Source organism: Vibrio nitrifigilis (assembly GCF_015686695.1).
In the GTDB taxonomy this organism is placed as follows: domain Bacteria; phylum Pseudomonadota; class Gammaproteobacteria; order Enterobacterales; family Vibrionaceae; genus Vibrio; species Vibrio nitrifigilis.
Genome location: NZ_JADPMR010000004.1, coordinates 230685 through 288355, shown reverse-complemented (window position 1 = coordinate 288355; position 57671 = coordinate 230685). Strand labels below are relative to the sequence as shown.

The window sequence follows — 57671 nt, the reverse complement described above, 5'->3', positions numbered from 1 at the left end:
AGCGACTATCGACAATGTGATATTGGTGGCCATTGAATAAGTTGATTGCTGTTCTGCATACTGGCGAGCAGAGTCCGATAAGGCTCTGATTCGAGCGGTCACATCCCCCGCTTCAATCACAATGTTGTCCATGTTCTGGCCAATTAGCGCTAACTTGGCACTGCTTTCACGTTGCAAATTGAGTGACTTAAGATGTTGTTGCATTAAACCGTCTGGACTTAGCACGGTACGATTCAATAAGTCGACATAACCTTGCAATGTTTTTTTGCTGTCCGGCATTTCTTTGATGACGTCAGTCAGCTTTTCTTTAAACATCTGTTGGTGCTGTTTAATTTGCTTTGTTAATGAATGTATTGCTTGATCATCATCCACCAGTAATGCTTTTTGTAGCAGGTTTTCAACACTCTTCCCTTTTGCTTCGGCAACATCTAAATCAATCACAACCAGTTCTTGATTATTCCATTCGGCTTCGGAATTCAATGCCGTAAGATCGCGTTCAAGATTTTGCCAACCAGATTCAAACTTAGACAGTTCATCTTCAGAAGCCTGTTTCGCTGCTGCGCGCTGTTCTTGAATGTCTAAATGCTGGTTCGATTCTTTAATCAAGTAATTCGCTTCTGTACCGACTTGTTTTACTTTATGCAAAAGCTGCGGATACCCCTCTATTTGATGGGTCAATGCTTGGTAGGATTCTTGGTAATGTTGCACTGCTTGGTGATATTCGTTCACCAGACGTCGTCTCTTCTGAGGGTCTAACTCGTTGGCGTGGAATAAGGTTAAACGGTTAATATTTTGGATGTCTAATAACACGGTATTAGAACTATCGAGTAACCCCGTTAACGTTGATGACGTCAATTTGAGTTGCTCAGCCATTCTGACTTGTGAAACATACGCTGACACGCTAATGCCCAACACAAATAAAATAACCACTGCGAAACCCGCAATGACTCTATGAATAAGGGACAAATACATCATAAACCTCTAGTAATGGGTAATAGGCGTGACGTCTCCTATAAAGTTTTATGATCGTTATTGACGTCTGCGCGATACCCTTACGTATACCATTCGCTTATGAAAGAAATGTGTCGATGTTGATTGAACTTTCATCAACTGAAACAATTTTCTAAAAATTGCTTCAGTGTGCGTTCTCAATATTATGGTTAGATGACAGAAAAATGATTAAAAAAGAAAGTGATAGATTAGTACAAAAATGAGCGATGGCACGCCGGCCCAGGCCAGTTTGATAATAGTTGCCATGGTAGATGTTGATTCTTCTTTCTGCGCCTCTAAGACATTTTTCTTCGCGTTCATGACTTCATCACGCTTTAAGAGTGACACTTTACCTTTTTTACTGGATTGAAAAGGCAATGACATGTGCAGCAGCGCAGCACTGCCCCATGAAATGACTAGGGTGATAAATGCGTAATCAACTACATGGTGTAGTGATAACACACCAAGCAATGTTTCTTCTGCGAACACAGCGAGATAGATAATAACATTAGTAATAATGACAAACTTAATGGTGCTAAACACAACTATGACCTCATGTGTATCGACCGGCCTAACGGCTCAAATAAACTTTTGCAGGGCGCACTATAGCAAGTGAGTGAATGATTGCCAAAATCAAAAAAGAGACTTGGATATAAATTCATTGCAATCAATAAGTTTTATCTCCCAAAGTCATAACTGATTCCTTGTACTTATTTTAAGCACATTTTATAACTTCTATAATGTACCCAAGATGACTGATGTTTAAAGGGGGCTATTTCATGTCATTCACGATCTCACAAGTGGTGCCAGCTCAAGCTAAGGCTATTGCTCCACTGTTCGATCAATTTCGCTTACTCAATCACCAACAAAGTAATCTACAAACAGCAGAGCAATATTTAACCGCACGGTTAATGAAACAAGAATCTGTCATTTTTGCTGCGGTTACCACCGAGAAAAAGTACTTAGGTTATGTTCAGCTTTATCCCACCTACTCTTCAATGACCGCTGGTCGCATCCTGATCATGCGCGATATGTTTGTTGTCAATGAAGCTCGGCGGCAAGGAATTGCATCAGCATTACTGAAACATGCTGCCGAATACGCAAAAGACATTCATGCGCAACGAATTGTCGTTGTCGCTGAGAAAGACAATGTAGCAGCGCAACATCTGTGCGAACATAATCGCTGCCCAATCAATAAAGAACTCATCTCTTACGAGCTATCCTCTTACGCACATTGACCTTTAAGCTCGTTTGGTTTCTAACATAAAAATGGCCTGCATCAGCAGACCATTTTCACTTATATCCGACAGGTTAAAAATCGTCTCGGCTATGCCTTTCTGGCAACGGCTCTTCACCCCAAGTGCGGTTCACTCGGCTACCACGTTTCACCGCTGGACGTGTCGCGATTTTTTCTGCCCAGACAATAACATGCGGGTAACTTTTTACATCGAGAAATTCAGCTGCACCATAAAGCTCACCCAATACCAATGCGCCATACCACGGCCAGATAGCAATATCCGCTATCGTATACTCATCACCCGCTACATATTGATGTTGCGCCAGTTGCTGATCTAATACATCCAATTGGCGTTTGGTCTCCATGGTGTAACGGTTAATTGGGTATTCTAGCTTTTCCGGCGCGTAGTTGTAGAAATGGCCAAAGCCACCACCCACAAAAGGCGCGCTCGCCATTTGCCAAAATAACCAGTTCATACATTCTACTTTTTGGATGCCATCTGGTAATAATTGCCCAAACTTTTCAGCAAGATAAAGCAAGATAGACCCTGATTCAAAAACACGCACAGGCTCTTGACCAGAATGATCAATCAAAGCAGGAATCTTGGAATTTGGATTTGCTGCAACAAACCCGCTGCCAAACTGATCCCCTTCACTGATGTTAATCAGATAAGCGTCATAGTCTGCGTCGTCAATACCAAGCTCCAGCAGCTCTTCCAGCATCACTGTCACTTTTACGCCATTAGGCGTTCCCATTGAGTAAAGTTGTAACGCATGCTTACCAACAGGTAATGCTTTCTCAAATCTAGCTCCTGCCGTTGGGCGATTAATGCTAGCGAATGCGCCACCGTTGTCACCTTGTTGTGTCCAAACTTTTGGTGGTACATAAGACGATTGTTGGCTCATCATAACTCCTTCGTTGTTGTTATCCCCAAGTCACCTCAAGATGGTATTTCAGCGAGAATGTATTCGCCCTCAGGGATCTCATTAACAATTATAGCGAGGTAAATAGACGAACTCGAAACCACTCATTTGAAGAAAACATTCAAATGATTCGAATATCATTAAGAGTAATAATCAACAAACTTAGCTAATATGCTTCGTGCGTATTCAGCCTCTTCCAATCCAGCTAATAAAGTCGGTATATCTTGTCCTTCTTGTTCAAGCTTGTGCTGATTGGTTTCAATTACGGCTTGAAGAAGCTCAGGTGTAAACTCCGGATGAAATTGAGTCGAAAGCGCCGTTGGTGAATAACGGATAATTTGATGTCCATCGCGCTCTGATCCTGCCAACACTTGTGCACCTTCTGGTACCACTGTGACCCGTTGAGAATGAGTTAAATGCGCTTTAAATTGAGTAGGCAAATGACTGAGGAGAGGGTCTTGTTGGGCTGTTTCGTTTAATGTCACAGGTAAACAACCAATCTCTTTTTGCTTAGGGAAGTAATCCACTTCACCACCTAACGCATAACTCATAAGCTGATGCCCATAGCAAACACCATACAATGGCATTTCAGCATCAACCGCTTTTTTAATCCACTCAGCCGTGCGTTCACTCCAAGGTTCATGATCGGTGACCATTGCCCACGAGCCAGTAATGACTACTAACCGGTCCTTACTCGGTTCAGGTAATGGTTCATCTAAATACACGCGAATAATCTCGACATCGCTTTCCGCAAGCCCCAAAGCTTGATAAAACCAATCCGCCAAACTTAAAAAGCGAGATTTAATCACCTCGGGTGCACTTCCTGTCTCGATGATAATTGGTTTATTGTGAGTTTTTACTGAGGTATTCAACGCTTGTCTCCTCCCTGGAAAATCATGACATCGTTATGGCTACAGTAGATAACACCCTACGCCGAGAATCAACACGAGATTGTTGTTATTTCAAATACAAGAATAAGAAAAGCATGCAGCAGATAATAGAAAAGAACAGAGCGAATCTGGACACCATTTTACTAACAAGTTGAATGATGCCCCACGGAGAAGAAGACGGCTTAATCCGATGCTAAGCTGCTGTTGGAGAGAGAATCAGGCTCAAATATATCCAGACTCGGTCTTGGTAATTACTGAGATCAAGATGGCATATGTCACTGATTTTATTCAGTCGATATCGCAGCGAATTGCGATGAATATATAACTGTTCCGCAGTCTTAGCACTGTCGAGGTTGTTTTCAAACCAACAGAGTAATGTTTTTTTTAACACAGGATCCATCTCATCGACACGGCGAACCGGTTCAAATAACAACTGCTGTTGCCACTGTTTACGCTCGTTGTCTAGAATCGCGGGAAGTGTCACTTGGTCAAATTCAAAGTAGCGTTGGTTTTTAAGTAACTTTTTACCGCTATTGAGCGCTGCGAGCGCACTTTGATATGAGGCAAATAGCTCCTTAGGGTGTGAATAATGTTTGCCTAGTGAGCCATACACCGGAAAATCAATCGTGTCATCAATGTCAATAACACGCTGAATTTGATGCCAATCGCTATTGGTTTCTGAATGCTGTAACAATAATAACAAGCGGTATTTTGTTAATTCAACAGATAACCGTTCTCGATTCCATCTTTTCACCAAATTGTGCACGACATTCAGTTGGTCACTATTTTTCGTTTCCAATAGACACACAACGTAGCCCGCATATAAATCGATTTTCAGTGGGATTGCCTGAGATTCAACCATATCGAAATCAGCTTGCTGATCAATCCATTGCAGTAATAAGTCCTTTCGGCGTTGATCCTTCCAATGACTCTGTTCAACCACATACTCATGCTCTACTGTCATCTCAGCCGCCATTTTGACAAGCTCACCCAGATGGCGAATGTCATTAGGCGGGCCAGAAATACCAATCACCCCGATGATGGTGTTTTTGAACATAATTGGTAAATTTACTCCGGGCTGTGTACCTCGCATGTTTTGCGCTGTAACATCATCGATTTCTACAATGGTACGCTGGCTTATCGCAACAACGGCGCCACTATGCTTTTGATACTTACGCGATGGATTGGTTGATGCAATGATCAACCCATCGGCATCCATCACATTAATTGGGTATTGAATAACACGCTGAGCATGGTAAACAATTTGCTCAGCAATCTCTGTATTTAGTTCCATTTATTCACCTCACCATCACATCTTATCCATGCGTTATCTCCCAATAATTATCCGTTCACCGAAGTAACAACTTCATGTTCAACGCTAGGGAAAATAAGAAAAAGGCCACCGCGGATCGACGGTGGCAAACAGGTATTAATGACTATCTTTAATCACGAACTAAACAAGGTTTTTTAGGATCAAATGTCCAATCTGGAATCAGATATTGCATGCCTTTAGAGTCATCACGGGCACCCAGACAGTTGTCTAAATACAGTTTGTTCGCTTCTTCTACTTTTTCCCAATCAAGAGTAATACCTAATCCAGGAACATCAGGAACAGCGATTTTGCCGTCCTTGATTTCAAATGGTGCGGTAGTAAGGCGTTGATTACCTTCTTGCCAGATCCAGTGAGTATCAATCGCAGTAATGTGGCCAGGTGCCGCTGCCGCTACATGAGTAAACATGGCTAATGAGATATCAAAGTGGTTATTAGAGTGTGAGCCCCAAGTGTAACCAAATTCATGACACATTTGCGCCACGCGTACAGAGCCTTCCATTGTCCAGAAGTGTGGGTCTGCAAGTGGGATATCCACAGACTGTAGACTCAAAGAGTGACACATCTGACGCCAATCCGTCGCAATCATATTTGTTGCGGTTGGTAGACCAGTACGACGACGGAATTCAGAGAGAATTTCACGACCTGATAAGCCATTTTCTGCGCCACATGGGTCTTCTGCATACGCTAACGTATCTTTAAGATCTTGTGCCAACTCTACTGCTTCTTCTAGCGACCAGGCACCGTTAGGGTCAAGAGTGACACGCGCATCTGGGAAAGCTTCTTTGATCGCTTTAACCGCTTTTGCTTCTTCTTTACCCGCTAATACACCACCTTTTAATTTAAAATCGTGGAAACCATAACGGTCGTGACTGGCTTTCGCGAGGCGAGCAACGGTTTCTGGCGTGAGCGCTTCTTGGTGGCGAATGCGATACCACTCACACGCATCATCATCTTGGCTTTGGTAAGGCAAATCTGTTTTATCTTTATCACCGACAAAGAATAAGTAACCTAATACCTCAACCGCATCACGTTGTTGACCATCACCAAGAAGTGAAGCGACATTCAAACCAAGGTGTTTACCTAATAGGTCAAGAAAGGCAGCTTCAATCGCAGTAATCACGTGCACTGTTGTGCGAAGGTCGAAAGTCTGTACACCACGGCCAGAAGCGTCGCGATCATTGAATTTATGTTTTACTGCTGTTTTGACATTTTTGAATTCACCCACAGAACGACCTAGCACCAGTTCACGAGCATCTTCTAAGGTTTGGCGAATTTTTTCCCCTCCAGGGACTTCACCTAAACCTTCATTACCAGCACTATCTTTTAGGACTACGATGTTACGAGTGAAAAAAGGCGCATGGGCACCACTTAAGTTAAGCAGCATACTGTCACGACCTGCAACGGGAATAACATGCATTTCAGTAATGGTAGGTACGCTCATAATTCTTTCCTCTTGCTATTAAGCTATTGAATAAGTTCTTTAATTAAATAATGTTTGGAGCAAACGTTATTGTTAAATAAATGAGAAGATAACGAGGGCTACACAAAACCCTGTCAGACCAACAATGGTGTCGGTGACCGTCCAAGTTTGTAGCGTTTGTTTTTCAGTCAGGTTTAAGTATCGATTCGCTAACCAAAAACCTGAGTCGTTAACATGAGAAAGTAGTTTTGCACCGCCGCCAATCGCTATAGTGACAACGGCAAGTTCAGCACCACTTAAATGCATAGGTTCTAGCATAGGCTGAATCAAACCGACCGCAGTTAGCATGGCAACGGTTGCTGATCCTTGAATTACACGGACAAAACCAGCAAACAAGAAAGCTAATACAACCACTGAGAGATCATATTGTGCAAGGAAATCACCGACCGCTTGGCCAACACCAGAATCCACGAGAACTTGTTTGAATACACCACCAGCACCGGTAACCAAGATGATGACGCCTGCAGGTTGGAGTGCAGAGCTACAGATATCCATCACTTCTTGTTTAGATAATCCGCGACGGAAACCCAGTAAATAGAACGCCATAAAACAGGCGACTAAAATGGCGGTAAATGGGTGACCAATAAACTCAAACCATGCATACATTGGAGACGTTGACGCAATAAAATGTAGCGCGATCGATTTTAAGCCAATCATGATTAAAGGAAGTAAGATTAAGCCTAATGCCAAACCAAATGTAGGTGGGATCTCTTGGTCTGACGCACATTCACCAGCACACTCTTTACCTTTCAATGGTGGTAGTGGCATTTCAACCCGTTTAGAGATCCAATTACCGTAGATAGGACCCGCAAGAATCATCGCTGGCACAGCAGCTAAAATACCAAATGGGATAACATAACCGAAATCTGCGCCCAATTGTGAAGCAACTAAAATAGGGCCTGCTGTTGGAATCAAATACGCTTGGCAAGCGGCAATCCCTGCCAGCAAAGCACAACCATTGGCAGTCACAGTACCACCACCACGACGCGCCGTAGCAAAAACCAAACCGATCAGAAGTACAACTGCCACATCAAAAAACAGAGGTAAAGCGCAAATCAAACCGGTTAAACCCACAGCCCATGGCGTGTATTTTTGGCCCACTTTACGCACGAGCGTCTGTCCAATGACATCCAGTGCTCCGGTTTGTTCCATCACGCGTCCAAACATTGAACCGAGCGAAACCACCACAGCGATAAAGCCCAATGTACCAGCCATACCTTCTTGAATGGTTTTGTTAATATCCGCAGGCGACATACCTGTGGCTATCCCGGCCACCATTGAAACCAATATTAAGGCTATCACCGCATGTAACCTGGCCTTCATCACCAGGAAGAGTAGAAGCAATATTGAACCAACGGCGGTCCAAATAAGATACATATCTGACATAGTAGTACTGTTCCACGTTAATTAATAAATAGGGTTACTTCACTAGAGGGGCGCTTTGTATAACTAACGCTATATTTTTACTTGTATTTTTTAAGTTTTCTTCACATGTCTCGTAGGCTTCTGCCAACGTCATTGGCCGAGGTAATACGGAAAAGACAGCGCTAACACCTTGTTCATATACCGCATCTACATCATTAGAGACACTACCTGCAATCCCTATAACGGGAACGCTGTATTCAAATGCCAAATTACCCACGCCACATGGCACTTTGCCGCGTGCACTTTGACTATCGATACGACCTTCACCTGTAATCACAAGATCGGCATCTTTCACTTGTTCTCGTAATCCAACAAGCTCGCTAATAATGTCAAATCCATTACGTAATTCTGCTTGGCAAAATACCGAGAGTCCGGCACCTAAACCACCCGCTGCACCGCCACCACTGATAGTTAGGGCGTCTTGACCAAGATCTTGTTGAATCACCTTCGCAAAGCGCTCTAGGCACAGATCAAAATGGGCAAGCTGTTCTGGTTTCACTCCTTTTTGAGGCCCGAACACGTAAGTCGCTCCCTGCGGACCTAGCAGACGATTATCCACATCACACGCAACTTCAAATTCAATATTGGCTATTGCGGGCTCAAAGCGGCTTAGGTCGATATGTTCGATGGCAGCCAATGCTGCACACCCCACACTCAGTTCTTGCCCATCTTTAGCTAAAAGTTGCGCTCCCAGTGCTTGCACCATGCCAGCACCAGCATCATTCGTAGCGCTGCCACCAATAAATAAAACAATGTGATTCACGCCACGGTGGATAGCATCAGAAATAACTTGGCCAACCCCATAGGTGGTTGCTACTTCTGGGTGACGCTGCTCGGGTGTGGTATGTTCAATGCCGCAAATTTTGGCGATTTCAATGAGTGCGGTTTTACCATCGGCTTCAAGAAAATAACTGGCTTCTCGATCATTAAAATAAGCATCTTTGATCATTAACGAGATTTCTTGGCCCTGTACGGACGCTTTAATTGCATCAAGTGACCCTTCACCACCATCAGCCATTGGTACTTTCATGTACTCAGCACTTGGAAATACCTCTCTAAAGCCACTTTCAATATGCTGCGCAACATGTTCTGCAGACATGCTCTCTTTATATGAGTCAGGCGCAATTACAATTTTCATACGTCGTCCTTTATAAGAGGTAGTGGCTGAAACAACAGCCACTACTGGCGCCAATTACTCAGCGATTTGTGTATTAGTGAGTTTCTCGTAGTACAGAGCCAAAGCATCGTGGTCACATGAGCCGTGACCATCTTCACGCAAGCTGTACATCATTTCTAAGACTTGACTCGTTAATGGCAATTGAGAGCCAACGCCATGAGAAGTATCCATTGCATTGCACAAATCTTTGATATGAAGATCAATACGGAAGCCAGGTTCGAAATTGCGTTCAAGAACCATCGGTGCTTTTGCATCTAATACAGTAGAACCTGCTAGACCACCGCGGATAGCTTGATAAACACTGCGTGGGTCTACACCTGCTTTTTTCGCAAGGACCAGAGCTTCACTCATTGCTGCAATATTGAGAGCAACGATCACTTGGTTAGCCAGCTTAGTGACGTTACCCGCGCCGACTTCACCCACATAAGTCACTGAAGATGCCATCGCACTGATGACTGATTCGTATTTGTCGAATAGTGTCTTATCACCGCCAACCATAACAGCTAAAGTGCCTTCCACCGCTTTAGGTTCCCCACCAGAAACTGGTGCATCAAGATAATTCACGCCCAATTTTGCTAATTCGTAGGCAATTTCGCGGCTAGCAAGTGGCGCGATAGAACTCATATCAATAACAGTGGCACCTTTTTCAGCACCTTCAACAGCACCACCTTCACCAAGCAATGCTGCTTTTACATGGGGTGAATTTGGTAACATAGTCACGATGACTTCTTTACCTTTTGCGGCTTCAGTTGACGATTCTGAGCCAGTAGCACCCGCATCGACTAATTCATTAATTGCATCCGCGTTATTGTCATACACGGTGAGCTCGTGACCTGCTTTCAGTAGGTTTTTCGCCATAGGTTTACCCATGATACCTAGGCCAATAAATGCGATTTTCATGAATCCTCCTTATAGGAACTTCTCTTTGAGTTGAACAGCGGCTGATTTAAAGATGCCAATATCGCTACCAACAGCGACAAAATTGGCACCTAATTCCAAATAGCGATTAGCATCATCTTGTTTAGGAGCAAGAATGCCGCAGCTTTTACCCGCTTTTTTAGCGGCATTGATAACGTTACAAATACTGTCAAAGACTTCTGGATGAGACGGGTTACCAAGATGCCCCAAAGAAGCAGCTAAATCAGAAGGGCCAATGAACACCCCATCGATGCCATCTACAGCTAGAATGTCTTCAACGTTAGTTAATGCAGAACGGTCTTCGATTTGTACAACAATCGAAATGTTGTCATTGATTTTTTGTTGATAATCGGGTTGGAATCCCCAGTTGTTGCTACGATGTGCCACACTCACCCCACGGACACCTGCTGAAGGGTAGCGGGTATAGCTCACAGCATTTTCTGCTTCTTCTTTAGTACATACAAATGGCACTAAGAAATTATAGAAACCAATATCTAATAAACGTTTAATTTCAACTTTGTCGTTAAATGTAGGGCGCACAAAAGGTGCTGAATCGCTGTCTTTTAATGCCATTAATTGATGAATTAAAGAATTAATATCGTTTGGTGCATGCTCACTATCAATTAATATCCAGTCAAAACCAATCTGGCCTAATAATTCTGTAGTCAGTGGATTGGTCATAGCAGCCCAGCAACCGATCATTCGTTCGCAATTAATTAATTTCTGTCTTGCTTGATTAGGAAAAATATTTTTCATGACGCACCTTGATAGTCGATTACGATGAAGAAAATTAAACCACTTCCATTTATTCGACACATTAGGCAATCGGACAAATCTTTAGGGTTAATTTTTCATCTCACTTGTGCGTTTGCACAATACACCTGTGACCTATCTCGCCAAAAGTGGATCTTTTGTGTGCGAAATCACAAAACAATGTTGGTAAACAATAAGTTAAAAAATATCGCTTTTGTGGTTATGAACAAAAAGGAAGGATTTTCACGATTGAAGAAATGAGGTTGTTAAGCCACTATTAAATATTAAAGTAGGAAGATTTTGATGGGGAGTATTGAATACCGTATAGGAACAAAACCTGTAAGTTCAGACAACTTCCTAAACGGTAAGGTAGGATTATTTACGCACTCAATGGTTGATGGGCGTGATCCAATAATTTCTTAATAGGCATATCTTCTTTTATTACTGGTGATTTAATAACGATATAACTAAAATACTTTGAAATTCCAATATTACTATCTACCATACTTTCAATGACTTCTTGATAATGTGCGATATTGCGAGTTACAAATCTGAGTAAATAATCATAACCACCACTAATAAGATGACACTCCATTATTTCGTCAACTTGTTTTAAATAATTCTCAAATTTAATAAAATCTTCTCGTTTATGACCATTTAAATATACTTCTGTATAAACGGTAATATATTCAGTAATCTTTGCGATATTAAGAAATGCTTTGTAATCTTTGATGAAACCCGCTTGTTCTAAACGTTTGACCCGCTGCAGGCACGGGCTTGCAGATAAGCCCACCACATCAGCCAGTTTTACATTGGTCATGCGACCATTCTTCTGTAGCTGAGTTAGGATATTGATATCGATACGATCCAACCGAAAATCCGTTGCCATGGGTCTCTCCTTCTACTTATGGCGACAAACAGCTATCGCTAATGACCTCGCACTTTTTCACGTTAGGTTCTTCATCTAAGAACCTATACGACCCCGTGAACAACAAAATATGAGAGGCGTATTCACCTTAGTGTTTGCTGTTATTGTGAAATCTCTATATAGCTAATCGTTAGATAAATAGCAGGTAAACCAAGCCACTTTTCTTAGAGAAAAGAACACGATTCGAGGCTATTTCTCTATGACTAACAATAAGCTACTAAGCATATTCAGTGCCACTTATCCTAAGTTTTCTCTGATGTTCAACAATAAGACTGACTAACGATTCCTTTGAACCATCAAAAGCTCGACTAATCTCTCGAATATAGGGAAACGAAAGTCGTTGAGCATTTTGCGGATTAGTGACCACTAATCCCTGCTCATCGGTAAGCCCAATTGACCTAAGAAAACGTTGAATTTGATCAGGTTCCATATCGCGTAACAAAATGTCATTTTTCTCAATACCGAATCTTTTTTTAATAAATTCAATATCTTCCATTTCTCTATCACAACGCACAACCACACGATAAAATTTCTTTAGATAATGTAATGCTCCATAGGCATCTTCATAATCAGGCCATTTACCTATCGAGCGAGAATAATGCAGCATTTCTCTCCAGTTTGTTTCACGAGAAAAGTGTTCTAGAACTTCCGCAAAACAGAAGCATTGAATGGCAGAAAAGCCAAGTTCAGGAAGTCGTTCAATATATTTGGCGTAGGCCGTTTCAAATGCCGTGATCGCCGCTCGCCGAGTCACACTATTCTGCGGCAGATCCTGCCGCAGATTATACAAATTGGTCAAAAAGCCTTGATGATGATTTATTAGAACCCCGTCACAATCGAGGATTAGAACTTCTACTTCCTTTTTTTTCATACCGCATATCCTTTTGCCTATATGTCCATTATCTGTGCGTCCATGCACTATTTTTGATCGTATGAAAAACAAACCAGCATTTTATGCTGCTTTATTAACAATCAAATGCATCAAGTTTGTCATGTGTATTCCTTCATCACAACTAACTAGCTGAAATGACAAGCTATGATTCATAGCACTCATCCCAGCTAGCCGACATACCATTTATTGCGCGGTGAGTACTTTTTTACATGCTCGTTCAAGCATGCTTAGTGCCTCAATTAACTGCTCTTGCGGCGTATTAACCGGTGGTAAGAAACGTATGGCATTACGATAAGTCCCACATTTAATCACCAGCAGACCTTCTGCACGGCAAGCATCAATTAATGATTGGGTGATGTCTGCATCCGGCGTTAGCGCATCATCCCCTTTCGTGAGTTCCATCGCTAACATAAAACCCGCACCACGAACGTCAGCAATTTCTTTGAATTTTGGCATAATGTCGTTCAATCCCGCTTTAAAGAACTCCCCATTACGGCGTGATAAATCGAGCAAATCTTCATTTTTGTACAGATCGATAACCGCAAGCGCTGCTGCACATGCCAATGCATTGCCTCCATAGGTACCGCCTAGTCCTCCTGGTAGCGGCCCATCCATAATGTCAGCTTTGCCGACAACCGCCGATAGTGGTAACCCTCCTGCCAGACTTTTCGCTGTGGTGACGAGATCGGGTTGAACGCCAGTATGTTCATAACCGAACATCGTACCGGTGCGCCCAAAACCTGCTTGTATTTCATCGCAAATCAGCACAATGCCGTGCTCTGTGGTGATATCGCGCAGCGCTTGCATAAATTCAGTTGGTGCTTGTAAAAATCCACCATCACCCTGTACTGACTCAATAATTATGGCCGCCACTCGGTCGGGAGTCACATCCGTTAAAAACAATTCATTTAACGCGTCTAGCGCATCTTCACTGGTAATGCCACGAAATTCATTTGGATAAACAGTGTGATACACTTCCGCTGCCAAAGGGCCAAAGTTCTGCTTATATGGCGCACTCATGCCGGTTAATGTGCTGCCCAATAAAGTACGACCGTGGAAACCACCACGAAATGAAATAACAGCCGGACGATTGGTGTAACCACGCGCAATTTTCACTGCATTTTCAACAGCTTCTGCGCCAGATGATAACAACACCGTTTTATATTGTTCTTTCCCTTTGCCCACTAGCGCATTGAGCTCTTGCGCCACTTTAATATACGGTTCGTAAATCGCTACCTGAGCACAAGGGTGCGAAATTTTGCCAAGCTGATCATTAACCGCCTTGACCACTGCTGGATGGCTGTGACCGACGTTTAATACACCAATCCCACCGACAAAATCTAAATAACGCTGACCATCAACATCCCACAGCTCAGTTCCTGAAGCTGTCTCGATGGCCACAGGGTGAGCATTGACCAAACCTCTTGGCACATTTTGGTTTTTCAATTCCATTAAATTTGCAGTATTTGCACCCATTTCCATTGCCACTTCTCCTTGAATCGATATTCACTAATTAATATGGGAGACAAAGCCAATTCACCTAGCGAATTACCTGTTGCTTGCCCATGCTATAAACGCTACCACCTTTGCTCAGTGCGCAGTGCTTTATTGCGGAATGGAATATCCATATTTCACTCTTTTTTGCAGTTAAACAGCACATTCCATTGCCATTAGTGAGTTTCCTGCCTAGAGGCTAGATTTTTCCGATAATCTTCCGTTTCGCGCAGTGATAAAAGCTCCATTTACTGACAACTTCTGGCACAATAAATATGTGAATAATTAAACGAGGGAACGATGTGGTTATTCTTTATAACTCAATGCCTAAACGAGGCCAACATTGGCAGCAACGACTCAAACAAGACTTTCCGGATGTCGAATTTCGTCTCTGGCCAGATCACGGTGATTTAAATGAGGTGACGGGAATAGTGGTTTGGAAGGTCGATACTGAACTACTTGCTCAGTTACCAAATTTACAAGTAATTTTTACCGTTTCAGCAGGTATCGACCAAATTCCTCTCGATTGTATTCCCGAAAGTGTGCAATTAATTCGAATGATTGATCACGATCTTGAACAACAATTAACTGAATACAGCTGTGCCACTGCGCTATCCATTTATCGCGGTTTCCATCTTTATCGTGAAGCGCAAGCACAGAGTAGCTGGAAGCCACACAGTGTTGGTCCTGCTAGCGAATACCGTATCGGTGTGATGGGACTAGGTCAGCAAGGTAAAGCTATTTTGCACGGACTTAAACCGTTTGGTTTTGCACTTAGCGGTTGGGCAAGAAGCCAATATTCATTAGAAGGGGTCGACTGCTTCGCTGGCAATGAGCACTTACCAGACTTTCTCAATCAACTTGATATTTTACTTTGCGTTTTACCATTAACCGAGCAAACTCGAGATATTCTCAACCAGACCTTGTTTGAACAATTGCCACAAGGTGCCGCGCTTATCAATATTGGCCGTGGTGAACATTTAGTAGAACAAGATCTTATCAATGCATTAAATGAACAACATTTGAGTTATGCGGTATTGGATGTCACCAGAGAAGAACCTCTGCCGAAAGAACATCCATTTTGGTTACACCCTAAGATCATGTTAACTCCACATGCTGCTGGCTTAACCCGCCCAGAATCAGGCTACCAATCCTTTATCAAAAACTTGCAAAGCTATTTAAATGGTGAGAAAGCGATAGGATGGGTTGACCGAAATAAAGGCTATTAATCCCCACACTACAAACGAAACGCGGCGTTAAGCCGCGTTTTCTTTATTCCTTATAAATTACCCATGTGCCAAGCTTTAACTTCTAGGTATTCATCTAAACCAAGTTGTGAACCTTCACGTCCCAATCCAGATTGTTTAATCCCACCAAATGGCGCGATATCCATTGAGATAATGCCAGAGTTTAGGCCGACCATGCCAAACTCTAACGCTTCACCGACGCGCCAAGCTCGTGGCATATCAGACGTGTAATAATAAGCACCGAGGCCAAATGGCGTGTTATTGGCTTCCTCAATGACGCTTTCTTCATCAGTAAAGCGAATCAGAGGAGCTAATGGACCAAAGGTTTCTTCACGGCACACCACGGAGTCTAAACTGACGTTGGTTAAGATCGTTGGCACGACAAATGGTTGGTCATCATCCGGCACGCCACCACTCAGTAATGTCGCCCCATTTTCCAACGCATCCTCAATATGGTATTTCACCTTTTGCACCGCTGCTTGATTGATCATTGGACCAATCGTGGTGCCTTGAGCCATACCATCGCCCACCACTAACTGCTCCACTTTCACTTTAAGTGCCGCGGCAAATTCATCGTAAATGGCATCATGTACAAATACGCGGTTAGCACATACACAGGTTTGTCCTGCGTTACGGAATTTGCTGACCATTAAACCATCAACAGCAGCCGCTATATCGGCATCATCAAAAACAATAAATGGTGCATTACCGCCTAATTCCAAACTCAAACGTTTGATAGAGCTGGCACTCTGCTCCATTAATAGGCGCCCTACACGAGTAGACCCTGTAAAGGTGATTTTGCGAATGGCATCATGAGAAGTAAACACACCTCCAATCAGCTCGGCATCGCCAGTGAGCACATTAAATATCCCTGCTGGCACACCGGCACGTTCAGCTAATTCAGCCAACGCCAGTGCGGATAGTGGCGTTAAATCAGCCGGTTTCACCACTATTGGACAGCCCGCGGCCAGCGCTGGTGCACATTTTCGAGTAATCATCGCTGCAGGAAAGTTCCACGGCGTTATCGCCGCACACACACCTATCGGCTGTTTGATCGTCATAATCCGACGATCTGCTGAAGGCGACGTCAGTGTTTGCCCTTGAATACGGCGCGCCTCTTCGGCAAACCATTTAATAAAACTCGCCGCATATGCAATCTCGCCTTTAGCTTCTGGTAATGGCTTACCTTGCTCTAACGTCATGATAAGCCCCAAGTCATCTTGGTTTTCCATCATGAGATCGTACCAACGGTACAAAATGGCGGAGCGTTCAGCCGTCGGTACTTTGCGCCAACTGGCCCAACTTTGTTCCGCAAACTCAATGCTATCTAACACCTGAGCTTTTGATAAAGCAGGAACGGTTGCAATTACTTCAGAGGTTGATGGATTGATGACATCAATCGTAGAGCTATCATCAGCATCAAACCATTGGCCTTGGTAATACGCTTGCTCTTTGAGTAATGATGGATCGTTCAATGAGCTAATAAATGAAGACTGTGCCATAATTCTCTCCCTGTAAATCGATTGGCATCGTATTTTTTATTCACATATGTGAGCAGTAAATTGCTCGAGTAATTGGTGACAAGCGTCGAGCTGTGTAAGCTCAACATATTCATCTGGTTTATGCGCTTGGGCAATTGAACCTGGGCCGCAAACAACAACTGGGGCATTTAAGTATTGAGAAAACAACCCACCTTCAGAACCGAATGCTACCTTTATCAATTGAGTTTCTGGTGTGGAATGCGCCATCAAAGATTGCACCATGGCGTTATCTGACTCAGTATTCAATCCCGGGTAACGACTCATGCACTCAAATTGAATATCCGCATTACTATCAGGATGCTCTTCTCTTGCTTGAGCAACAATCTCTTTGGCTTGTTCAAACACGGTATTGAGTGATGCATCCAAATCATCTTCCGCTAGGTGGCGGATTTCAAAATCAAAGTCGCACTGTTGTGGCACGATATTAATTGCTTTCCCACCTTCTATTTTCCCAACATGCACTGTCGAGTACGGAATATCGTATGCCTCGTCTCTGGCTCCATGCTGTTTAAAATCACGCTGCATTTGGCGCAATTGCGCCATCACATCACACGCTAAATAAATCGCATTGACTGACAAAGGTGCCCGTGATGAATGTGCTTCCTGACCATGGCAATGAACGCGATACGCTGCTTTCCCTTTGTATCCCAAAGCAATATTCATTAATGTCGGTTCACCTACAATACACAATAGTGGTTCGACTTCGATATGCTTTAGATGCAATAAAAGATCTTTAACGCCTAAACACCCCAACTCTTCATCAAAACTGATCGCTAAATGTACCGGTCGTGATAACGGTTTCTGTGCTAGTGAAATCATGACGTTAATTGCGACAGCAAGAAAGCCTTTCATATCACAGGCCCCTCGCCCGTAGAGCTTACCACTCTCAATTTGAGGGTTAAAAGGCTCATAATGCCAATTTTGCCCCGCGACCGGGACAACATCTGAATGCCCCGATAACAATATGCCAGGAACGGATGGATCACCAACGGAAGCAAACAGCGCGGCCTTTGCCTGATCGGGATCGTCAATTTGCGTGGTATTGATACCGTGACTTTGCAATAAATCAGCGACATATTTGATTAAGTCTAGGTTTGATTCTGAAGAAATCGTCGGAAAGCGAATAAGTCGCTCAAGCAGTTCTGCATCCGTCATTTAAGCAATTCTCTTGGCTGGTTGTGGCAAAAATCTCTGAATATCAAATGGTTCAATATACGTCGATGTCTCACCTGTCGCGATAAGTTCTGCCATCACGTCCCCAACTGCTGGGCCTAACTGGAACCCATGTCCACAAAATCCAAATGCATAATAGAGCCCTTCCGTAGTACTGCTTGGCCCCATAATAGGCAGTGAGTCAGGTAAATAACTTTCGATACCACTCCAACTGCGAATAATATGAATATTACTCAGCTCAGGAACAATACGGTGCAGCTGCTGCATCTGGTAAATCATCGCTTGAGGCTCAAAACGGGCTTTGCGGGCGTCCATATCAGGGATAGTGCGATGGCATCCGCCGATGATTATATTCCCTCTTGGTATCTGACGAAAATAGATTGAATCCATTTCATTGGGCGAAGAGACCCCAATGACTGTTTTAAACCGATAAGGTAATGGTTCGGTTACCGTCATTTGCGGTCCACGCGTAAACAGTGGTACCGATTCGCCAAACTGATTAGATAACCTTTGAGCCCAAGCGCCCGCAGTAATTAGCAATTGATGGCAATGGTATATCACCCCTTCTTTGGTCTGAACGGTGAAGCCGTGCTCGTTCTTTGCCACGCGAGATATTTCACAATGTTCATAAATATCCGCTCCTAGCTTTTTGGCAACGCGAGCAAAAGCTGGTGAGACTAAACGGGGGTTAGCGTGTCCATCAAGTGGTGCATATGAGCCAACCAGAACATCTTTACCCAAATAGGGGAAACGATCATGTAGCGCTTTGCCGGTTAATACTTCTAACTTAAGAGCTTGTGCTCGTGGATCGTTGGCGTAATCTTCAAATTGTTGAATGACCTGTTCTTCATAACCAATCCGCATATGACCACTTTGAATAAACTCCAAATCGTCACCGATCAGTTGCGGCAATTTTCCCCATAAATCTCGCGAGCGGTTAGCGAGTTCCAGCTGATCCAGATGGCGACCTTGGCGGCGTACGTTGCCAAAGTTGACGCCACTGGCATACTGCCCAATCCTATTTTGCTCAAACAAACCAACCTTAATTCCACGTTGGCTAAGGAAAAAGGCACTGGCCGTCCCCATAAAGCCACCACCAACTATGATCACATCGTAAAAATTTGTCTGGCTCATGCACTCACCTCCGACTCTCCATTCCGTTCATCAACTAAGTTCACCACTGGAATCTGGTTAATGATTTGAGGTTGATGCAAATACACATCCACAGGCAGAGGTTTGACTGGCGCTTGAGAACGCTGGCGTCCTACGAACGTATCATTATGCTGTGATGCTTTCGCGATTAAGTGGCGATTAACATGCTCACAATACCGGCCTTGGCAACGTCCCATACCTACTCTGGTAAATGATTTAGAACGGTTGACTTCATCAGCCTGTTTATAACGAACACTTTGCTTAATTTCGCCCGCTTTAATCATTTCACAGCGACAGACGACCGTCTCATCCGTTAACTCAGAAATCATATGCGCAGGCCAAGGAAACGCTTTTTGTAATCCCAAACCAAACCGGCGAAACCGCGCGAGTTTTTTGAGCATTTTTTGTTTCAGGGCTTTTTGCCGATTATGGGTCATCGTCAATACCATTGCCGCCGGATCCAAATCTTGTAACAGTGATAAGGCGGCTAAACGCCCAGCACACTCGGCAGCATCTGCACCTAAAATAGCGGTTCCATCACCCGCACTATAAACGTGAGGTACCGACGTACGCCCTTCCCCGTCCGTGTTAAGTAGCCACAACTGGCTCAGTTCATCAAAAGAGAAGTCACAACCAAGTAAGTCCGCGAGTTGAGTTTCTGGTTTTAAATGAAAGCCGGTTGCTACAGCATCACAATGAATTTGAATGTTTTTCCCATTAGGGAGTTTCGCTTCAACACCGCACACGCCCTGCTCATCGTGGGCAATGCGTTGCGGTGTAATGCCAGAATATAATGCCACCCCGGCACGCTTCATTTGCAACATAAAATAAAGACCAGACCAAAGAGCTTGTGGCTTGGACAATAATCCCATTAACCCTTTGCACCGATCTTTCAATGTTGAGGTGTCTAATACGGCTTTAACATCAGCGCCTGCTTTAACGTATTGGTAAGCGACTAGATAAAGTAATGGCCCAGTGCCCATAAAGGTGACATGTTCGCCAATCGACAAACCTTGATGCTTTAACGCGACTTGGGCACCACCTAAGGTATAACTCCCCGCATTTTGCCACCCTTCTATCGGCATCACACGATCAATTGCGCCAGTACACAATACAATTGAATCATAATGAATCTCTAACGGTTGGCCATCTTGATGAGCATAAACAATCTTATCTTGTACATTCCACACTGAAGTGTTGGGATAATACAAAATCTTAGACTCAATACGATCAGCACTGCGATGAAGCGCTTGTGCTTTAGCGGCTTCGCTACCATATAACGTCTTATAGCCACGCTTGAAATTGGGGGGTTGACGGCGATAAATTTGTCCGCCACTACGTGGTTGCTCGTCGATCACCACAGGTGTTAATCCTGCATCCACCAGCGTCTGTGCACACCTAATACCAGCAGGCCCCGCACCGATTATGACAACTCGTGAACCTTCCATACGGCCTCCGGTTGTTTTGTAACGATTTCCATTCCAGATTCTACGGAAGTTGAACATGAACGCAGTCTTTTACCTTGCGCGGTCCATACCCAGCAATCTTGACATGCCCCCATCAGGCAGAATCCAGCTCGATGTTGATGATCAAACTCATTCGTTCTTAACGCCCCTTGATGCGTTAATATGGCCGCCATTACCGTATCTCCCTGTTTGGCATGCACTAACTCACCATCGATATGAATCATGACCGTCTTTCTATCGCGCTCAGCAACACGTTTAAAGCGACTGTTCATTAACCAATTCCTTTCCCGTTGTGTTGGTCGAGGGACACCAGCGATTTTGATGTCGCTTTTTATGATGTTCTCCGTTAACTGGTAAATTATCTGGTTTTAATAAACACAGTATCTGACCACCCAGAGCGGTTTTACGTATTCCAGGCGCATTACGGTCGCAAATCCCCGTAATCCGGTGCGGGCAACGTTCAAGAAAAGCACAGGTTTCAGTATGCTCAGGCACCTGATAAAAAGAAGGCTTAGCTAATTGCACCGTGGCTAAACGAGGCTCTTCAATCCAATCTTGACGAATTTGTGGAATGGAATCGATCAACAATGCCGTATACGGATGTAGCTCACCCTGTTGTAATTTATGAGTATTGGACGTTTGAACTTGATGGCCTTTGTACATCACCACCACTTGCTCGCACAGAGAGCGAACGGTATGAATATCATGACTGATGAATAAGTAAGAAAGGCCTAATTTGGCTTTTAGATCTTTTAACAAATCCAAAATAGCAGCGCCAACAACGGTATCTAGAGCCGACGTCACTTCATCACAAATCACTACTTTAGGCTCAGCAGCTAACGCACGCGCTAAATTGATGCGCTGTTTTTGACCACCAGACAGCGCAGAGGGCTTACGATCAATCAGATCAGCGGGCAGTTGAACAAGCTCAAGCAACTCATAAATACGTTTTTCACGCTCTCCTCGGGACATGGAAAAATACGCTTTAAGCGGCCGGCCAAGCAATTGGCGAATGGTATGTTTCGGATTAAGCGCGTTATCCGCACTTTGAAACACCATTTGAATTTCTCGGCACTGCTTTTTGGTGCGCATGGAATAAGGCCCATTAAGCTCTTCACCACAAAGCTTCATGCTTCCCAATGCAGGCGGTAACAAACCGGCCACCACTTTGGCCAACGTCGTTTTACCTGAGCCTGATTCACCAATAACACCAATCGCTTGGCCAGGATAGAGGGTCACATTAATATCATCTAATACTTTCGCTTCTGGAATACCGTGTGAATTACGCTTGCCATAACCAGCAAGGATCTTTCTGAGAACTAACAACGGCTTTTGCGTCTGCGACGCCACTGAAGTCGGGGTCTGATAGGTGCTTGTGACTTTAACACTTGGTGATGCGGCATCGAGCAATTGTTGCGTATAAGCATCATCTGCTTGAGTTAAAATTTGCGCCGTTGAGTTACACTCGCGAATTTCCCCCTGATTTAACACCACGATTTTATCAGCGACTTGCGCAACAACGGCCAAATCATGGGAAACATATACGGCGGTTACCCCACGCTTTTTTACAACACTACGAAAGACTTGTAGCACTTCAACTTGCGTAGTGACATCCAGCGCAGTCGTCGGTTCATCGAGAATCACCAATTCTGGTTCAGCAATTAAGGCCATCGCAGCCATCACGCGCTGCAGTTGTCCACCAGAGACTTCATGCGGATAACGTCGACCAATGCTTTCAGGATTAGGCAGCGCTAAATCCCGAAACAATGCTATCGCCCGTTTCTTTAAATTCTCTTTATTATCCATTCCATGAAGATAAGCGGATTCAATCACTTGATCGATCAAACGCTTACTTGGGTTGAAAGCGGCAGCGGCGCTCTGCGCAATATAAGCAATACGATTACCACGCCACTCGCGTAATGTTTTGATATCTGCATCCAGTACGGAGTCATTGCCTAACATCACTGAACCACCAGAAATATGACATCCAGGTTTGGCATACCCCATTAACGATAAGGCAATGGTGGTTTTCCCTGAACCTGATTCGCCAATGAGTGCAAGAACCTGGCCTTTAGGTAAATCAAAACTCACTTTTTTGACGATATCTTTGGGCCGGCCATCTTGTTCAACACTAATGCGTAAATCTTGTACCGTTAGAAATTCCATTTTCTTCTCCTTAGCGTTGGTTACGTTGACGAGCAATACGGTCAATCACCAAATTCACCCCAACAGTTAAAAAACCGATTGCAATAGCCGGGGCAAGCAGTGCAGGCGCTCCTTGACTTAAACCGCCAATATTTTCACGCACCAGTGAACCAAGATCAGCATTGGGTGGCTGAATACCTAAGCCCAAAAAGCTTAAACCACTAAGAAGCAACACGATAAATACAAAACGCAAACCAAAATCCGCCAGTACAGAATTCAAAATATTGGGTAAGATTTCGCATACCGCGATGTAGAACTTGCTTTCACCGCGAATCATCGCCACCTTCACATATTCCAATTCATGTTGATTTAAGGCCAAACTGTAAGCAATACGAAAAGCGCCCGGCGCATAGCCAATGATGGCGGTCAAGATCAGTAATTGAGCGGAGCTACCAAAACCAGCGACAATAACTAACGCCAACATTTTGCTCGGAATTGAAATTAACGCATCGACAATACGTAAAAGAACCACTTCCACAGTTTTGGGAGAAATGACCGCCATTAATGCGATTAACGTTCCGATTGCTGAAGCACAAATTGAAGCAACTAAGGCTAAGCCTACAGTATAGCGAGCAGCGACTAACATGCGGCTTAGCATGTCTCGACCAAGGTAATCCGTCCCTAATGGGAACTGAGCGCTGATAGGCGCAAAAATATCATGAGAGACTATTTTACCCACATCATAGGGGGTAACCCATGGGCCAATAATGGCAATCACTAACCAGAACATACACATTAATGAACTGATATTGAGCCATGGTTTCATGCGCATCAATGGTGATTGTGATTTAGCTATGACCTGAACATTCATACTCGATTCCTCAATCTTGGATTACACATAATTGAGCAGACGTCCGCAATGAGAATTAACGCTAAATAGCCCGTACAAAAAATCATGGTACATGCTTGAACAAGCGCAATGTCGCGGTTGGTCACCGCGTCGACCATTAACCCTGCAATACCTGGAAAGTTAAAAATGGTTTCGACAATGACCACGCCACCGAATAAATAAGACAAGCTCAGCGCAATCGCATTAACAATCGGCCCGACTGCATTTGGCAGTGCATGAAAGAATGCAATTTTTAATGTTGATAACCCTTTGAGACGAGCCATTTCAACATAATCGGTGGATAATTCATCAACCATCGCAGCTCGGGTCATCCGCGCCATTTGCGCCGTGATCACAAAGCATAAGGTCATCACCGGTAACGTGTAAGAACGCAGGAAGGACAAAAAACTATCGCCAGAGCCACCGTATGAAAGAGCGGAAAACCAGTGTAGTTTGACGGCAAAAATCAATACAGCGATAGTCGCGACCAGAAATTCCGGCACGGCAACCAATCCCAACGTGACAAGATTCAATGCCTTATCGACACGTCCACCTTGATAGATGGCAGCACTGATGCCTAAAGCCAAAGCAAGCGGAACCGATACGGTTGATGTTGCGGCAGCTAACATTAAAGTGTTAGTTAAGCGCCCGGACATCAGTTGGCTGACAGGCATATTGTTGGTCATCGATTGTCCAAAATCGCCTTGGATAACATTAAATAACCAATGGAAATAACGAGTAATGGCGGGTTCATCTAGCCCCAAAGACTTGCGAAGTGCTGCCACCTGCTCAGGCATTGCAAACTGGCCAAGTATTTGTTGGGCTGCATCACCAGGTAAAATATTGGTAATGCCAAACACCACTATCGATACCAGAAATAACGTCAGCAACGCGCTAAGTACACGCTTGGTCACTAAACCTATTAGCATCTGATTCATTTCAAGCTCCTTCTATTTAAGGTGCGCACCCCTTGCGCACCACAGCAGGGTCTTACCCTAAATTACGCATCTAGCCATACTTTCTCGGCAAACATGTATCCCATAAAGCCCCCTAGAGGGTTCGTTCCATAACCTTTCAGGCGCGAATCAACACCATCAATGTTGCTGATAAATACCGGAATGCCGATACCGCAATGATCGTGAACCAAGGTCTGCATTTCGGCATACATCGTATTGCGCTTAGCGTCATCGGTTTCTTTACGTGCATCCACTAACAGCTTGTCAAAAGCACTGTTTTGCCAACGCGATTCATTCCATGCGGCATGGGTGGCAAAGAACTGGGAGAAAATGATATCAGCGTTCGGACGGGGGTTAATATTGCCAAAACTTAATGGGTGCTTCATCCAATGATTAGACCAATAACCATCTGCGGGTTTCACTTTTACATCAACTGAAATCCCAGCCTGTGGTGCCATTTGTTGCAAAAGCACCGCGATATCGACCGAACTGGTGGCGGCGGAAGACGCGACCACAGGGATCTTCGCCCCAGACAATCCTGCTTTTTTAAACAAAAACTTCGCCTTTTCGGGATCAAATTCAGTCTGTTTAAGTTCAGAATTAAAATAGCGAGCACTTGGTGCAATTGGCGTATCGTTACCTACCACAGCAAAATCTTGGAAAATCGCTGATTTTATCTGCTCACGATCGAGCAACAATTTCATCGCCTCGGTAAACCCGGGACGATTTCCCGGAGCTAAATCCTGACGAATAATCAAATCGGTATAATTTCCCGATGGTGCATTGACATAGTGATGACTTTCACTCTTTTCGATACGCTGTGTAGAGCGGGGGTTTACCTCATTGATCACATGAACTTCGCCAGCTAGTAAGGCATTAACCCGAGATGGCTCATCCGGAATGGCAAATAGTTCGATTTCATCCAAATAAGGTAAACCTGGTTTCCAGTAGTTTTCATTACGCACGACTACTGTGCTCATGCCAGGAACAAAATGTTTGACTTTAAATGGTCCAGTACCAATGCCTTGACTAAAGTCTTGAGTATCGGCTGGAACAATCAGCATATGGGAAATGGCAAAAATAGACGGCAATTCAGCATTAGGCACGTTCAGTTCGATGGTGACTTCATGGCTCCCTGTGGCTTTAATCGATACCATCTGTTTGGCTAAATCCATCACTTTAGAGGCAGTAGAAGGATCCTTATGTCGTTCTAAAGAAAAGACGACATCTTTGGCATCTAAAGATTTTCCATTATGAAAGGTGACATCTTTACGTAAGGTAATAATCCAAGTTTTTGCGCCTTTATTACTGATGTTCTGCGCTAACTCGAGATGAGGAACTAAATGTTCGTCGAACTTAGTTAATCCGTTATACACCATGTAGTGACGGGTATAATCAGTGGATAATGCCCCCTTGGCTGGGTCAAGCGTATCGGCAGTAGAAGATGACAAACTCGCCACGCGAATTTTACCCCCCGTTTTTGCCGCAGATGACTCGGGGTTTGTATCAGCAAAGGCATTCACCGAACCTAACAACGAACCCGATGTCGCAGCCATCAATCCCGTTACGCCTAGCGCTTGCAGAATACGACGTCGAGTCCAACCGGACTGCGTCATTTGTTCATATTCCTCAATACAATGCTGGCCTGTAATAATTTTTTTATCATCCATGATAGAAGTACCTTTCCTAGTTCTAAGCCTGAACTTATTCTCAGCGCTAAGGGCAATCAGCATGGGTCTAGGTGCCCATCATTTTTAACCCCGCTTTTTCAGACCACATGATGAATCCGTTTATTTGCCGAACCCGTTTATCCTTAACGAGTCCGACAGCAAAAGTTGTAGAGTTAATCCACACCGAGTAAATCAGCTAAGCCATTGATATCAGGCACTTGGTGATAACGATAAATTTTATCTCCAGGTTGCTCATGGCCACGAGCTATAAAGGCTTTATTAACGATGCCAATATCATCGGCTGGCATCAAATCGTAACGAAAACTTGAAGACACATGGAAAACGTCTTCAGGATTACAGCCTAAGTTATCGAGCATATATTCGAATGCGCCCAGACGTGGCTTATACAGTTTGGCTTCTTCAGCCGTAAACACGCGGTGGAAAGGCGCGCCCAACTGTTCAACGTTACTCATGATTTGACTATCGCTGGCGTTGGAATAAATGACTAATGGGAATTCTTTTGCTAATCGAGCAAGGCCGGATGGTACATCCGCATGTGGGCCCCATGACGGTACGGCATCGTAATACATCTGCCCTTCAGCATCGTTATAAGCGATGCCCCAACGGCGACAAGTGCGTTCTAATGCGGCTTTGATTAATTGGTCGTATGGTTGCCATGCTCCGAGTACTTCATCAAGACGAAAACTACCAAAGTCTTTGACAAAAGCTTCCATCTTCTCTGGCAAAATTCGATCTTTAAAAATCTCGCGCGTCATCGCTGCCATTTGAAAATTGGTCAAAGTGCCGTAGCAATCAAACGTAATAAATTTTGGGCGTGGAATACTCATTCCTATCTCCTTCCTTAGAACCATAAATGGCATGTCCTGTGAATTTCTATGTCGTAAATCAGTTCACGGTATCTACCAATGATTGAGAAAATAACCTGAGAAAATTTTCAAATCATTTGGATACAAATCATTTCAACATACTCTTTGCAGCAGAAGACGTTTAATTCGTTTTGCAGGAAGTAGAAAAACTCATTTTTTATTTTTTTTCAGCAGCAAATACGGTGAACTTTGCTGAATCAAAACAAAGAATAAACATAAGTAATTGAAAAATAATAATAATTATTTCCATTCTTGTAGAGCATCACGACAAAGGTCATCTCACCGACTCAATGAGAACGCAATCACGATGAAATAAATAGGCTGATTTTTAACCAATATTTCTCACTAATATCCGATTAGCTTGGGCATCAAACTAATAATGCTTCCAAAAAATTGTAAGGAGATGTTATGTTATATTATAACAACAGGCATATGATGTATCGATAAGATGAAACCCATTCCCGTGACAAACTCATACTCAACTTATTCTTCTTGGTTAACCCGCTCAGGGCTCGTTCGTGTAGCCACTGTACTTGCATTACTCGCTAGTATTTGGTTAGCGATCTACTGGGCAGTACTACTACCATGATCAAGTTAGAAAATGTCACTGTGGGTTATCAAGGTGAACGCCTTACTCACCCTATTTCTGGATCGTTTGCTCAAGGCAGCTTAACCGCCATCATGGGAGCAAATGGCGCAGGAAAATCAACCTTATTAAAAACCTTATGTGGTTTGCTGCCCGCTTTATCTGGGCAGATTGAATTTAGCCAACCACGCAAAATGGCCCTCTCATGGCTACCACAACAAAGCGACATTGACCGTAGTTTCCCGATTACTGTGTTTGATGTGGTCGCTATGGGATGCTGGCCAAATACCGGCATATTACGCAGTATTAAGCGTAATGACGTTGAACGTATATATGCGGCTATGGAACAAGTTGGTATTGCCAATCTAGCCAATTATACGGTGTCTCAACTTTCAGGTGGACAATTCCAACGCATGTTATTTGCACGTCTTTTAGTGCAAGACACTGCCATCATGTTTATGGATGAGCCTTTTGCCGGAATTGATAGCCAAACACAAGAGGCATTACTGTCACTGATTTGTCAGTTGCATCAGCAAGGTAAAACCATCGTAACGGTTTTGCATAATCCCACCATCGTTGAAGCTTACTTTCCGCAAACGTTGTTGATTAATCAACAATGCGTCCACTGGGGCGAAACAAAGCAAGTGCTTGCCAGCTGCAGTTTGTATGATTCGCCAATGAAAATGGCCTTAAATTTCGGCTAGGAACGTATTCACATGACATATCATATATTTGACGCCTTTATGCAATTTGGCTTCATGCGTCGCTCGCTTGTAGCGTGCCTTGCCCTATCAGTAAGTTTGACTCCACTCGGTGTATTTCTTATTTTGCGCCGGATGAGTCTCATCGGGGATGCCCTTTCCCATGCCGTTTTACCCGGAGTGGCTATCGGCTATCTATGTGCAGGCATGTCTTTATTCGCCATGGGACTAGGCGGCTTTATCGCTGGCCTTCTAGTTGCCATGAGTTCGAGTTGGATAAGCAAAGCAACCAAACTTCACGAAGACTCAACATTTGCAGGCCTATATCTAGGCTCGCTAGCATTAGGTGTCACATTAGTGTCACTACGCAGTAGTGGTGTTGATTTGCTGCACTTGCTGTTTGGCTCCTTACTCGCGGTAAGTAATGATTCGCTAATTTTTATCGGTGTGATTGCAAGTATCACAGTGATTATGCTGGCGTTCTTCTACCGCGCTATCGTGTTTGAATCATTTAACGCTTCCTTTTTTCAAGCACGTTCAAAACGTTTTCCGACCTTGGTTCACGCCATGTTTATGGCACTTGTTGTGATGAACTTAGTCGCTGGTTTCCAAATCTTAGGTACGCTCATGACGGTAGGTTTGATGATGTTACCGGCGATTGCAGCCCGTTGCTGGACCAATCATTTACCCAGTACTTTAGTTATTGCCGCTTGTGTCGGAGCGATGAGCTCTTTCCTCGGTTTGGCTTGGTCTTGGTATCAATCTATCCCAGCAGGTCCTGCCATTGTTCTCACAGCGACCATTCTCTTCTTGCTGTCGATCTTCTTTGGTCGGGAAAAAGGGATCATGCCCATTTACAATAAATCATCAGAAACTTTAACTAATTGATATTAAGGATATAGTAATGAAACTTTGGCACACAGCAGCGCTATCTGTTGCAGTCGCTCTTAGCCCATCAGTCATGGCAAACACTGTACATTCTGTGGCAAGTTTTTCTGTGCTCGCAGACATCGTTAAAAATGTTGGTGGCGAACACGTTGAAGTGAAATCTCTTGTTCAACCCAATGGCGACCCACATACATTCGAACCATCACCAAAAGACAGCGTGCTAATCAACAAAGCAGACGTGGTATTTGTAAGTGGTCTTGGCCTTGAAGGCTGGATGGATCGCCTGGTTAAATCATCTGGCTTTAAGGGTGATATCGTTACGGCATCAAACGGCATCAAAACTCGTTCAATGGTTGAAGACGGTGAAAAAATCACTGACCCACACGCTTGGAACAGCGCTAAAAATGGCGAAGTATACGCACGTAACGTTATGAATGCGTTAATCAAAGCCGACCCAGCTGATGCCAAATACTTCAAAAAACACGGTGAAGCGTACATTCAACAGCTTGAAAAACTTGATGTTTGGGCAAAAGAAAAAATGGCTTCTATCCCAGAGGAAAAACGTAAAGTTCTAACTAGCCATGACGCTTTCGGTTACTTCGGTCAAGAATATAATGTTAAGTTCTTAGCTCCAGTTGGTTTTTCAACTGAATCTGAAGCAAGTGCCTCTGGTGTTGGTAAATTGATTAACCAAATCAAAAAAGAAGGCATCCACACTTACTTTATCGAAAACCAAACTGACCCACGCTTAGTGAAACAAATCGCATCTGCAACAGGTGCTAAATCAGGGGGTGAACTTTACCCTGAAGCGCTAACTGATGCTAAAGGTGAAGCACCAACTTACGTTGCTGCCTTCGAACATAACGTTAATACCATGTATAAAGCGATGAAATAATCACTTATTGCCTATACACGATATAAAAAAGCCGCAGTTGATAACCAACTGCGGCTTTTTTGAATAAATGAATCTCTAGCGAGCAATATCATCAAAGATAATTTCTACCCGCCGATTAAGCGCTCGTCCTGAATCTGTTGTATTGGTAATAATAGGCTGCATCTCACCACGGCTACTTGATGTCACCATGACGTTTTCCCCTTCATTCACCAATTTTTGAGTCATAGCTTGTGCTCGCTTTGAGCCCAACGTTTGATTATATCCATTAGAACCAATCGCATCCGTATGGCCGACAACAGAAACATTGGGCGTGTTAGATAATGCTTTCGCCACTTGAGCGAAAATCTGTTTATCGTCGTTGCTCATTTGAGTACTGTTAAAAGCAAAATGAAAACGGGCAATGCTCTTACCCGAGCGCCAGTATCCCTGACTGAGAAAATAGCTTAAGCACGCAGGAGAAACTTCATCAGGATTAACATGCGTTAATAGCCATTCATGATCTCGAGATATATTAACCGTGCGACTCTGCACTTGATTGCCTGGATACATTACTAACGTCTTTGCCTGCCCGACACTAAGTTGATATCCAAGTTGATTCCCATCTTTATTACATAAATAAGAATACATAGATAAAGGTTCAGCGTTTAATGTAAATGACGTCAACATTAGACTGACCAAAATAGCAATTTTTTTCATAAAGATTACCTTGTTATTCATCGGCCGGAGTAAGCTGGGTTGGCGCTAAACGCCCCATCTCATCAGCAACTAATTCTAAAATTTTGTTTTTGATCGAATCTTTGTCTGTTGCATCAAAAACGTTTTGCTCACCTACACAGTTTTTCATTTCTGGGTAGTTAGAAATCGTATAGCCGAATCCAATGGCGAAAAGACGCGATTTAACATCTTCATCTTCTGATGTTGTCATCGCATTAAGTCCTTCCGTAATAAAGGAACACAGCCCATTATCGACTAAGTTATTGGTGATATCCGAGTAACTGTTCATCCCATCCGAAAGAATAATGATCAAACGACGGGAGTTATCGCCATCAGCTGCTACCTGAGCACCACGAATCAACCCCGAATAAAACGCGGTAATCCCAGCAGGTGAAAAGTTATTGATTGTGCTTACAAATGTTGAGAAATCATTGGTGAGCGGTAACGTATAAAAAGTCATTGATGTGGTCGCCCCCGTTTCAACATGAGCAGACTCATCAAATACACTATTAATCGTCAACGTATAGTCCACACTAGAAGCATCGTTATAACACCAGCCACTTTCTTTCACTTGGGTATAACCATTCTTGGTTGTGTCGCTATTACACATTAAGTAGGAATACGCATAGTAAGCTTGATTAGTCGTACAGTACCAACGGTTACAACTTTGATAGGAATAACTCGTACCAGGAAAAACAAAACCGTCAAACCCTACATACGCTATTTGACTATTAGTTCCCGTGTTATCGTTATACTCTTGTAACGTAGAGGATACAGTGCTGATAATATCTTGAAGCTCAACATATTTTGCATCACGCCCCGAACTCACGGAATCCGCCATCGATCCTGAAAAGTCAGAAACAAGAATCACATCCACAGATTTTGAGTTATATTTTCTCACTGAAGACGAACTAGCAACATCATAAGACTCACCAAACCCATTGCTGATCCCTTTATTTGGGAACCAAGACGGTTCAGTAATTCGTAGTTGAATATCGTATTCAAAAAATTGCTCTGAGGCTAACGATGATAAGTCACAGTTGGGGTTATCATCACAAGCAATCACTTGTGTCGTCACCTCATCAAGCGTTGCCTGAGGGAAAAAATAGCCAATATAATTTTGTACTATTTCATTTCTAGACGCTTCCGTTGTAGTATTTTGACCAGACATAGCCAAAGCAATGACTTCCGTTGCCTCATCGAGACGAGCCTTATTTTGCAATGCTCGGGCACCATCCATTCCCAACACAAAAACACCTAATAAGATGGGAATAATCATGACGAACAACATCGCTGCATGTCCAGACTGACGACGGTACTTTAACGATTTGATATTATTTCGTTGCTTTATCATGATTACCGCCCCAATGTTATTGCATTAGCAGATACGCTTAGATACTGCTCATCAACCAACTGACCGAACCAGTTTGGTGTGCTATAACATAATGTCACTTCGTACAAAGTGGCTGAACGCCCCCACGAGGTTTGAAAAATTAGCTCACGAGCGGGTTCATGCCCATTGCAGCTGATACCAATTCCCAACGCATCAGCACTATTCCAATCTGTTACCGCAATCGTGCTATTTCCTAATCCGTAATTAGAACGCTGCCTTACTTTTAAATCGACGCCAAACTTCTCCGCTTCAAACTTACCCATGGTGCGTTGCATAGAATTTGCAGCAACATTATAAATATCAGTCGCTTGAGTATTAGTTATATCAAAAGTATCTTCATCAAATAGCTGAGTGCGTTCTTTTAATACACTCACCATCGAATACGATAATCTTTCAAGTTTTCCCTTCATACTCAATTTGATGACGAGATCACCGCTAAACACCAATAACAGTGCAAAGAATACACCGACAATTGCGAATTCAACGGTGAACGAGCCTTTATGCTTAATCGAGGGAGAATTGATCACGCTGATATTCCTGTATAACAATGGTTTCTCGGGAAAACATAGTTTCGGTGTCGATAAAATAGTCATAAATTTTCGGTGCATTGTAATCAATACGATAAACCGCAATTGCTGCCCCTTCTGACGAGCCACATTCAATACCTATGGCATCACTATCAGTGTCTGGCTCACATTTATCCGTCAATGCAGAAAGCTCATCAAAACTATTTAAATATCGAATGCTATAGCGAAAATTGTCTTGCTGAACGACGTAAGACCAAAGACTATCGTTATCAGCTAGAACTCTCTGAAAATCAGCAAGGAACTCTGTTGAATTAGCCAAGCGTTTACTGTGTAAAGAGGCCTGAGCAATAGCTAAGTCGCCAATCCCAGATATATAAGACAACATGCTTACTTGAATCCAAAACGCACACATCAACCAGAAGAAAAAGAAACCAATAGCAAATTCTATCGTCGCACTGCCCTTCTGCTTACGACACCGAAAGCGGTGTAACATGGGATTATTTACTGCTTTTCTCATGTTTCTCACCCAAAACTACCCCCTTCACGTCAGCGACTTCCATATTTTTTAACCGAGCAAAAACTTGATTTTGTTGTTCGTCAGTCAATCCCTTCGCTAATTCAGAAAATGCACGTCGATTACCTAATTTTGCATATACAATCGCCAGATTTGCTCTTACTCGACGATCATTTTGGGCTCCGGTGTAATATAAAGACTCAAGTAAATCTTTAGCGGTAAAGTAATGTTGTTGCAAAATGGCTACTAATGCTAAATTATTTTTTACCGTTAAATCATCATCCATATAAATTCGAGCTTGAGAAAATCTTTGTTTTGCCGTATAAAAATTACCTTTATAGCAATCACTAATCCCTAATAAATTTAAAACTTCAGCACTAGTGGGTTGCTGCTGATTGGCTTTACCTAAATACTCTAACGCTCTATCTATCTCACCAATATTTAAATACGATTTACCCGCTAGTAAATTTACTTTATATTCAATTTCCTGACGTTTTAATAGTGGTTCTAGATAAAATATAGCTGAGTTAAAATCTCCTAACTCAACATACGCTTCGATCAATTTTATACGGGTATCTTTATCTTCTTTTTTAACTAACTGCTCTTTATAAAAAGAGATAAGCTTTTGATAATTCTTACCACTCATCAACAATTTTTCTTTAGTATTAGGGTCACCCCCCCCAGAATTATTTGATACGCAGCCTAATAAGAACAGTGATAATAATAGAGAAAGAATATAGTTACGCATTATCCTAACATCCTCATAATACCTGGTGCAGTGATCAATATGACAATTGGAATCATGATAAACATAATTAAAGGAATTGACATTTTTGCTGATAATTGCCCTATTTTTTCTTCTACATTGAGTAACTGAACCTCTCGTATATCAGAAGATAAAGTCACTAATACAGGAGATATGGATGAACCATACTGAATACTTTGATTTAACGTCATAACAAAGCTACGAACTTCATTGGTCGGAAACTGTTTATATAATTCCGTTAAAGCTTGCTCAATACCAACAATCCGTGAACGTTCATTAACCTTAGTAAGAATAAAACATAAATCTTTATCAAACGCTTTAAACTCATGCGATAAATAACTAATTGATGCTTCAATCGTCATACCAGTTTGGATACTTACCGACATTAGATCCAACATATAGGGTAATTTATTGGATATACTTTTACGTAAGTTACTCGCTCTCATTGACAAGAATGAATCTGGGCCCGTTAAACTCACAATAATCCACACGGCTTCAACAGCAATAAATGAGCTTGGTTTGAGCTGCCATAACGTTCCCAAAAATGCAACTGATATAGTGCCTAAAATAACCACAGTATATTTAACTAAAACATAATATTTAGCGAATTTAAGATCATAAAATCCTGCTGAAATAAACTTCTCATCGATTTCTTTTTGATTAGTCGAAAAGATAGTATTGAGTATTTGTGTTAACCAAACAAATTTTGGTCTTCTTTCTTGTTTTGTTTTTTCAATATTAAGTTTGTCTAGCCTCTTCTCTCGTTTAGATTTCGCTGCAGAGGCGACTAGGAATACTAAACCAAATATTATTAATGATATTGAACTAATTCCAATAATATCCATGGTAATTACCTCACGCTTCTCATCAGTGCCCAAACGATACTTATACCAATAGCCTCACTGATAATGACGTAATAAAGAATGACTTTCCCATCATCATTAAACATGACAAATTCATAGTTTTCCGGGCTTAAAAACTGCAACATAAACAGGAATAAAAATGGGATTGCAGCAACAATTTTTGCTGAGGTACGAGCCTCTGATGTAAGTGCCATTTTCTTTTTATCTATCGCACGAGCATTAAACATAGTTCGATTTAGACGTTGCATAATATCTTTCAACTGTCCACCTCGTGCGATATTGGCGCGTAAAGTAATCACAAAAAAGTAAAATGAAGGATATGGATAACGGTGACAAGACTTACGAAATACCTCATCAGGAGATTCTCCTAATTGTAACCTCTGACCCATAATGCGAAATTCTTCACCAATATTTCCTTCAAGTTCTTTTCCAACATACATAATGGCATGCATAATACTGTCACCAGATGACACAGCACCGGTTAACATATTCAAAGCATCAGGAAATTGTGATTCGAAATTCTTTTGCTCTCTCCCTTGGAGCCATTGATATAAAATAATATAGCCTATGATAATAATAATCGGGCTTACGACCCAAGGTGATTCGCGTAAAAAGTTCTGATTAAATAGTAATGAAAATGCGAATAAGCCCGCGGTAATCCCGGCTAACTTTATTTCAGGCATATTACCCAACTGGGATTTAAAATTGCTCCATTGCAGAGCAACTCGCTCAGAATAACTGCGATCTAATAATGATTGTAAATCAACCGCTTGACTTTTACTGATGACTGATTGATGCAACGCATTATGTTTAAAGTCATGCAGGATGCTTAACCGTTTTTTCTTATCACGGTAACTCAAGATAAGAGAAACAAGCACTAATAGTACGCCAGCGATCATTACCAATGTATAAATCATGATTAGGCTCCTGTTGGACTAAACGAACTTAGTAACTGCTCGGCTAAACCAAAGAACTTGGCTTTTTCTACTAGGACCGAACGCTGCATTAAGCCCGCGGTGACAAATTGACCGTTAACTTTGCCATCTTCGCTATGACTAAACGTAGGTTGGAAGCGGTATATCTCTTCCAATACAACACTTTGACCTTCTAAACCTATTACCTCTGTAATTGACATCACTTTACGACTGCCATCGTGTAATCGAGATATCTGAATAACCAAATCAACCGCACTAACAATGGTGCGACGAATTGCCTCTAGAGGAAGGTTGTTGTTAGCCATCATAACCATGGACTCCACACGAGCCATCGCATCACGCGGAGTGTTAGCGTGCAGAGTAGACATTGAACCATCGTGTCCCGTATTCATTGCTTGGAGCATTTCAAACGCTTCGGCCCCACGACATTCACCAACAATGATTCTGTCTGGCCTCATACGTAATGAGTTGATCACCAGTTCACGTTGAGATATCTGTCCAGTGTTCTCAATACCGGCCGTTCTTGTTTCGAGGCGTACTACATGAGGTTGCTGTAGCTTTAATTCTGCAGCATCTTCAATCGTCACGATACGTTCTTTCTCTGAAATATATTGCGACAATGCATTGAGCATGGTCGTTTTACCGGAACCCGTACCACCAGAAATAAGAATATTTAATCTGCAACGAGCCGCTACCATCAACAGCTGTGCCATTTCTGGACTCATTGCACCAAAATGACAAAGCTTATTTAAATCAATACTGTGCTTTTTAAATTTACGAATTGATATCGATGTTCCGTCAATAGAGATGGGAGGGATTACGATATTGACACGGCTACCGTCTGCTAAACGTGCATCACAGGTTGGAGATGAATCATCAACCCTTCGACCTACACGACTAGCAATCCGTTTCGCTATGGCAAGAAGCTGAGGCTCGTCAATGAAACTAATGTTGGACTTTTCAACTAAGCCATTGCGCTCAATAAATACATTATCAGGACCATTCACCATAATATCTGAAATGGTTTCATCATCCATGAGGCGCTGTAATGGTCCTAAACCAATTAATTCATCAGCAAGAGCAATAACAAATTCTTTACGCAAAACACCAGATACAGCGGCACCTTCTTTTTCAATCAAAAGATTAATCGCACTTTCAAGCTGATCTTCAAGTTCCTGACGTGTTACTTCGGCGATAGCTGAAGGTTCAAGTGCATCAAATATTTGCTTGCGAAACTTGATATATAGAGTTTTAGTTACGCTCATGCATTACCCCTTAGGAGATCTCTTAAACAAGAACGATTTTTTATTGATTTGCTCACCTAATACTAGAGACGCCAAATTATTTAGGAGAGCAGATGCTTTATTTCTTCGGTCAGATAAACGCTTACCATCTAAAATCACATCCGCAAAATCCTTGATATAAGGAATCGTCAAGTCAACTTTGCGTTTGAAAAACTTCTCTATTTCATCAGGCTTAACGCTGGCATATTTTTCAGGCATGTTGTGGTTAACGACAATAAATACTCGCGGGCGCTCAGATGCAGCAATTGAATTGACCATCCCATATAATCGACCGGCATCTCTTAATGAGGAGACCGTTGAGTTGGTTACAATAATAATACAGTTGCTTTCTAACCAATGATTCGATTGATTAAATACAAGTCCTGTCGAAGCTGATAGATCTTCTAAGATAAAATTACATTCGCTTGAAATCGCATTAGCAATTGAACGCTTGTATTGAATCATTTCATTGAAATCTAATTCATCGGCAGCAACACTAAGCAGTTGTAGTTTTGGGCTTTTTTTATACATGAAGCTTTTTGCACTACTTGCGTCTAAACTCTCTGAAACAATGCCTTGTTGCGCTTTTTTACGTTCAAACTTACTGAGACCTAACATGATGTCCAAGTTGCCTTCGTTATAGTTGTAATCAACTAACACGCATGAAGAATGCTTGACCTCGGACAGTACACAGGACAACTCCGCTGCGATCATGGTTGCACCAACACCACCTTTAGCACCAATAATAGAGACACGCTTCGCTTTACGGCCACCAACACCAGAGCGACGGTCACGCTGTTCATGAATGTCTCTTACAAATTCCGTCAATTCACCTTTTGTCACTGGCCAAAGCAAGTAATAGAAACCCAACTGTTTTAGTTGTCGTTGAATTGATATTGTGTCTTGAGCACCAATAATGACTGCTGTTGAACCACTAGGAAGTAAATTCGAGATTCGCTGCGCTGCAACGACAATATCCTCTACTTTAATCAATTCAATAATGATGATTTCAGCCGGCTTGGACCGAATATATTCCGTTAACTTTTCTTGTTTATTCTCAATAGCAACAGGTTCACTAAGCCCTTCAAAACGAAACGTTTCTTCGATAAGAGATTTACATTTATCAGTCTGATAGAAAAATACCGTTTTAATGTGCTCATTATCGGCATCTGCGTCTTTACCAGACTTCAAAATACTGACTAAATCAAACATATGGTACCTTCCTATTCATTAATTCCAGCAGAGCGTTCTGGGTTAGTCATCGTCTGCCAACGATTACCTTCAACATAACAACCGTAATTATTTTTCATTGAAGAAATAGACCAAATTGAAGTAGGCTCACAACGTTCAGTTTTAACGATATATTCGGTAAATTGAATTAAAAAATGAGACTGATCGGTATGGCTTTGTTTGACACTTATATTGATCGGATCCACCCCAACCTTAGTTAATTGTTTACGTGCAAATTGGGTCAATTTAGCTGCCGATTTTGAACTGGCATTTAATTCAACTTTGGAAAAAAGCAACTGTTCTTTGTGAGTTTGAACAAACGTTACGATAGCTTGCTTTGCTCCTTCATACTGACGAATGTCCAACGTCAACTTCGCGGTAACAGGATATAGTTCAAGCTCCATACCTTTAGGATCAACAGAAGAACTGCATCCCCAAAGAAAGACCATCACAAAATAGATTGCGACCCACTTAATATAAGTAAATAAACCAGGAATAATCATTGGATAAACCCTCCCTCAACTAACCACTCACGAGTAGGATCGTCTTCATTTTTGTCAGGATGAACATCAAATAAACGTTCCAAATTGGTTGTTCTCTGAAAATCTGGCAGTTTCACCTGCTTACTATCTAAAGGCTTAACTAAGCTAACCGTCGCAACGATCACTAATTCAGTTTTCTTTCGTTCTGTTTTTGAGTAACGGAACAACGCACCTAAAATAGGGATATCACCGATAAAAGGTATTTTTGATAGAGACTCAACTTCCTCATTATTGAGCAATCCTGCCAAGACAAAACTTTGCCCATCAGCTAACTCAACTGTAGTACTGGCCTTGCGTGTTTTTAGTGCTGGCACATCATACGTCGCGTTTCTATACTGACTATCTAATGAGCTCACTTCAGGCATAATCGCTAGTTTTATTTTGTCGTCTTGTTCTACGTTAGCCGTTAAATTGAGCTTAATCCCATACTCCCGATAGCTCACACTACTACCGCTATCCGATGAAGTGACAACAGGTAACTCGCCGCCGACAAGGAAACTTGCTGTGCCGCCAGAAATGACCGAGATATTAGGCTCTGCTAAAACTTGTCCAATCGAATTATCTGCGACCGCGTTAATGATCGATACAATGTCACTTGCACTAAAATTGACAATGGAATTGATGAAGCTACCGTTAGAGCCGTTGTTATAAAATTGGAATCCTAAGTTTTCGACAAACGACTGAGAGACTTCAGCTACCGTTAATTTGACATTAACTTGTTTAGTGGTGGCCACTTTCAAATTATTGACAATACCTTTATAGCTGTATTTTGTGGCGATCAATTGAGTTCCACCTTCACCTGCCATCAGTTTTTCTTCAGTGCCAGACTTTCCTAAAAGCTCACCAACTAGGCGTTCAATACCATTTTTCTGTGATTCCGTCGCAACAGTACCATTTAAAACCACTTTATCCCCGAGGTTATAAATTTCTATATCGAGATCTGGGTATTTGATTGCAACATGCTGCTCAACATTAATGAGACTCGTGTTAACCACAATGGTGCGCTCTAAAATAGTATGATTATCGCCGTCGAATATAATGAGCGAAGTTCTACCGACACTTTTCCCATATACAACAAGAGTACGTTTACCTATAGTTGAATAATCAGCGATAGCAGGGTTAGAAATAAAAACAGAACTGATGTCTTTAGATAAACGAATCGATTTCGCTTCATCCTTATTGACGCTAAATAGCCTTGCTGCATTCACTTGAGAAGAGAATGCTATAAGCAAACTAGCGAATAATAATGTAGGTAGCAATTGAACAACTTTTTTTATGTAATACATACATCACCTATTTAACGGTCATGCTACCAGCACGAAACTCTCTTATCGCGTGATAAGACTCTAAAACGTCACCCGCGTTAGCAGATAAGTCTTTGGCAGTTGCGCCCTTAACAGATTGGTGGATTTCTAACTGAGCGATACGCTGAGCAATGGTCAACGTAGCCACTTGTTTCGGCGTAACTTCCAGTATTAAGGTCGACTTTTCGTCTGCCGACTTTCCTTTAGCACCTGACTTCTCTTCAGAAATCTTAAGTACTTTTATGTTCGTTAATATTGGAGACAGTGAAACATCCTTATAGGATTTAATAGAACGGTCATTGGCTAAGTTTTGCGACCCAGAGGCAAGAGCCATAATATCTACAAAACTATTTGTTCTAATAACGCCACCAATAATAGATTTAGATTCAACTTGTAAAGGATATGGAGTCATACCCTCATTAATAATAAAATCGATATAATCTACGTCTGTTGCTATCGCGAAAGAACTTTTTGATATGACTGTCCCTGGTTCAATAATTACTTTAGCCACAGGATCTAGAGAATAATTAATAGATATTGCACCAGTGATACCTTGAGAACGTGCCTTAGTTTCCGACCAGTTTTCAATAGAGATAGTTTGGGATGTAATACTATCACCCGGTTGCAGTTGCTTTTTTGCAACATAGACCGCAATAGTTTTTTCTTTGACCTCAACTTTAGGGGTCGAGGGAGAGATAATTTTTCTATGGTTCATACCATAGACACCGACACCGATCGCTATTATCGCAATAACAATCATGAGTTTGATATTCATGCCTGCACCTAACGTTGTTATTATAACGCCGTCGAGATCATGGTGAGCCACATTCCAAAGCTACAACTGATAACAATTGGGATAGCATACGGAACGCCGCCGGTATAACGCTGATTAGGATATCTAAACTTATAAAACAGCCAAATTGAACCTGCCAATATTCCGCCTAGCCAAAGCATAAGAACAATAACAAGTATGAACCAGTTTGGATGGATTGCTAATGACAATACACTTAATAATTTGATATCACCTGCACCACAAATACCAAAGGAAACAACTAAAAAACCCAATCCTAAAACCAAAAGAAATTGAGTTGTTACTCGGTAATCGATCTCATTTAAACGTAAAATTAAAATTGTTATTAGAATAATTATTACATCAAGGTTACTGATTCTTCTGTATAGTACGTCAGTAACTAATAATTTCATTAAGACAAGGGCCAGTATTAAAACTAAAAGCCCTTGCCAATGAATATTAAAGAAAGAATTCATCATTCCTCTTTAAATTAGGAACTGATTAGCTACCAGAACCAGAAACAACGCCAGCTTGACCGATATTTGACGTAATAGAGCTCATAGCACCTGTTAGCGCATCGCCAAGACTTGAGTTGAAAACAGATAAAACGATAGCAGAGATTGCTACACCAATGATTGCATATTCAATCGCTGTAACTCCGCGTTGATCTTTAATAAATGCAGAAATTTTAGAACATAGCTTGGTAGTAATATTGTTTAACATGATTTTTTCCTTCCAACTAACGACTTATTTTATTGCTAATAATAAATAACTGTTCGGGTGTGACATGATGTTACCTAAGCAATTTTTACTTCAACTAATAATTAGTAACACTGAGTATCTTTGTTGTACTTTCGTGGTACTTAAGTCTGTTTCAATAATTAAATTTAAATAATGATAGAAAGTCTAAAACTGTACTTCGCTATCTGTTTCTTTGTCTTAACGACGGAATGAAATTTACCGAAACATTTTCATTGTGAATAGAGATAAAAATAAAATATTTTCAACACAGATACATATGTATCTTATATAAGAATATTTACATTTATATCATTAAAAATGTTAATTTAATCTAATGAAACTAAGTAACTGTTTTTTATAAAAAAATATGTAATCATAAAGTATTAACATACAAATATTATAAAAAAATAAAATAGGCAAAACTTTTAAATATAGACATTATTTATTCTATGTCAAATTTAAAGAGTGATTTATAAATGAATCGTGATTTTATACCCAAATAGTATTAGGGTGAATTTAATTTGAAAAACGAGGTACTAGTGGTAGATAACATAGATTTTTTACCTTTTAAATGAGTTTCTATGAAACTCATTTAAAAGGTAAAAACACGGTACATTTTGTCCCAACACTAAATGTAATAGTAAAAAACACGTAGAAGTTAGTGATAATAATTTTAAAATAATAATACTACTTTATGGGTATATTTTGATAGGTGGAAGGCTTTATATGATTACTATCATCATCAATTGATACAAATTCACTAAATCAAATCGGCAAAATAACCTGTTTACCCATTTGATAAAGGTTACTATACCCAAATGACCTCAAGATGCAGGGTTCAGTGCTTCATCAACGAGCCTACGTCAAGCTCAATCACGGCAGGAATAGTTATTCCCTTTCAACGTGATTGAGCGCAGAAATAGGTTTGTTGATGAGCTCCCGAAGGGCGAGAATGTATGAACCGTCAATCCAATGTGCGCTTTGAAGATAAAGCTATTCAGCGTTAAAAAGTAGCAATCCAGATTAGGAGGGAATGAAACTCACCCTCTAAATATAAATCAGTATGTTTAGCCAAAAACGAACTATGCTATTGCTCATTGTTCTCTAAAAAAACCTCTACCCGTCGATTTAAGGCCCTGCCAGATTTATTATTACTTAACGATAATGGTTGTGTTTCTCCCCGGCTACTCACTGTTGTTTCAATGCTCTTAGTTTTTGATGTTAATAGCTTCGAAACCCACTCAGCGCGTTTGAAACCTAATTGCTGGTTATATTCTTTACTACCTACGTTATCAGTATGTCCAACAAGAGTGACGTTAGGCACGTTTTTAACTAATTCAAACACTCGTGACAAAATCTGTTCATCATTTGCACTTAATTCACTACTGTCGAATTGAAAATGAAAACGAGCAATTCCTTTACCCTGCTCCCAGTATCCTTGGCTTAATACGTAACTTAAACAATTTTTGGGTAACTGTTCCGGTTTAATATTGGCTTTAATCCAATCAACATCATTAACCGTATCAGTCGATTTTGTTTGTAAACTGTCACCGGGATACATTACCAATGTTTTAGCGTGAGTTGCGGTACGAACCTGATAGGTTTCTGTATTTTCAGCATGCTGGCACAGATATGAATACATAGAATCATTATCAGCAAATACGTTATAAGAAATGCAACTAGCCGTTATCATCGTGAATACTTTTGTTCTCATGATTAATCCTTCTTAATTCACAGGCGACAAACGCCCCATTTCTTCTGCGATGAGTTCAAGAATTTTGTCTTTAATTGAATCACTATCAGTAGCATCGTAAACATTATCATCGCCAACACACTCTCCCATTTGTGGATAGCTACTCACCTTGTAGCCAAAACCAATTGCGAATAATCTAGATTTTACAGTGTCACCAGAAACAGTTTTAAGGCTATTTAAGTGATCGGTAATAGTTGAACAGAGATCATTAGCTATTAAAGTGTCAGTGATATCTGTGTGAGTATTCATTCCATCAGATAAAATGATGATCAATCGACGTGGATTACTTCCTTGGTTTGCTATTTGAGCACCGCGTATCAGTCCTGAATAAAACGCAGTTGTACCATCAGGTTCAAACCCGCTGATAGTATTGTTAAAACTTTCGAAGTCAGAAGTTAAATCTAATGTATAGAATACGTTTTGTGAGCTTTGTGTTGACGTAGGCAGGAAATAATCATCGCTGCTAAAAATATGGCTTACTGTCGAACTAAAATCGATATCGTCGTAACTATTTGTGCACCATCCATCTTCTTTAGGATGAGGGTTCCCATATTTGTTAATTTCATCACTTTTGCACACTAGATAGCTATAGTACGGATAACCGCTATAAGATTTTGTTTTGGTCGTTGAGCTAGTTGTGGCCGTCTTCGTACCAGATATTGAACTAGGTCCATAAACATATGAGTTAAACCCAACAAAAGATAGCGTATTCTTGTTGGTATTGGTTTTCTCGTTGTATTCTTCTAACGTTTCTGATACCTCAGAAATGATATCTTTAAGTTCTATGTATTTAGCGTCACGAGCAGAAGTCACAGAGTTAAACATAGACGAAGAAAAATCTGAGACCAAAACAATATCAACGGTCTTTGATTGGTATTTTCGAGCCGAAGAGTAACCACCAACGGTTAAATTATCGCCAAAACTTGTTTCTATCGTGTCACTGGAAAACCAATTAGGCTGCGATATCTTAGCAGCAACTGTGTATTCGAAAAACCGCTCAGATGCCGATGCAGATGGATCACAATCAGTATTATCTTCACAAGCGATATCATGTGTTTCTATATCCGTCACTTCAGCATAGGGGAAGTAGTATTGAATATAATTACTTGCCATTTCATCATGCGCGTCATCGGTTGAACCGCTCTGACCTGCAATAGCAAGAGCGGCCATTTCCGCAGCTTCTTCTAAGCGGGCCTTGTCTTGAAGCGCTCTTGCACCGTCGGTACCTAAGATAAATACACCAAAAAGGAGTGGAATCAACATTGCAAACAGCATTGCTGCATGACCATGTTGTTTGTTCTTCAATTGCATAGCCATTATTAACGTCCTATTGCTAATGAACTAACGGCAATAGTTGAGAAATCTTTACCTACCAATTCCCCAAACCAGTTCACAGTATCGTAACAAAGCGTTACTTGATAAACAGTTGAAGAACGCCCCCAAGACGTCTGAAATATAAGCTCTTTATCCGGTACAGCTCCTTCACAATTCGCTCCACTAATTCCCTTTTCTGTACTATTCCAATCCGCAACGTCCACTAATTGATCACCAGTACCATAATCTGAGCGCTGTCTTACTTTTAGATCAAAGCCGAATTGGCTGGAATCAAAATTGTGAACTGTCCTTTTCAAGGAGTTGACTGTAATGATATAAGCTTCTTTCGCTTGAGAATCACTCACTTCATAATCATCATCACTACTATCACTTTCACCAAAAAGTTGCGTTCTTTCTTTTATTACGTTAGCTATTGAATAGGACAAACGATCAAGTTTACCTTTTGTACTCAATTTGATAACGATATCCGCACTAAATACGAGTAGCATGGCAAAAAAGATACCCACGATGGCAAACTCGATCATAAAGTTTCCATGTTGCTTAGTTGATATTGAAGTCACTACGTTGATATTCCTGTATTACGATCGCTTCACGAGCAAACAGAGTGTCACCGTCTAAAAAGTAGTTAAAAATTGGTGGTGCATTGTAGCTAATATGATATATGGCAATGGCAGAATCTGATGCTGTACCACATTCAGCACTGTTATCTTCACTATCATCATTTTTACAATTTTCAGTAACTTGTGATAAATCGTCATAACTACTGATGTAGCGAATGCTATAGGTAAAATCATCAGCATCAGCCACATATTTCCATAGGCTATCACTCTTACTTAAGGTGCTTTTGAAGTCTGCAAGAAATTCTGTAGAGGTTTCAAGGCGTTTACTATGCAATGCCGCTTGTGAAATGGCGAGGTCACCAATTGCAGAAACGTAAGATAAATAGCTCATTTCAACCCACGCCATACACATCAACCAAAAGAAAATAAACCCAACAGCAAATTCGATAGATGCAACACCAGTTTGCTTTTGTCTTTTATGGAAAACCCTCATCATTTTATTAATTCTCTATAGGCGCCATATTGGAACCAACTGACAAACTTTGTAAATTGACCAATCTCAATTCACTTAACTGCATATAAAGTGCATTGCTTTGTTCTTTAGATAAGGATTTTGTCAATTGTGAAAAAGCTTGTTTATCACCTTGCTTTGCATAAACAACTGCCAAATTTGCAGTCACTTTTTTATTATCTAATTCATCGTTTACCACCAACGATTCAAGTAAACGGCGAGCCGTCATATAATCACCTTGCAATAAGGAAACTAATGCCAGGTTATTCTTTATGGTCTGATCGTTTCCCATAGAGGCTCGTGCTTTAGAAAACCATATTTGAGCTTGTGATAATTTCCCTTGATAACAAGATAATACTCCGAGCAAATTCATCACTTCGGCATCTGCGGGTTTACGCTTATTCGCGTCACTGAGAAAAATTTCAGCTTGAGAAAACTGATGAAGGTTCAAGTAGGCTCTACCTGCAAGTAACTCTACTTTTACCTCAAGATCTTGCTTTTGATTAAGTATCGGTTTTAAATAAAATAACGCTGACGAAAAATCCCCCGTACTTTCATAAGTCGAGACCAACTTTAACCGGGTATCGGATCGCTCCTGTTTCGTTAACTGCTTTTTATAGAATTCGATCAACTTCTGTGTATTACCGCTACTTTTAAGAATTTTCTCATTTGTTTGATCAGAGAACTCAATTGATGGTTTATTCGTACATCCAGATAGAAGGCTCAGTCCAAAAATAAAAAGTAATAGATTAAAAATGCGCATGTTGTAATAACCTCATAATACCTGGAGCTGCAATCAAAATAACAATAGGAACCATGATAAAGATAATTAATGGAATCGACATTCTTGCAGATAGTTGTCCTATTTTCTCTTCAACATGTAATAGTTGAACTTCTCTAATATCAGCCGATAAGGTAGTTAAAACGCTGTAAATAGAAGACCCATATTGCAAGCTTTGATTTAAAGTCATTACAAAGCTTCGAACTTCATTAGTAGGAACACGAGCATATAATTCTTGTAGCGATTGCTCTAATCCTACGACCCTGGCTCGCTCATCAACTTTTCTCAATAAATGGCTAAGATCTTTATCAAAAGCTCCGAATTCTTGAGCTAAGTAGCTAATTGCAGCTTCAATAGTCATACCGGTTTGAACACAAACAGCCATTAAATCGAGCATATACGGCAATTTATTTGAAATCGTATGGCGGAGTGATTTAGCTCTCATCGCCAAATACGTATCAGGCCCCATTAACACTGAGATTAACCACACTGATTCAGCAACAATAAAATTACTTTGGGGTAAGTCGATAAAAACATCTAAAACGAGGATACCGATGGCACCCAAACAAAGAACACCATACTTCACAACAACGAAATATTTGGAAAATTTATTATCGTAAAACCCAGCAGCTAGAAACTTTTTTTGAATTTCTTTGGGATCGGATGAAAAGATACCATTAAAGAAATGAATCAGCCCCAACCAATTGAAATTTCGCTCACCTTCTAATTTGACATTAAAACTAGCCAATTTTTTTTGTCGATTGAGCTTTAAAAATGTAAGGAGTAGCGTAACTGTTCCAGTTAAAATGAGCACTAATGAAACTAACATTATAAAATTCATGCTATGCGCCTCTTACTATCTAACACTTTTCATTAATGCCCAAACGATTGCAATACCAATCGATTCGCTTGCCATGACGTAATAAAGTATTTGTCTCCCACTGTCATTAAACATAACGAATTCATAATTTTCAGGGCTGAGAAACTGTAGGATAAACAGAAAGAAGAAGGGTATCGCAGCGACTATTTTCGCTGAAGTGCGAGCTTCTGACGTTAACGCATACTTTTTTTTATTGATGGCTCGAGCATTAAACATCGTGCGGTTGAGACGATACATGACCTCTTTCAACTGCCCACCACGTTGCATATTTGCCCGTAACGTAATGACGAAGAAATAAAAAGAAGAGTAAGGGTAACGTCGACATGATTTACGAAATACTTCGTCAGGTGTTTCCCCCAACTGCAACCGACGCCCCATAAGATTAAATTCTCTACCTATATCGCCTTCCAATTTATCGCCAACATATAATATGGCATGCATAACACTTTCCCCTGAAGAAACCGCACTGGTCATCATATTTAGAGCATCAGGAAATTCGGCTTCGAAGCGTTTACGCTCTCGCGATTGCATCCAACGATAAAAAGCCAGCAACCCGCCAAACATAAAAACAGGAGAGACGATAAGAGGAGATGCCCTCAAAAAGTTTTGATTAAAAAATAGAGAAGCAGCAAATAATACGGCGATAACAATAAGCAATTTGAATTGTGCTTTTTTTCCAAGCTGTTTCTTGAAGTTTTCCCAGCGAAGTGCCAAATTTTCTAACCAACTTTGGTTGAGTAAAGAGGCAAGATTCACCGCTTGTTGGCTTGTTACTAATGAATCAACATATTCAGTTTTATTAAACTCTGCGAGATAGTTATAACGATTCTTATGTGCTCGACGCTCACTAACCACGCTGTAAATCAATAAAATTAATCCGATAAAAATCACTAATATTGAGAGCATCAAGCGGGTTCTCCTGCTCGGAAAGCGGCCATTAGTTTATCTTCCAACCCAAAAAACTTCGCTTTTTCTACTAATACCGATCGCTGCATCAAACCAGCGGTGACAAAATGACCATGTATCTTATCGTCGTCGGTTTGCTGAAAAGTGGGTTGAAAACGGAAAATCTCCTCCATCACCACATTTGCGCCTTCAAGACCAATTACCTCAGTGATACTCATTACTTTACGACTACCATCATGCAGGCGAGAAATTTGAATGATTAGATCAACAGCACTGACGATAGTACGACGAATGGCTTCAAGGGGAAGATTGTTATTCGCCATCATGACCATAGATTCAACCCGGGCCATAGCATCACGAGGCGTATTAGCGTGAAGTGTTGACATAGAACCATCGTGACCCGTGTTCATTGCTTGCAACATTTCAAAAGCTTCTGGACCACGACACTCACCCACTATGATTCTGTCCGGGCGCATACGTAGTGAGTTGATAACTAAATCACGTTGATTAATCAGCCCAGTGTTTTCAATCCCAGCGGTACGGGTTTCGAGGCGCACCACATGAGGTTGTTGAAGTTTTAACTCAGCAGCGTCTTCTATAGTGATGACACGTTCTTTTTCAGAAATAAACTGAGATAACGCATTTAACATCGTCGTTTTACCTGATCCTGTACCACCTGAAATCAAGATATTCAAACGACAATGTGCTGCTACCATTAATAGTTGAGCCATCTCAGGACTCATCGCGCCAAATTGACACAACTTACTTAAGTCGATGCTTTGCTTCTTAAACTTACGAATAGAGATGGTCGTGCCATCAATCGCAATAGGAGGAATAACAATATTCACGCGACTACCATCAGCCAAGCGTGCATCACAGGTTGGTGAGGACTCATCGACTCGGCGACCGACCCGATTAGCTATTCTCTTTGCAATAGCTAACAACTGCGCTTCATCAATAAAATTGATCGGGGCTAATTCCATCAAACCATGTCGCTCGATGTAGACAGAATCAGGACCATTAACCATGATATCCGTGATCGATTCGTCATCCATTAAGCGTTGCAGTGGTCCTAATCCAATGAGCTCATCAGTCAGACTTTCCACAAATTCTTTACGAACTGTAGATGAAACAGCCGCATTTTCATTTTCGATGAGTAAGTCAACAGCACTTTCTAATTGAGTTGAAAGTTGCTGACGACTGATATCAGTAATAGCGGTGGGATCTAATGCGTCGAAGATTTTTTTACGTAACGAAACATACAGATTCTTTGTTCCAAGCATTTACTTCACCTTACTCAATAATTTCTTAAACAATGAGTGAGTTTTTTCTGTGCTTTCACCAATCACTAAAGAGGCTAAGGATTTTACAGAATTAGCTGATTTATTATTGATATTGGCTAAACGCTTACCGTCTAAAATAACGTTACCGAAATCACCGATAAACGGGATAACCAGATCCGCTTTTTGATGTAGAAACGTCTCAATCTCGGCCAACGACACACTAGCAAATTTTTCTGGCATAGTGTTGTTAACGACGATGAGCAAACGTGGCCTCTGAGAAGGAGGAACGTTATCGATAATTTGCTTAATTCGACCAGCATCTCTCAGTGATGACACCGTTGGTGTGCTGACTAATAAAATACAATCACTTTCTAGCCAAGAGTGGTTAACTTCATAGACTTGCCCCGAAGATGCAGACATATCCTCAATAATGAAGTTACATTCAGCGGACATGATATCGATAACAGAGCGGTGATACTCAGAAACCTCACCTTGAGTCAGGTCGGGCGCAGTTAAACCAAGTAAAGACAACATGTCATTTTGTTTATGTAATAAACTTTTTGCACTAGCCAAATCTAGGGAATCAGTAAAAGAGCCTCTTTGAATACGGCGCTTTTCAAACTTTTGTACCCCAAGCATGATGTCAAGATTACCGCTGTTATAATTATGGTCGACGACAATACAAGATGAATGTTTAACATTTGAAAGTAGATAAGAAAGTTCTGCAGTAATGGCTGTTGCGCCGACTCCCCCTTTAGCGCCAATAACCGTTACGCGTTTCGCTCGTCGTTTTTGACCTGGCCCGCGATTTCGTTCGCGGTTATCATGCACACTACGTACAAAATCGATCAATTCCTGCTTAGTAATGGGCCAAAAAAGATAATAAAACCCCATTTCTTTTAAGTTACGAATTGTAGATATCGCATCTTCACTACCAATGACGATCACAGATGCATGACTCGGTAGTAAGTGACTAATACGCTTAGCATCATCCGTTACGTTATTACTGTTGTTTAACTCTATCAAAACAATTTCAACATTTTGTAAGCGCACGTGCTCAGAAATGTTTTCATCTTTATTAGGCGCGATAACAGGCTCAGTAATGCCTTCAAAGCGATAGGATTCAAGAACAAGTTCCTGGCATTCTTGTGTCTGATGAAAAAGAACTGTCGTAATTTTTTCTGGCTCAATGTGACTGCTAGCTTGTCCAGACTTTAAAATATCAACTAAATCGAACATGGTTATTGAGTATCCATTGAAATAGACGCCGAACGTTCTGGATTAGTCATAGATAACCAGCGGTTACTTTCAACACTACAACCATGGTCATCAGTAAACTGGCTTAATGAATGATAATTAGCATAGTGGCATTGGCTGGTTTTCACTTTATAATCAGTAAGTAATATAAGAAACGAATCAGAAGCCATATCTGAGGCTAGTAAATGGACATGCTCCTTAGCTACTCCCAACTTTAGTAAGGCATTACGTGTATAGTCAGCCAAACGCAATCCCGCTTTTCCTCTATATTTAAGTTCAACCATTTGCGTCACTACCAACTTATTGTGGTGTGCAATAAAATGGTCGATTGACACCTGAGCAGAACGATAATTCGTCACATCGAGTTTCAAAGTTGACGTAACTGGATATAAGGTCACTTTAGTCCCGACTCGATCGTGAACATGACTGCACCCCATAAGCAATGAAGACAATATCACACCAGCCATAATTAGATTCCATCTAGCGATTTTCATTGAATAAAACCTCCGTTAGCTAGCCACTGACGCGCAGGATATGAAGACGCTGTATTTTTATCTAATGCAAAGAAACGCTGTAGATTTGTTGTCCGCTCAAAACTCGGTAGTTTTACCTGATCACTTTCAATTGGCTTAACCAAACTTACCGTAGCTACAATAACCAGCTCTGTTTTTTTACGTTCAGTTTCGGTATAACGGAAAAGAGCACCTAAAATAGGAATATCACCGATATAAGGAATTTTTGAGAGTGACTCGGTCTCTTCATTACTTAACAGCCCACCGAGAACAAAACTTTGGCCGTCGCCCAGTTCAACTGTTGTTTGAGCTTTACGCGTTTTTAAAGCGGGCAAGTCGTATGTTTCATTTTCATACTGGGTATCAAGAGAACTGACTTCTGGGCTAATCGCTAACTCGATCTTGTTATCTCTAAGTACATTCGCAGCTAGATTTAAACGAATGCCATACTCTTTATACGAAACACTCGTACTGCTATCAATCACAGTTACGACGGGAAGTTCGCCCCCCACTAAAAAACTTGCACTTTTCCCTGATATAACAGAGATATTGGGCTCTGCAAGAACCTGACCAATTGTGTTATCGGCTACAGCATTAATCACAGAAACAATATCACTTGCGCTGAATTTGGTTAAGGAGTTGACAAAAATGCCTTGGCTATTTCCATCTGAGTACATTTGAATGCCTAAGTTCTCGGCAAATGATTGTGATACCTCGGCGACTGTTAATTTCACATTAACCTGCTTCGTTACTGCTACCTCCAAATTATTAACAATACCTTGGTAAGTCGCACCGGTATCTAATGTTAAATCCCCACCAGTAGAAGAGTTAGAAGATGACGAAGAATTAGAAGATGAACTAGAAGAACTCGACACTGATACGGTTTGTTTGGTTGCACTTTTCTCCATCAACTCGCCAACTAAAGTGGCAATGCCTTGCTTTTCTTCTTCCGAAGAAACCGTTCCACTCAAGACAACTTGTTGACCAAGATTGTAAATAGAAATATCTAGATGAGGATAGCGAAGTGCCACTTGCTGCTTGATCAGCAGTAAACTGTGGTTCACCACAATTGTTTTTGCTATTAAATCGTTACCTTCACCGTCAAAAATGATGAGAGATGTATTGCCGACTTTTTTGCCGAACACTACCACCTTCCGTTTACCAATCACTTGGTAATCGGCAACCGTAGGATTGGCTATAAACACCGAACTGATTTCTTGTTTAGTTTTGATTGCCGTTGCTTCACCATCGGCAATGTTAATAAGATTGGCAGCCAGTGCACTATTCAGATATAAAAGCATTATCCAAAGCGATGTAAATACGCCGCATTTAAGGCCAATACGTGAATGAGATATACGAATGGTCATCCCTGAAGTCCTATTTTACAATCGCACTCGCAGCACGAAATTCCGTTACAGCATGGTATGATTCCAAAACATCACCAGCATTGGCTGATAGTTGTTTGGCGGTCGCATTTTTAACTGCAAGATGTACTTCAATCTGTGCAATTCTTTTAGCAATGGTCAGTGTTGCCACTTCTTTAGGTGTAAGCTCGAGAATCAACGCCGTTTTTTCGTGATTGACCCGTTGGTCTTTATTTTTCACTTTCTCTGTCGTCAATTTCAGTACCTTGATGTTCATTAACACTGGCGTTAATGAAACCCCTTTATAACTATTTACCGAGTGATCATTCGCCAAATTTTGACTAGTTGACGCCAAAGCTAAAATGTCAACTTTTGAATTCGCATGAATAACACCGCCAACGATAGCGTCTGAATTCGTTTCTATTGGAAATGGAATCAACCCAGGCTTAACGACAAAGTCTACATATTCTGGATCTTGCTGATATATTAGCGAATCACGATACAGTAACTTATCCGAATTAATATCTCGACGAACTAGCGGCCGGTCTGATAAATTAACGACCAAGTTATCATCCAATCCATATTTATTTGCTTTAGATTCAGGCCATTTTTCTAAATAAACATCAGAACGTGTCAAAACATGTCCTTTTTTTAAGTCTGATTTAGTTAAATAAACAGTCAGTTTTTTCTCTTCTTTAACTTGGGTTTCAGCGTGAGGCCTAGGCTGTTTTTGCCCAATTACACCATATATACCAACGCCAATAGCGATTACCGCAAATACACTGACTAATTTTATATTCATAGAACACCAAAACGATGAGAACAGCGAGATAAGTTATTTTGATAAAAAAGTTAATATAATTCCGAACCCAAAGCTGAAGACGATAGGTATCGCATATGGTACACCGTGGTTAACTATCTCTTTGCGGCCACTACATTTGCTATAAAGGAGTAACCCACCGGCAGTAACACCTCCCAAAAACAACATGATAACAACGCAGAGTAGCAGCCATTGCTGGCTCATACCTAAGCTTAAAATGGTTAATAATTTGATGTCACCAGCACCACATATGCCAAGTTTCCAAAAAATCATCCCACCAATAAAGAATAGAAATATCATCGGATAATTAATATCGATTTGATACTCTTGGTGAAGAGAAAATATGAAAATAGAAGACAGAACCAAATCTCTATGTTTAACTGTTCGCTGGGTAATATCACTGTACATAACATTACATAAAGTTAGGACTAAAAACAGTATTAGCCCTAACTTCAATAATTGTGCAGTATCCAATTTATTGCGCTGAAGATGAAGCCGAGTCAATATTAGTAGTGATAGTGCTCATTGCACCTTCAAGAGAATCGCTTAAACTAGAATTAAACATACTCAGTACAATAGCCGAAACTGCCACACCAATAATTGCGTATTCTATAGCTGTCACACCACGTTTATCCGAAAAAAAAGCATCCACGGTGGAATATAATTTCGAGCTTAAATTCATTAACATTGTTATATCCTTAGAAAGAAAACATTACAATTGATTATTTTAGGTTTACGAGGTAAAACCCCTTAGACAAACTGAGTCTCAATAACCTTATATATCATTTATCTACTGGTGGTTTAGCGTAGAGTTCTTCATGGCTTAGCAGAGTGCAAGTTAAAATGAGAAACTGCCAAAAAGCCTATCCATAGCTAACCGTTATTTATATTAAATTGGCACTATCTCAATGTACCTAACTGTTACTATTGATAATAATGAAAGTCATAGCAATGTCATTAATATATCCAAGCAACGAATGACAGAATAATTTTTATTTATCTCAATTCATAGAATAAAAATAAGAAATAATGCACCGCAAAAACAAATTCTCATTTATGAGATAATTTTACATCTATTTCATGAGTGTTTTATCATTTAAAATTATATAGATAAAGTACCTTATAAATATTAATCAAGTAGTTATAAAGATATTTTTATTTATATATAATAATATCATTTCCTGTGTTTCAATGGTGTCACAGTAATCTTAAAAATGAATAAATGTAACTAATAAAATTATTACTTCTAATAAAATCCCGCATTAACAACGACACCAAATTGAACAAAAAACACACAAAATAAGTACAAGTTACGACCATTAGTAAACAATAACAAATGTAACCCTTAATTAAATGGGTGAATGCTGTTTAGTCAGTCAGGCTAACTAAAATAAAGCGAAAATGAGTATTCGGTAGGAGTACAAGATGGCAATAGAGTGGGTGAAGGACTCCTGCCATCTTGTACAGTTCGATGATATGGTTAATTAGATGGGTTTAAATCAAAATCAATCATTACTGTTTTGCTGCGGCGATTTTCTTCAAATGCCTCTTTACCAATGTCTTTACCAATGCCGGAGCACTTGTACCCCCCCGTTGGCATAATATGATCGAACGTCCGTCCATAACGGTTTATCCAAACCGAGCCAGCTTCTATATTTCTCACTGCTCTTAATGCTCGATCTAAATTGGAAGTATGAACACCTGCAGCCAAGCCATAGGTATTGTGACTGGCCAGTTGCCATGCTTCTTGCTCGCTCGTAAAAGTTTGTACCGTTAAAACAGGTCCAAAAATTTCTTGCATAATCGCAATATCATCGCAACCCGTCACTTTTAAAATCGTTGGTTGAAAATACGTACCACATTCATGTCCAATGATGCGTTCTCCCCCATAAAGGCATTGGCTTCCATCCGATATACTTTTTTGGACAATTGATTCAATTCTTGAGAGTTGCTGTTCTGAAATAATCGGACCTAAAGTCGTATTTTGCTCCCATGTTTTTCCAGCAATCAACTGTTTAAAGTGGGCGATAATGAGCGGAATAAATTGTTCATACAACGCTTGTTCGATAATCAATCTAGAGCCTGAAACGCAAACTTGTCCTGCATTGCCAGTAATGGCTTTTGCGACCATGCTGGCCGCTAACTCAATATCAGGAGCATCAGCAAACACTATTTGAGGACTTTTTCCACCCAACTCTAGGGTTGCAGGCTTAGGTCCTGTCAGCGCACACGCAGACATAATATTCGCCCCCGTCTGAGTCGAACCAGTGAAAGTCACTCGGCTCACTAAAGGATGCTCGCAAAGTGCAGCCCCCGTTACTTGACCGGTTCCTAATACCACATTGAAAATATTATTCGGCAATCCGGCATCAATTGCTAACTGAGCTAAGCATAACGTTGAAAAGGGCGTAAGCTCTGATGGCTTCATCACGACTGCGTTTCCAGCCGCTAAGGCTGGCGCTGCTTTCCACATAGCCATACTCATTGGAAAATTCCAAGGCGTAATCGCGCCCACCACACCATAGGGTTCCGTCACCACCATACCGAAACGATCGCTTTGTGTTGTTCCAACATAACCACCATCTTTATCGGCCATTTCAGCGAAAAAGCGTATCGTGTCAGCGACATAGGGTATATCCCACTGAAGAACATCTTGGTAAGTTCGACTGGAACCTAAAGATTCTAACTGTGCTAAATATTGACAATTGTCTTCCACTAATTCAGCCCATCGCATAAGCACTTTTGCCCTATCACGAGGAGCTCGAGTTGCCCAATCGCTAGAACGGAAAGACTCATAAGAAGCGCGCACCACTCTATCTACATATGGGCCATCTGCGATTGGTATTTCGGCATAGACCACACCATCAGAAGGACGAGTGACTGCATGTCGTTCATGCCCAGTTGAAGAATCCAGTTGGCCATGACTAAAGTGCCCATTGGGAATAGCGATCTCATCGGGATTATAATAAGCCATTCGTTGCTCCTTAACTTGTTGGCTATCTGCTTACCTATCATGGTAATTAAATTCTACCAGCATGTGCTGCCGAGCTGGTCACTCAAAGCAGCAGCAATTGTTTTATCACTCTTACCCTTCGGTTATTTGTACCGAACTAGACACCACTACTTGATTTTTATTAACGTCAATGAAATAACAGTGAAAATGATTATCAATAAAGGATGAACACATGGTCGACGCCACTGCCACTGATATTACTTACCAGTTAAGACCCATGGATAACAATGATTTGGAATCAGCTTACCAACTGACCCAAAACCTGCATTGGCCACATCGCAGAGAAGATTGGGCAACGATGCTTAAACTTTCTCATACTGTTGGCCTAGAAATCGATGGCAAGCTTGTTGGTACAGCTTGTAGTGTTGTACAAGGTCAGCACGCTAGTATCGGCTTAATCGTTGTTGCTGATGAATATCAGGGGCTTGGACTAGGACGTAGATTGATGGAAGCCATCA

Annotated in this window: 58 protein-coding genes (2 of these 58 cut by a window edge); 6 read left to right on the top strand and 52 right to left on the bottom strand. The window is 41.3% G+C overall.

The genetic code is table 11. From position 1 onward, the window contains the following. Positions 1 to 975, bottom strand: partial view of a methyl-accepting chemotaxis protein gene (locus tag I1A42_RS17550; protein WP_196124221.1) — the start only. 1029 nt of this gene lie to the left of the window's left edge; only the first 975 of its 2004 coding nucleotides appear in the window; the start codon lies at positions 973 to 975; its stop codon lies beyond the left edge, outside the window. A 204-nt stretch (positions 976 to 1179) separates the two neighbouring features. Next, the gene (locus I1A42_RS17545) at positions 1180 to 1533 is read right to left on the bottom strand and encodes a hypothetical protein (RefSeq protein WP_161157422.1); all 354 of its coding nucleotides are present in this window, start codon (positions 1531 to 1533) and stop codon (positions 1180 to 1182) included. Positions 1534 to 1769: 236 nt separating this feature from the next. Here I1A42_RS17545 and I1A42_RS17540 point away from each other — a divergent pair, with 236 nt between their 5' ends. After that, on the top strand, positions 1770 to 2228 hold the full coding sequence (locus I1A42_RS17540) for a GNAT family N-acetyltransferase (protein WP_161157423.1): 459 nt from the start codon (positions 1770 to 1772) through the stop codon (positions 2226 to 2228). A 73-nt stretch (positions 2229 to 2301) separates the two neighbouring features. On the opposite strand, the gene yghU is transcribed toward I1A42_RS17540, so the two are convergent. The 11 genes from yghU to I1A42_RS17485 form a co-directional block, all read right to left on the bottom strand. Next, positions 2302 to 3135: a glutathione-dependent disulfide-bond oxidoreductase gene (gene yghU / locus I1A42_RS17535; protein ID WP_408063539.1), complete on the bottom strand. Its 834-nt coding sequence runs from the start codon at positions 3133 to 3135 to the stop codon at positions 2302 to 2304. 155 nt (positions 3136 to 3290) lie between these two features. Continuing rightward, the gene (locus I1A42_RS17530) at positions 3291 to 4022 is read right to left on the bottom strand and encodes a glutamine amidotransferase (protein ID WP_230389630.1); all 732 of its coding nucleotides are present in this window, start codon (positions 4020 to 4022) and stop codon (positions 3291 to 3293) included. Positions 4023 to 4233: 211 nt separating this feature from the next. Continuing rightward, a complete protein-coding gene (locus tag I1A42_RS17525; RefSeq protein ID WP_161157424.1) occupies positions 4234 to 5334 on the bottom strand; it encodes a sugar diacid recognition domain-containing protein in 1101 nt (366 codons plus the stop codon). Positions 5335 to 5482: 148 nt separating this feature from the next. Next, the gene (locus I1A42_RS17520; RefSeq protein WP_196124220.1) at positions 5483 to 6814 is read right to left on the bottom strand and encodes an enolase C-terminal domain-like protein; all 1332 of its coding nucleotides are present in this window, start codon (positions 6812 to 6814) and stop codon (positions 5483 to 5485) included. A 72-nt stretch (positions 6815 to 6886) separates the two neighbouring features. Then, a complete protein-coding gene (gntU, locus tag I1A42_RS17515) occupies positions 6887 to 8239 on the bottom strand; it encodes a gluconate transporter (RefSeq protein ID WP_161157426.1) in 1353 nt (450 codons plus the stop codon). Positions 8240 to 8273: 34 nt separating this feature from the next. Next, entirely contained in the window at positions 8274 to 9416 is a 1143-nt protein-coding gene (locus tag I1A42_RS17510) for a glycerate kinase (protein WP_196124219.1), read from the bottom strand. 54 nt (positions 9417 to 9470) lie between these two features. Then, on the bottom strand, positions 9471 to 10355 hold the full coding sequence (gene garR, locus I1A42_RS17505; RefSeq protein ID WP_196124218.1) for a 2-hydroxy-3-oxopropionate reductase: 885 nt from the start codon (positions 10353 to 10355) through the stop codon (positions 9471 to 9473). Positions 10356 to 10364: 9 nt separating this feature from the next. After that, on the bottom strand, positions 10365 to 11129 hold the full coding sequence (locus tag I1A42_RS17500; RefSeq protein ID WP_196124217.1) for an aldolase/citrate lyase family protein: 765 nt from the start codon (positions 11127 to 11129) through the stop codon (positions 10365 to 10367). Between the two features lie 376 nt (positions 11130 to 11505). Further along, entirely contained in the window at positions 11506 to 12015 is a 510-nt protein-coding gene (locus I1A42_RS17495; protein ID WP_161157430.1) for an Lrp/AsnC family transcriptional regulator, read from the bottom strand. Between the two features lie 256 nt (positions 12016 to 12271). Beyond that, complete coding sequence (locus I1A42_RS17490; protein ID WP_196124216.1) at positions 12272 to 12925, bottom strand: HAD family hydrolase; 654 nt, start codon at positions 12923 to 12925, stop codon at positions 12272 to 12274. Between the two features lie 204 nt (positions 12926 to 13129). Further along, complete coding sequence (locus tag I1A42_RS17485) at positions 13130 to 14428, bottom strand: aspartate aminotransferase family protein (RefSeq protein WP_161157432.1); 1299 nt, start codon at positions 14426 to 14428, stop codon at positions 13130 to 13132. A gap of 314 nt (positions 14429 to 14742) precedes the next feature. Here I1A42_RS17485 and I1A42_RS17480 point away from each other — a divergent pair, with 314 nt between their 5' ends. Next, positions 14743 to 15669: a 2-hydroxyacid dehydrogenase gene (locus I1A42_RS17480; RefSeq protein WP_196124215.1), complete on the top strand. Its 927-nt coding sequence runs from the start codon at positions 14743 to 14745 to the stop codon at positions 15667 to 15669. A 50-nt stretch (positions 15670 to 15719) separates the two neighbouring features. Here I1A42_RS17480 and I1A42_RS17475 read toward each other — a convergent pair whose 3' ends face one another. The 10 genes from I1A42_RS17475 to I1A42_RS17430 form a co-directional block, all read right to left on the bottom strand. Continuing rightward, on the bottom strand, positions 15720 to 17189 hold the full coding sequence (locus I1A42_RS17475; RefSeq protein WP_196124214.1) for an NAD-dependent succinate-semialdehyde dehydrogenase: 1470 nt from the start codon (positions 17187 to 17189) through the stop codon (positions 15720 to 15722). Between the two features lie 36 nt (positions 17190 to 17225). Next, on the bottom strand, positions 17226 to 18383 hold the full coding sequence (gene argE, locus I1A42_RS17470; RefSeq protein WP_196124213.1) for an acetylornithine deacetylase: 1158 nt from the start codon (positions 18381 to 18383) through the stop codon (positions 17226 to 17228). After that, positions 18384 to 19535, bottom strand: a complete 1152-nt coding sequence (locus tag I1A42_RS17465) for an NAD(P)/FAD-dependent oxidoreductase (RefSeq protein ID WP_196124212.1) — start codon at positions 19533 to 19535, stop codon at positions 18384 to 18386. Beyond that, positions 19532 to 21001, bottom strand: coding sequence for an FAD/NAD(P)-dependent oxidoreductase (locus tag I1A42_RS17460; protein WP_161157437.1), 1470 nt, complete (start codon positions 20999 to 21001; stop codon positions 19532 to 19534). The genes I1A42_RS17465 and I1A42_RS17460 overlap by 4 nt, the downstream gene beginning before the upstream one ends. Continuing rightward, positions 20977 to 21291 carry a (2Fe-2S)-binding protein gene (locus I1A42_RS17455; RefSeq protein ID WP_161157438.1) on the bottom strand — a complete coding sequence of 105 codons (315 nt, stop codon included), beginning with the start codon at positions 21289 to 21291 and terminating at the stop codon, positions 20977 to 20979. Before I1A42_RS17455 ends, I1A42_RS17460 begins: the two co-directional genes overlap by 25 nt. Continuing rightward, positions 21275 to 23185, bottom strand: a complete 1911-nt coding sequence (locus I1A42_RS17450) for an ABC transporter ATP-binding protein (RefSeq protein WP_196124211.1) — start codon at positions 23183 to 23185, stop codon at positions 21275 to 21277. Before I1A42_RS17450 ends, I1A42_RS17455 begins: the two co-directional genes overlap by 17 nt. A gap of 10 nt (positions 23186 to 23195) precedes the next feature. Further along, complete coding sequence (locus I1A42_RS17445) at positions 23196 to 24035, bottom strand: ABC transporter permease (RefSeq protein WP_196124210.1); 840 nt, start codon at positions 24033 to 24035, stop codon at positions 23196 to 23198. After that, the gene (locus I1A42_RS17440; RefSeq protein ID WP_161157441.1) at positions 24032 to 24991 is read right to left on the bottom strand and encodes an ABC transporter permease; all 960 of its coding nucleotides are present in this window, start codon (positions 24989 to 24991) and stop codon (positions 24032 to 24034) included. The genes I1A42_RS17445 and I1A42_RS17440 overlap by 4 nt, the downstream gene beginning before the upstream one ends. 62 nt (positions 24992 to 25053) lie before the next feature. Next, positions 25054 to 26679 carry an ABC transporter substrate-binding protein gene (locus I1A42_RS17435; protein WP_196124209.1) on the bottom strand — a complete coding sequence of 542 codons (1626 nt, stop codon included), beginning with the start codon at positions 26677 to 26679 and terminating at the stop codon, positions 25054 to 25056. Between the two features lie 173 nt (positions 26680 to 26852). Then, the gene (locus I1A42_RS17430; RefSeq protein ID WP_161157443.1) at positions 26853 to 27527 is read right to left on the bottom strand and encodes a haloacid dehalogenase type II; all 675 of its coding nucleotides are present in this window, start codon (positions 27525 to 27527) and stop codon (positions 26853 to 26855) included. A 624-nt stretch (positions 27528 to 28151) separates the two neighbouring features. On the opposite strand from I1A42_RS17430, the gene I1A42_RS17425 reads away from it, so the two are divergent. From I1A42_RS17425 to I1A42_RS17415, 3 genes are read left to right on the top strand one after another with little or no spacing between them, the layout of a single operon-like run. Beyond that, on the top strand, positions 28152 to 28856 hold the full coding sequence (locus I1A42_RS17425; RefSeq protein WP_161157444.1) for a metal ABC transporter ATP-binding protein: 705 nt from the start codon (positions 28152 to 28154) through the stop codon (positions 28854 to 28856). Between the two features lie 12 nt (positions 28857 to 28868). Next, a complete protein-coding gene (locus I1A42_RS17420; protein ID WP_196124208.1) occupies positions 28869 to 29741 on the top strand; it encodes a metal ABC transporter permease in 873 nt (290 codons plus the stop codon). Between the two features lie 16 nt (positions 29742 to 29757). Further along, on the top strand, positions 29758 to 30636 hold the full coding sequence (locus I1A42_RS17415; protein ID WP_161157446.1) for a metal ABC transporter substrate-binding protein: 879 nt from the start codon (positions 29758 to 29760) through the stop codon (positions 30634 to 30636). A 75-nt stretch (positions 30637 to 30711) separates the two neighbouring features. On the opposite strand, the gene I1A42_RS17410 is transcribed toward I1A42_RS17415, so the two are convergent. The 29 genes from I1A42_RS17410 to I1A42_RS17270 form a co-directional block, all read right to left on the bottom strand. Further along, positions 30712 to 31332: an OmpA family protein gene (locus tag I1A42_RS17410; protein ID WP_196124207.1), complete on the bottom strand. Its 621-nt coding sequence runs from the start codon at positions 31330 to 31332 to the stop codon at positions 30712 to 30714. Positions 31333 to 31345: 13 nt separating this feature from the next. Continuing rightward, positions 31346 to 32704, bottom strand: a complete 1359-nt coding sequence (locus I1A42_RS17405; RefSeq protein ID WP_161157448.1) for a TadE/TadG family type IV pilus assembly protein — start codon at positions 32702 to 32704, stop codon at positions 31346 to 31348. A gap of 2 nt (positions 32705 to 32706) precedes the next feature. Then, on the bottom strand, positions 32707 to 33270 hold the full coding sequence (gene tadF / locus I1A42_RS17400; protein ID WP_329604837.1) for a tight adherence pilus pseudopilin TadF: 564 nt from the start codon (positions 33268 to 33270) through the stop codon (positions 32707 to 32709). After that, complete coding sequence (locus I1A42_RS17395) at positions 33248 to 33787, bottom strand: TadE/TadG family type IV pilus assembly protein (protein ID WP_230389628.1); 540 nt, start codon at positions 33785 to 33787, stop codon at positions 33248 to 33250. The genes tadF (I1A42_RS17400) and I1A42_RS17395 overlap by 23 nt, the downstream gene beginning before the upstream one ends. After that, on the bottom strand, positions 33768 to 34532 hold the full coding sequence (locus tag I1A42_RS17390; RefSeq protein ID WP_196124205.1) for a tetratricopeptide repeat protein: 765 nt from the start codon (positions 34530 to 34532) through the stop codon (positions 33768 to 33770). Before I1A42_RS17390 ends, I1A42_RS17395 begins: the two co-directional genes overlap by 20 nt. Then, positions 34532 to 35395 carry a type II secretion system F family protein gene (locus I1A42_RS17385; protein WP_196124204.1) on the bottom strand — a complete coding sequence of 288 codons (864 nt, stop codon included), beginning with the start codon at positions 35393 to 35395 and terminating at the stop codon, positions 34532 to 34534. The genes I1A42_RS17390 and I1A42_RS17385 overlap by 1 nt, the downstream gene beginning before the upstream one ends. A gap of 5 nt (positions 35396 to 35400) precedes the next feature. Continuing rightward, entirely contained in the window at positions 35401 to 36330 is a 930-nt protein-coding gene (locus I1A42_RS17380; RefSeq protein WP_196124203.1) for a type II secretion system F family protein, read from the bottom strand. Between the two features lie 2 nt (positions 36331 to 36332). Continuing rightward, a complete protein-coding gene (locus I1A42_RS17375; protein WP_161158569.1) occupies positions 36333 to 37613 on the bottom strand; it encodes a CpaF family protein in 1281 nt (426 codons plus the stop codon). 3 nt (positions 37614 to 37616) lie between these two features. Next, entirely contained in the window at positions 37617 to 38843 is a 1227-nt protein-coding gene (locus I1A42_RS17370; RefSeq protein WP_196124202.1) for an AAA family ATPase, read from the bottom strand. Between the two features lie 11 nt (positions 38844 to 38854). Further along, positions 38855 to 39364: a hypothetical protein gene (locus I1A42_RS17365; RefSeq protein ID WP_196124201.1), complete on the bottom strand. Its 510-nt coding sequence runs from the start codon at positions 39362 to 39364 to the stop codon at positions 38855 to 38857. After that, positions 39361 to 40689: a type II and III secretion system protein family protein gene (locus tag I1A42_RS17360; RefSeq protein ID WP_196124200.1), complete on the bottom strand. Its 1329-nt coding sequence runs from the start codon at positions 40687 to 40689 to the stop codon at positions 39361 to 39363. The genes I1A42_RS17365 and I1A42_RS17360 overlap by 4 nt, the downstream gene beginning before the upstream one ends. A 7-nt stretch (positions 40690 to 40696) precedes the next feature. Beyond that, a complete protein-coding gene (cpaB, locus tag I1A42_RS17355; RefSeq protein WP_196124199.1) occupies positions 40697 to 41482 on the bottom strand; it encodes a Flp pilus assembly protein CpaB in 786 nt (261 codons plus the stop codon). Positions 41483 to 41502: 20 nt separating this feature from the next. Next, positions 41503 to 41976 carry a prepilin peptidase gene (locus I1A42_RS17350; RefSeq protein ID WP_196124198.1) on the bottom strand — a complete coding sequence of 158 codons (474 nt, stop codon included), beginning with the start codon at positions 41974 to 41976 and terminating at the stop codon, positions 41503 to 41505. A gap of 22 nt (positions 41977 to 41998) precedes the next feature. Then, positions 41999 to 42220 (bottom strand): Flp family type IVb pilin, encoded by a 222-nt coding sequence (locus I1A42_RS17345; RefSeq protein ID WP_161158563.1) that lies wholly within the window; start codon positions 42218 to 42220, stop codon positions 41999 to 42001. 1105 nt (positions 42221 to 43325) lie between these two features. Then, positions 43326 to 43952 carry an OmpA family protein gene (locus I1A42_RS17340; protein WP_196124197.1) on the bottom strand — a complete coding sequence of 209 codons (627 nt, stop codon included), beginning with the start codon at positions 43950 to 43952 and terminating at the stop codon, positions 43326 to 43328. 12 nt (positions 43953 to 43964) lie between these two features. Continuing rightward, complete coding sequence (locus I1A42_RS17335) at positions 43965 to 45308, bottom strand: vWA domain-containing protein (RefSeq protein WP_161158514.1); 1344 nt, start codon at positions 45306 to 45308, stop codon at positions 43965 to 43967. A 2-nt stretch (positions 45309 to 45310) separates the two neighbouring features. Continuing rightward, positions 45311 to 45850, bottom strand: a complete 540-nt coding sequence (tadF, locus tag I1A42_RS17330; RefSeq protein WP_230389626.1) for a tight adherence pilus pseudopilin TadF — start codon at positions 45848 to 45850, stop codon at positions 45311 to 45313. 16 nt (positions 45851 to 45866) lie between these two features. Continuing rightward, positions 45867 to 46382 (bottom strand): TadE/TadG family type IV pilus assembly protein, encoded by a 516-nt coding sequence (locus tag I1A42_RS17325; RefSeq protein WP_196124195.1) that lies wholly within the window; start codon positions 46380 to 46382, stop codon positions 45867 to 45869. 4 nt (positions 46383 to 46386) lie between these two features. After that, positions 46387 to 47160, bottom strand: a complete 774-nt coding sequence (locus tag I1A42_RS17320; RefSeq protein WP_196124194.1) for a tetratricopeptide repeat protein — start codon at positions 47158 to 47160, stop codon at positions 46387 to 46389. Beyond that, positions 47147 to 48019: a type II secretion system F family protein gene (locus I1A42_RS17315; protein WP_196124193.1), complete on the bottom strand. Its 873-nt coding sequence runs from the start codon at positions 48017 to 48019 to the stop codon at positions 47147 to 47149. The genes I1A42_RS17320 and I1A42_RS17315 overlap by 14 nt, the downstream gene beginning before the upstream one ends. Positions 48020 to 48034: 15 nt before the next feature. After that, the gene (locus tag I1A42_RS17310; RefSeq protein WP_161158516.1) at positions 48035 to 48964 is read right to left on the bottom strand and encodes a type II secretion system F family protein; all 930 of its coding nucleotides are present in this window, start codon (positions 48962 to 48964) and stop codon (positions 48035 to 48037) included. Further along, positions 48964 to 50247, bottom strand: coding sequence for a CpaF family protein (locus tag I1A42_RS17305; RefSeq protein WP_161158509.1), 1284 nt, complete (start codon positions 50245 to 50247; stop codon positions 48964 to 48966). Before I1A42_RS17305 ends, I1A42_RS17310 begins: the two co-directional genes overlap by 1 nt. Continuing rightward, positions 50248 to 51486, bottom strand: a complete 1239-nt coding sequence (locus tag I1A42_RS17300; protein WP_196124192.1) for an AAA family ATPase — start codon at positions 51484 to 51486, stop codon at positions 50248 to 50250. Positions 51487 to 51488: 2 nt separating this feature from the next. After that, a complete protein-coding gene (locus I1A42_RS17295; RefSeq protein WP_161158507.1) occupies positions 51489 to 51998 on the bottom strand; it encodes a hypothetical protein in 510 nt (169 codons plus the stop codon). Continuing rightward, complete coding sequence (locus I1A42_RS17290) at positions 51995 to 53317, bottom strand: type II and III secretion system protein family protein (protein WP_408063543.1); 1323 nt, start codon at positions 53315 to 53317, stop codon at positions 51995 to 51997. The genes I1A42_RS17295 and I1A42_RS17290 overlap by 4 nt, the downstream gene beginning before the upstream one ends. A 76-nt stretch (positions 53318 to 53393) precedes the next feature. Then, positions 53394 to 54182, bottom strand: coding sequence for a Flp pilus assembly protein CpaB (gene cpaB, locus I1A42_RS17285; protein ID WP_196124190.1), 789 nt, complete (start codon positions 54180 to 54182; stop codon positions 53394 to 53396). A 33-nt stretch (positions 54183 to 54215) separates the two neighbouring features. Then, complete coding sequence (locus tag I1A42_RS17280) at positions 54216 to 54656, bottom strand: prepilin peptidase (RefSeq protein WP_268982072.1); 441 nt, start codon at positions 54654 to 54656, stop codon at positions 54216 to 54218. Between the two features lie 19 nt (positions 54657 to 54675). Then, positions 54676 to 54888 carry a Flp family type IVb pilin gene (locus I1A42_RS17275; protein ID WP_196124188.1) on the bottom strand — a complete coding sequence of 71 codons (213 nt, stop codon included), beginning with the start codon at positions 54886 to 54888 and terminating at the stop codon, positions 54676 to 54678. A 792-nt stretch (positions 54889 to 55680) separates the two neighbouring features. After that, entirely contained in the window at positions 55681 to 57174 is a 1494-nt protein-coding gene (locus I1A42_RS17270; protein WP_196124187.1) for an aldehyde dehydrogenase family protein, read from the bottom strand. Positions 57175 to 57385: 211 nt separating this feature from the next. Between I1A42_RS17270 and I1A42_RS17265 the strand changes: the two genes are divergently transcribed. Further along, positions 57386 to 57671, top strand: partial view of a GNAT family N-acetyltransferase gene (locus I1A42_RS17265; RefSeq protein ID WP_196124186.1) — the start only. The gene runs 587 nt beyond the window's last position; only the first 286 of its 873 coding nucleotides appear in the window; its start codon is at positions 57386 to 57388; the stop codon falls past the right edge of the window.

What these genes read in the sequence shown, in the direction of transcription:
- I1A42_RS17540 (WP_161157423.1), top strand. Translation starts at nt 1,770, where the DNA reads ATGTCATTCACGATCTCACAAGTGGTGCCAGCTCAAGCTAAGGCTATT.
- yghU (WP_408063539.1), bottom strand. Translation starts at nt 3,135, where the DNA reads ATGATGAGCCAACAATCGTCTTATGTACCACCAAAAGTTTGGACACAA.
- I1A42_RS17525 (WP_161157424.1), bottom strand. Translation starts at nt 5,334, where the DNA reads ATGGAACTAAATACAGAGATTGCTGAGCAAATTGTTTACCATGCTCAG.
- I1A42_RS17520 (WP_196124220.1), bottom strand. Translation starts at nt 6,814, where the DNA reads ATGAGCGTACCTACCATTACTGAAATGCATGTTATTCCCGTTGCAGGT.
- gntU (WP_161157426.1), bottom strand. Translation starts at nt 8,239, where the DNA reads ATGTCAGATATGTATCTTATTTGGACCGCCGTTGGTTCAATATTGCTT.
- I1A42_RS17510 (WP_196124219.1), bottom strand. Translation starts at nt 9,416, where the DNA reads ATGAAAATTGTAATTGCGCCTGACTCATATAAAGAGAGCATGTCTGCA.
- garR (WP_196124218.1), bottom strand. Translation starts at nt 10,355, where the DNA reads ATGAAAATCGCATTTATTGGCCTAGGTATCATGGGTAAACCTATGGCG.
- I1A42_RS17500 (WP_196124217.1), bottom strand. Translation starts at nt 11,129, where the DNA reads ATGAAAAATATTTTTCCTAATCAAGCAAGACAGAAATTAATTAATTGC.
- I1A42_RS17495 (WP_161157430.1), bottom strand. Translation starts at nt 12,015, where the DNA reads ATGGCAACGGATTTTCGGTTGGATCGTATCGATATCAATATCCTAACT.
- I1A42_RS17490 (WP_196124216.1), bottom strand. Translation starts at nt 12,925, where the DNA reads ATGAAAAAAAAGGAAGTAGAAGTTCTAATCCTCGATTGTGACGGGGTT.
- I1A42_RS17485 (WP_161157432.1), bottom strand. Translation starts at nt 14,428, where the DNA reads ATGGAAATGGGTGCAAATACTGCAAATTTAATGGAATTGAAAAACCAA.
- I1A42_RS17475 (WP_196124214.1), bottom strand. Translation starts at nt 17,189, where the DNA reads ATGGCACAGTCTTCATTTATTAGCTCATTGAACGATCCATCATTACTC.
- argE (WP_196124213.1), bottom strand. Translation starts at nt 18,383, where the DNA reads ATGACGGATGCAGAACTGCTTGAGCGACTTATTCGCTTTCCGACGATT.
- I1A42_RS17465 (WP_196124212.1), bottom strand. Translation starts at nt 19,535, where the DNA reads ATGAGCCAGACAAATTTTTACGATGTGATCATAGTTGGTGGTGGCTTT.
- I1A42_RS17460 (WP_161157437.1), bottom strand. Translation starts at nt 21,001, where the DNA reads ATGGAAGGTTCACGAGTTGTCATAATCGGTGCGGGGCCTGCTGGTATT.
- I1A42_RS17455 (WP_161157438.1), bottom strand. Translation starts at nt 21,291, where the DNA reads ATGAACAGTCGCTTTAAACGTGTTGCTGAGCGCGATAGAAAGACGGTC.
- I1A42_RS17450 (WP_196124211.1), bottom strand. Translation starts at nt 23,185, where the DNA reads ATGGAATTTCTAACGGTACAAGATTTACGCATTAGTGTTGAACAAGAT.
- I1A42_RS17445 (WP_196124210.1), bottom strand. Translation starts at nt 24,035, where the DNA reads ATGAATGTTCAGGTCATAGCTAAATCACAATCACCATTGATGCGCATG.
- I1A42_RS17440 (WP_161157441.1), bottom strand. Translation starts at nt 24,991, where the DNA reads ATGAATCAGATGCTAATAGGTTTAGTGACCAAGCGTGTACTTAGCGCG.
- I1A42_RS17435 (WP_196124209.1), bottom strand. Translation starts at nt 26,679, where the DNA reads ATGGATGATAAAAAAATTATTACAGGCCAGCATTGTATTGAGGAATAT.
- I1A42_RS17430 (WP_161157443.1), bottom strand. Translation starts at nt 27,527, where the DNA reads ATGAGTATTCCACGCCCAAAATTTATTACGTTTGATTGCTACGGCACT.
- I1A42_RS17425 (WP_161157444.1), top strand. Translation starts at nt 28,152, where the DNA reads ATGATCAAGTTAGAAAATGTCACTGTGGGTTATCAAGGTGAACGCCTT.
- I1A42_RS17420 (WP_196124208.1), top strand. Translation starts at nt 28,869, where the DNA reads ATGACATATCATATATTTGACGCCTTTATGCAATTTGGCTTCATGCGT.
- I1A42_RS17415 (WP_161157446.1), top strand. Translation starts at nt 29,758, where the DNA reads ATGAAACTTTGGCACACAGCAGCGCTATCTGTTGCAGTCGCTCTTAGC.
- I1A42_RS17410 (WP_196124207.1), bottom strand. Translation starts at nt 31,332, where the DNA reads ATGAAAAAAATTGCTATTTTGGTCAGTCTAATGTTGACGTCATTTACA.
- I1A42_RS17405 (WP_161157448.1), bottom strand. Translation starts at nt 32,704, where the DNA reads ATGATAAAGCAACGAAATAATATCAAATCGTTAAAGTACCGTCGTCAG.
- I1A42_RS17395 (WP_230389628.1), bottom strand. Translation starts at nt 33,787, where the DNA reads ATGAGAAAAGCAGTAAATAATCCCATGTTACACCGCTTTCGGTGTCGT.
- I1A42_RS17390 (WP_196124205.1), bottom strand. Translation starts at nt 34,532, where the DNA reads ATGCGTAACTATATTCTTTCTCTATTATTATCACTGTTCTTATTAGGC.
- I1A42_RS17385 (WP_196124204.1), bottom strand. Translation starts at nt 35,395, where the DNA reads ATGGATATTATTGGAATTAGTTCAATATCATTAATAATATTTGGTTTA.
- I1A42_RS17380 (WP_196124203.1), bottom strand. Translation starts at nt 36,330, where the DNA reads ATGATTTATACATTGGTAATGATCGCTGGCGTACTATTAGTGCTTGTT.
- I1A42_RS17375 (WP_161158569.1), bottom strand. Translation starts at nt 37,613, where the DNA reads ATGAGCGTAACTAAAACTCTATATATCAAGTTTCGCAAGCAAATATTT.
- I1A42_RS17370 (WP_196124202.1), bottom strand. Translation starts at nt 38,843, where the DNA reads ATGTTTGATTTAGTCAGTATTTTGAAGTCTGGTAAAGACGCAGATGCC.
- I1A42_RS17365 (WP_196124201.1), bottom strand. Translation starts at nt 39,364, where the DNA reads ATGATTATTCCTGGTTTATTTACTTATATTAAGTGGGTCGCAATCTAT.
- I1A42_RS17360 (WP_196124200.1), bottom strand. Translation starts at nt 40,689, where the DNA reads ATGTATTACATAAAAAAAGTTGTTCAATTGCTACCTACATTATTATTC.
- cpaB (WP_196124199.1), bottom strand. Translation starts at nt 41,482, where the DNA reads ATGAATATCAAACTCATGATTGTTATTGCGATAATAGCGATCGGTGTC.
- I1A42_RS17350 (WP_196124198.1), bottom strand. Translation starts at nt 41,976, where the DNA reads ATGATGAATTCTTTCTTTAATATTCATTGGCAAGGGCTTTTAGTTTTA.
- I1A42_RS17345 (WP_161158563.1), bottom strand. Translation starts at nt 42,220, where the DNA reads ATGTTAAACAATATTACTACCAAGCTATGTTCTAAAATTTCTGCATTT.
- I1A42_RS17340 (WP_196124197.1), bottom strand. Translation starts at nt 43,952, where the DNA reads ATGAGAACAAAAGTATTCACGATGATAACGGCTAGTTGCATTTCTTAT.
- I1A42_RS17335 (WP_161158514.1), bottom strand. Translation starts at nt 45,308, where the DNA reads ATGGCTATGCAATTGAAGAACAAACAACATGGTCATGCAGCAATGCTG.
- tadF (WP_230389626.1), bottom strand. Translation starts at nt 45,850, where the DNA reads ATGATCGAGTTTGCCATCGTGGGTATCTTTTTTGCCATGCTACTCGTA.
- I1A42_RS17325 (WP_196124195.1), bottom strand. Translation starts at nt 46,382, where the DNA reads ATGATGAGGGTTTTCCATAAAAGACAAAAGCAAACTGGTGTTGCATCT.
- I1A42_RS17320 (WP_196124194.1), bottom strand. Translation starts at nt 47,160, where the DNA reads ATGCGCATTTTTAATCTATTACTTTTTATTTTTGGACTGAGCCTTCTA.
- I1A42_RS17315 (WP_196124193.1), bottom strand. Translation starts at nt 48,019, where the DNA reads ATGAATTTTATAATGTTAGTTTCATTAGTGCTCATTTTAACTGGAACA.
- I1A42_RS17310 (WP_161158516.1), bottom strand. Translation starts at nt 48,964, where the DNA reads ATGCTCTCAATATTAGTGATTTTTATCGGATTAATTTTATTGATTTAC.
- I1A42_RS17305 (WP_161158509.1), bottom strand. Translation starts at nt 50,247, where the DNA reads ATGCTTGGAACAAAGAATCTGTATGTTTCGTTACGTAAAAAAATCTTC.
- I1A42_RS17300 (WP_196124192.1), bottom strand. Translation starts at nt 51,486, where the DNA reads ATGTTCGATTTAGTTGATATTTTAAAGTCTGGACAAGCTAGCAGTCAC.
- I1A42_RS17295 (WP_161158507.1), bottom strand. Translation starts at nt 51,998, where the DNA reads ATGAAAATCGCTAGATGGAATCTAATTATGGCTGGTGTGATATTGTCT.
- I1A42_RS17290 (WP_408063543.1), bottom strand. Translation starts at nt 53,317, where the DNA reads ATGCTTTTATATCTGAATAGTGCACTGGCTGCCAATCTTATTAACATT.
- cpaB (WP_196124190.1), bottom strand. Translation starts at nt 54,182, where the DNA reads ATGAATATAAAATTAGTCAGTGTATTTGCGGTAATCGCTATTGGCGTT.
- I1A42_RS17275 (WP_196124188.1), bottom strand. Translation starts at nt 54,888, where the DNA reads ATGTTAATGAATTTAAGCTCGAAATTATATTCCACCGTGGATGCTTTT.
- I1A42_RS17270 (WP_196124187.1), bottom strand. Translation starts at nt 57,174, where the DNA reads ATGGCTTATTATAATCCCGATGAGATCGCTATTCCCAATGGGCACTTT.